Annotated in this window: 59 protein-coding genes (2 of these 59 cut by a window edge); 17 read left to right on the top strand and 42 right to left on the bottom strand. The window is 45.0% G+C overall.

Annotation, left to right across the window (positions count from 1 at the left end):
- From J4N45_RS07040 to J4N45_RS07015, 6 genes are all read right to left on the bottom strand, one after another.
- Positions 1 to 1,381, bottom strand: partial view of an acyl-CoA dehydrogenase gene (locus J4N45_RS07040; RefSeq protein WP_252014269.1) — the 5' portion only. The gene continues 902 nt to the left of window position 1, outside the view; 1,381 of the gene's 2,283 nt are visible here — the first part of the coding sequence; its start codon is at positions 1,379 to 1,381; its stop codon lies off the left edge, out of view.
- Positions 1,382 to 1,447: 66 nt separating this feature from the next.
- Entirely contained in the window at positions 1,448 to 2,074 is a 627-nt protein-coding gene (gene psrA, locus J4N45_RS07035; RefSeq protein ID WP_234493903.1) for a TetR family transcriptional repressor PsrA, read from the bottom strand.
- A 391-nt stretch (positions 2,075 to 2,465) separates the two neighbouring features.
- A complete protein-coding gene (gene nhaA, locus J4N45_RS07030) occupies positions 2,466 to 3,635 on the bottom strand; it encodes a Na+/H+ antiporter NhaA (protein WP_252014268.1) in 1,170 nt (389 codons plus the stop codon).
- A 305-nt stretch (positions 3,636 to 3,940) separates the two neighbouring features.
- Positions 3,941 to 5,047 carry a lipocalin-like domain-containing protein gene (locus tag J4N45_RS07025; protein WP_252014267.1) on the bottom strand — a complete coding sequence of 369 codons (1,107 nt, stop codon included), beginning with the start codon at positions 5,045 to 5,047 and terminating at the stop codon, positions 3,941 to 3,943.
- A 9-nt stretch (positions 5,048 to 5,056) separates the two neighbouring features.
- Positions 5,057 to 7,510 (bottom strand): ABC transporter permease, encoded by a 2,454-nt coding sequence (locus J4N45_RS07020; protein WP_252014266.1) that lies wholly within the window; start codon positions 7,508 to 7,510, stop codon positions 5,057 to 5,059.
- Positions 7,491 to 8,162, bottom strand: a complete 672-nt coding sequence (locus tag J4N45_RS07015; protein WP_042475417.1) for an ABC transporter ATP-binding protein — start codon at positions 8,160 to 8,162, stop codon at positions 7,491 to 7,493. The genes J4N45_RS07020 and J4N45_RS07015 overlap by 20 nt, the downstream gene beginning before the upstream one ends.
- Before the next feature lie 260 nt (positions 8,163 to 8,422).
- Here J4N45_RS07015 and J4N45_RS07010 point away from each other — a divergent pair, with 260 nt between their 5' ends.
- The gene (locus J4N45_RS07010) at positions 8,423 to 9,847 is read left to right on the top strand and encodes a DUF2867 domain-containing protein (protein WP_252014265.1); all 1,425 of its coding nucleotides are present in this window, start codon (positions 8,423 to 8,425) and stop codon (positions 9,845 to 9,847) included.
- Positions 9,848 to 9,922: 75 nt separating this feature from the next.
- Here the strand turns inward: J4N45_RS07010 and J4N45_RS07005 are convergent, their stop codons facing one another.
- The 3 genes from J4N45_RS07005 to rsuA form a co-directional block, all read right to left on the bottom strand.
- Positions 9,923 to 10,576 carry a DUF2913 family protein gene (locus J4N45_RS07005; protein WP_252014264.1) on the bottom strand — a complete coding sequence of 218 codons (654 nt, stop codon included), beginning with the start codon at positions 10,574 to 10,576 and terminating at the stop codon, positions 9,923 to 9,925.
- The gene (locus tag J4N45_RS07000; protein WP_252014263.1) at positions 10,576 to 11,781 is read right to left on the bottom strand and encodes a Bcr/CflA family multidrug efflux MFS transporter; all 1,206 of its coding nucleotides are present in this window, start codon (positions 11,779 to 11,781) and stop codon (positions 10,576 to 10,578) included. Before J4N45_RS07000 ends, J4N45_RS07005 begins: the two co-directional genes overlap by 1 nt.
- Before the next feature lie 216 nt (positions 11,782 to 11,997).
- Positions 11,998 to 12,696, bottom strand: a complete 699-nt coding sequence (gene rsuA, locus J4N45_RS06995; protein ID WP_252014262.1) for a 16S rRNA pseudouridine(516) synthase RsuA — start codon at positions 12,694 to 12,696, stop codon at positions 11,998 to 12,000.
- Positions 12,697 to 12,766: 70 nt separating this feature from the next.
- On the opposite strand from rsuA, the gene radD reads away from it, so the two are divergent.
- The 5 genes from radD to rplY all read left to right on the top strand — a co-directional run bounded on the left by radD (position 12,767) and on the right by rplY (position 17,465).
- Positions 12,767 to 14,503: a DNA repair helicase RadD gene (gene radD / locus J4N45_RS06990; protein WP_252014261.1), complete on the top strand. Its 1,737-nt coding sequence runs from the start codon at positions 12,767 to 12,769 to the stop codon at positions 14,501 to 14,503.
- Positions 14,504 to 14,575: 72 nt separating this feature from the next.
- Complete coding sequence (locus tag J4N45_RS06985) at positions 14,576 to 14,983, top strand: PepSY domain-containing protein (protein WP_252014260.1); 408 nt, start codon at positions 14,576 to 14,578, stop codon at positions 14,981 to 14,983.
- Positions 14,984 to 15,008: 25 nt separating this feature from the next.
- Entirely contained in the window at positions 15,009 to 15,665 is a 657-nt protein-coding gene (locus J4N45_RS06980) for a response regulator transcription factor (protein ID WP_128649432.1), read from the top strand.
- Positions 15,658 to 17,025, top strand: a complete 1,368-nt coding sequence (locus tag J4N45_RS06975) for an ATP-binding protein (protein WP_252014259.1) — start codon at positions 15,658 to 15,660, stop codon at positions 17,023 to 17,025. The genes J4N45_RS06980 and J4N45_RS06975 overlap by 8 nt, the downstream gene beginning before the upstream one ends.
- Positions 17,026 to 17,186: 161 nt before the next feature.
- Positions 17,187 to 17,465, top strand: a complete 279-nt coding sequence (gene rplY, locus J4N45_RS06970; protein WP_042498373.1) for a 50S ribosomal protein L25 — start codon at positions 17,187 to 17,189, stop codon at positions 17,463 to 17,465.
- Positions 17,466 to 17,702: 237 nt separating this feature from the next.
- On the opposite strand, the gene folM (J4N45_RS06965) is transcribed toward rplY, so the two are convergent.
- The 4 genes from folM (J4N45_RS06965) to folK (J4N45_RS06950) form a co-directional block, all read right to left on the bottom strand.
- Positions 17,703 to 18,419 (bottom strand): dihydromonapterin reductase, encoded by a 717-nt coding sequence (gene folM, locus J4N45_RS06965; protein ID WP_252014258.1) that lies wholly within the window; start codon positions 18,417 to 18,419, stop codon positions 17,703 to 17,705.
- Entirely contained in the window at positions 18,416 to 19,054 is a 639-nt protein-coding gene (folE, locus tag J4N45_RS06960; protein WP_234493920.1) for a GTP cyclohydrolase I FolE, read from the bottom strand. The genes folM (J4N45_RS06965) and folE (J4N45_RS06960) overlap by 4 nt, the downstream gene beginning before the upstream one ends.
- Positions 19,054 to 19,440, bottom strand: a complete 387-nt coding sequence (folX, locus tag J4N45_RS06955) for a dihydroneopterin triphosphate 2'-epimerase (RefSeq protein ID WP_252014257.1) — start codon at positions 19,438 to 19,440, stop codon at positions 19,054 to 19,056. The genes folE (J4N45_RS06960) and folX (J4N45_RS06955) overlap by 1 nt, the downstream gene beginning before the upstream one ends.
- A gap of 111 nt (positions 19,441 to 19,551) precedes the next feature.
- Positions 19,552 to 20,049 carry a 2-amino-4-hydroxy-6-hydroxymethyldihydropteridine diphosphokinase gene (folK, locus tag J4N45_RS06950; protein WP_252014256.1) on the bottom strand — a complete coding sequence of 166 codons (498 nt, stop codon included), beginning with the start codon at positions 20,047 to 20,049 and terminating at the stop codon, positions 19,552 to 19,554.
- 639 nt (positions 20,050 to 20,688) lie between these two features.
- Here folK (J4N45_RS06950) and J4N45_RS06945 point away from each other — a divergent pair.
- From J4N45_RS06945 to J4N45_RS06900, 10 genes are read left to right on the top strand one after another with little or no spacing between them, the layout of a single operon-like run.
- Positions 20,689 to 21,075 carry an ATP synthase subunit I gene (locus J4N45_RS06945; protein WP_252014255.1) on the top strand — a complete coding sequence of 129 codons (387 nt, stop codon included), beginning with the start codon at positions 20,689 to 20,691 and terminating at the stop codon, positions 21,073 to 21,075.
- A 22-nt stretch (positions 21,076 to 21,097) separates the two neighbouring features.
- On the top strand, positions 21,098 to 21,868 hold the full coding sequence (gene atpB / locus J4N45_RS06940) for a F0F1 ATP synthase subunit A (RefSeq protein WP_252014254.1): 771 nt from the start codon (positions 21,098 to 21,100) through the stop codon (positions 21,866 to 21,868).
- 60 nt (positions 21,869 to 21,928) lie between these two features.
- A complete protein-coding gene (gene atpE, locus J4N45_RS06935; protein WP_004727739.1) occupies positions 21,929 to 22,165 on the top strand; it encodes a F0F1 ATP synthase subunit C in 237 nt (78 codons plus the stop codon).
- Between the two features lie 38 nt (positions 22,166 to 22,203).
- The gene (locus tag J4N45_RS06930) at positions 22,204 to 22,674 is read left to right on the top strand and encodes a F0F1 ATP synthase subunit B (protein WP_252014253.1); all 471 of its coding nucleotides are present in this window, start codon (positions 22,204 to 22,206) and stop codon (positions 22,672 to 22,674) included.
- A gap of 11 nt (positions 22,675 to 22,685) precedes the next feature.
- Positions 22,686 to 23,228: a F0F1 ATP synthase subunit delta gene (locus J4N45_RS06925; RefSeq protein WP_252014252.1), complete on the top strand. Its 543-nt coding sequence runs from the start codon at positions 22,686 to 22,688 to the stop codon at positions 23,226 to 23,228.
- Between the two features lie 12 nt (positions 23,229 to 23,240).
- On the top strand, positions 23,241 to 24,779 hold the full coding sequence (gene atpA / locus J4N45_RS06920) for a F0F1 ATP synthase subunit alpha (protein WP_252014251.1): 1,539 nt from the start codon (positions 23,241 to 23,243) through the stop codon (positions 24,777 to 24,779).
- A 24-nt stretch (positions 24,780 to 24,803) separates the two neighbouring features.
- A complete protein-coding gene (atpG, locus tag J4N45_RS06915) occupies positions 24,804 to 25,661 on the top strand; it encodes a F0F1 ATP synthase subunit gamma (RefSeq protein WP_252014250.1) in 858 nt (285 codons plus the stop codon).
- Positions 25,662 to 25,681: 20 nt separating this feature from the next.
- Positions 25,682 to 27,067, top strand: coding sequence for a F0F1 ATP synthase subunit beta (atpD, locus tag J4N45_RS06910; protein WP_252014249.1), 1,386 nt, complete (start codon positions 25,682 to 25,684; stop codon positions 27,065 to 27,067).
- An 11-nt stretch (positions 27,068 to 27,078) separates the two neighbouring features.
- A complete protein-coding gene (locus J4N45_RS06905; RefSeq protein WP_252014248.1) occupies positions 27,079 to 27,522 on the top strand; it encodes a F0F1 ATP synthase subunit epsilon in 444 nt (147 codons plus the stop codon).
- Positions 27,523 to 27,538: 16 nt separating this feature from the next.
- On the top strand, positions 27,539 to 27,760 hold the full coding sequence (locus J4N45_RS06900; RefSeq protein WP_252014247.1) for a hypothetical protein: 222 nt from the start codon (positions 27,539 to 27,541) through the stop codon (positions 27,758 to 27,760).
- 463 nt (positions 27,761 to 28,223) lie between these two features.
- Here J4N45_RS06900 and J4N45_RS06895 read toward each other — a convergent pair whose 3' ends face one another.
- From J4N45_RS06895 to J4N45_RS06855, 9 genes are all read right to left on the bottom strand, one after another.
- Complete coding sequence (locus J4N45_RS06895; RefSeq protein ID WP_252014246.1) at positions 28,224 to 29,438, bottom strand: amidase family protein; 1,215 nt, start codon at positions 29,436 to 29,438, stop codon at positions 28,224 to 28,226.
- Positions 29,439 to 29,446: 8 nt separating this feature from the next.
- The gene (locus tag J4N45_RS06890; protein WP_252014245.1) at positions 29,447 to 30,100 is read right to left on the bottom strand and encodes a DUF2848 domain-containing protein; all 654 of its coding nucleotides are present in this window, start codon (positions 30,098 to 30,100) and stop codon (positions 29,447 to 29,449) included.
- An 8-nt stretch (positions 30,101 to 30,108) separates the two neighbouring features.
- Entirely contained in the window at positions 30,109 to 31,389 is a 1,281-nt protein-coding gene (locus J4N45_RS06885; RefSeq protein WP_252014244.1) for a TRAP transporter large permease, read from the bottom strand.
- Entirely contained in the window at positions 31,386 to 31,919 is a 534-nt protein-coding gene (locus J4N45_RS06880; RefSeq protein ID WP_252014243.1) for a TRAP transporter small permease subunit, read from the bottom strand. Before J4N45_RS06880 ends, J4N45_RS06885 begins: the two co-directional genes overlap by 4 nt.
- Before the next feature lie 6 nt (positions 31,920 to 31,925).
- The gene (locus J4N45_RS06875; protein WP_252014242.1) at positions 31,926 to 32,981 is read right to left on the bottom strand and encodes a TRAP transporter substrate-binding protein; all 1,056 of its coding nucleotides are present in this window, start codon (positions 32,979 to 32,981) and stop codon (positions 31,926 to 31,928) included.
- 393 nt (positions 32,982 to 33,374) lie between these two features.
- On the bottom strand, positions 33,375 to 34,301 hold the full coding sequence (locus tag J4N45_RS06870; protein WP_252014241.1) for a 5-oxoprolinase subunit C family protein: 927 nt from the start codon (positions 34,299 to 34,301) through the stop codon (positions 33,375 to 33,377).
- Entirely contained in the window at positions 34,298 to 35,014 is a 717-nt protein-coding gene (gene pxpB / locus J4N45_RS06865) for a 5-oxoprolinase subunit PxpB (RefSeq protein ID WP_252014240.1), read from the bottom strand. Before pxpB ends, J4N45_RS06870 begins: the two co-directional genes overlap by 4 nt.
- A complete protein-coding gene (locus J4N45_RS06860) occupies positions 35,011 to 35,745 on the bottom strand; it encodes a 5-oxoprolinase subunit PxpA (RefSeq protein ID WP_252014239.1) in 735 nt (244 codons plus the stop codon). Before J4N45_RS06860 ends, pxpB begins: the two co-directional genes overlap by 4 nt.
- 20 nt (positions 35,746 to 35,765) lie before the next feature.
- A complete protein-coding gene (locus tag J4N45_RS06855; protein ID WP_252014238.1) occupies positions 35,766 to 36,554 on the bottom strand; it encodes a putative hydro-lyase in 789 nt (262 codons plus the stop codon).
- Between the two features lie 157 nt (positions 36,555 to 36,711).
- Between J4N45_RS06855 and J4N45_RS06850 the strand changes: the two genes are divergently transcribed.
- On the top strand, positions 36,712 to 37,590 hold the full coding sequence (locus tag J4N45_RS06850) for a LysR family transcriptional regulator (RefSeq protein WP_252014237.1): 879 nt from the start codon (positions 36,712 to 36,714) through the stop codon (positions 37,588 to 37,590).
- Between the two features lie 256 nt (positions 37,591 to 37,846).
- Here J4N45_RS06850 and J4N45_RS06845 read toward each other — a convergent pair whose 3' ends face one another.
- The 20 genes from J4N45_RS06845 to glpB all read right to left on the bottom strand — a co-directional run.
- Positions 37,847 to 38,479, bottom strand: a complete 633-nt coding sequence (locus J4N45_RS06845) for a DapH/DapD/GlmU-related protein (RefSeq protein ID WP_252014236.1) — start codon at positions 38,477 to 38,479, stop codon at positions 37,847 to 37,849.
- On the bottom strand, positions 38,472 to 40,616 hold the full coding sequence (locus J4N45_RS06840; RefSeq protein WP_252014235.1) for a peptidase domain-containing ABC transporter: 2,145 nt from the start codon (positions 40,614 to 40,616) through the stop codon (positions 38,472 to 38,474). Before J4N45_RS06840 ends, J4N45_RS06845 begins: the two co-directional genes overlap by 8 nt.
- A 2-nt stretch (positions 40,617 to 40,618) precedes the next feature.
- Positions 40,619 to 41,905: an HlyD family secretion protein gene (locus J4N45_RS06835; protein ID WP_252014234.1), complete on the bottom strand. Its 1,287-nt coding sequence runs from the start codon at positions 41,903 to 41,905 to the stop codon at positions 40,619 to 40,621.
- Positions 41,906 to 41,932: 27 nt separating this feature from the next.
- Positions 41,933 to 42,928, bottom strand: a complete 996-nt coding sequence (locus J4N45_RS06830; protein WP_252014233.1) for a radical SAM protein — start codon at positions 42,926 to 42,928, stop codon at positions 41,933 to 41,935.
- Positions 42,925 to 43,257 (bottom strand): DUF6404 family protein, encoded by a 333-nt coding sequence (locus J4N45_RS27255; RefSeq protein WP_353505879.1) that lies wholly within the window; start codon positions 43,255 to 43,257, stop codon positions 42,925 to 42,927. The genes J4N45_RS06830 and J4N45_RS27255 overlap by 4 nt, the downstream gene beginning before the upstream one ends.
- Positions 43,258 to 43,306: 49 nt before the next feature.
- A complete protein-coding gene (locus tag J4N45_RS06825; RefSeq protein ID WP_252014232.1) occupies positions 43,307 to 43,570 on the bottom strand; it encodes a hypothetical protein in 264 nt (87 codons plus the stop codon).
- A gap of 52 nt (positions 43,571 to 43,622) precedes the next feature.
- Positions 43,623 to 44,798, bottom strand: a complete 1,176-nt coding sequence (locus J4N45_RS06820) for a glycosyltransferase family 2 protein (RefSeq protein WP_252014231.1) — start codon at positions 44,796 to 44,798, stop codon at positions 43,623 to 43,625.
- Positions 44,799 to 44,809: 11 nt separating this feature from the next.
- Positions 44,810 to 46,174, bottom strand: coding sequence for a protein adenylyltransferase SelO family protein (locus J4N45_RS06815; RefSeq protein WP_252014230.1), 1,365 nt, complete (start codon positions 46,172 to 46,174; stop codon positions 44,810 to 44,812).
- Entirely contained in the window at positions 46,164 to 46,664 is a 501-nt protein-coding gene (locus tag J4N45_RS06810) for a toxin-activating lysine-acyltransferase (protein ID WP_252014229.1), read from the bottom strand. Before J4N45_RS06810 ends, J4N45_RS06815 begins: the two co-directional genes overlap by 11 nt.
- Positions 46,665 to 47,266: 602 nt before the next feature.
- Entirely contained in the window at positions 47,267 to 47,971 is a 705-nt protein-coding gene (gene folM / locus J4N45_RS06805) for a dihydromonapterin reductase (protein WP_252014228.1), read from the bottom strand.
- Positions 47,968 to 48,606 (bottom strand): GTP cyclohydrolase I FolE, encoded by a 639-nt coding sequence (gene folE / locus J4N45_RS06800; RefSeq protein ID WP_252014227.1) that lies wholly within the window; start codon positions 48,604 to 48,606, stop codon positions 47,968 to 47,970. Before folE (J4N45_RS06800) ends, folM (J4N45_RS06805) begins: the two co-directional genes overlap by 4 nt.
- A complete protein-coding gene (gene folX, locus J4N45_RS06795; RefSeq protein WP_042475366.1) occupies positions 48,606 to 48,992 on the bottom strand; it encodes a dihydroneopterin triphosphate 2'-epimerase in 387 nt (128 codons plus the stop codon). Before folX (J4N45_RS06795) ends, folE (J4N45_RS06800) begins: the two co-directional genes overlap by 1 nt.
- A gap of 111 nt (positions 48,993 to 49,103) precedes the next feature.
- On the bottom strand, positions 49,104 to 49,601 hold the full coding sequence (gene folK, locus J4N45_RS06790; protein ID WP_252014226.1) for a 2-amino-4-hydroxy-6-hydroxymethyldihydropteridine diphosphokinase: 498 nt from the start codon (positions 49,599 to 49,601) through the stop codon (positions 49,104 to 49,106).
- A 279-nt stretch (positions 49,602 to 49,880) separates the two neighbouring features.
- Positions 49,881 to 50,444 carry an aldolase/citrate lyase/malate synthase family protein gene (locus tag J4N45_RS06785; RefSeq protein ID WP_252014225.1) on the bottom strand — a complete coding sequence of 188 codons (564 nt, stop codon included), beginning with the start codon at positions 50,442 to 50,444 and terminating at the stop codon, positions 49,881 to 49,883.
- A gap of 272 nt (positions 50,445 to 50,716) precedes the next feature.
- The gene (locus tag J4N45_RS06780) at positions 50,717 to 51,979 is read right to left on the bottom strand and encodes a quaternary amine ABC transporter ATP-binding protein (protein ID WP_252014224.1); all 1,263 of its coding nucleotides are present in this window, start codon (positions 51,977 to 51,979) and stop codon (positions 50,717 to 50,719) included.
- On the bottom strand, positions 51,979 to 52,872 hold the full coding sequence (locus J4N45_RS06775) for an ABC transporter permease (protein ID WP_234493950.1): 894 nt from the start codon (positions 52,870 to 52,872) through the stop codon (positions 51,979 to 51,981). Before J4N45_RS06775 ends, J4N45_RS06780 begins: the two co-directional genes overlap by 1 nt.
- 129 nt (positions 52,873 to 53,001) lie before the next feature.
- Positions 53,002 to 54,012, bottom strand: a complete 1,011-nt coding sequence (locus tag J4N45_RS06770) for an ABC transporter substrate-binding protein (RefSeq protein WP_234493951.1) — start codon at positions 54,010 to 54,012, stop codon at positions 53,002 to 53,004.
- Entirely contained in the window at positions 53,996 to 54,382 is a 387-nt protein-coding gene (locus tag J4N45_RS06765; protein WP_252014223.1) for an ATP-binding cassette domain-containing protein, read from the bottom strand. Before J4N45_RS06765 ends, J4N45_RS06770 begins: the two co-directional genes overlap by 17 nt.
- 542 nt (positions 54,383 to 54,924) lie before the next feature.
- The gene (glpC, locus tag J4N45_RS06760; RefSeq protein ID WP_252014222.1) at positions 54,925 to 56,184 is read right to left on the bottom strand and encodes an anaerobic glycerol-3-phosphate dehydrogenase subunit GlpC; all 1,260 of its coding nucleotides are present in this window, start codon (positions 56,182 to 56,184) and stop codon (positions 54,925 to 54,927) included.
- A protein-coding gene (glpB, locus tag J4N45_RS06755; protein ID WP_252014221.1) for a glycerol-3-phosphate dehydrogenase subunit GlpB crosses the window boundary here: on the bottom strand, positions 56,181 to 57,208 show its 3' portion. 334 nt of this gene lie beyond the right edge of the window; only the last 1,028 of its 1,362 coding nucleotides appear in the window; its start codon lies beyond the right edge, outside the window; it ends in the stop codon at positions 56,181 to 56,183. The genes glpC and glpB overlap by 4 nt, the downstream gene beginning before the upstream one ends.

Genomic DNA, 57,208 nt, shown 5'->3' with positions numbered 1-57,208 from the left:
CGTAAGGGTGACAACGCGTTGCACCTTGACCGAAGATCATGAGGTTACGCGTTAGGATGTTTGCACCCTCAACAGTAATTGCAACAGGAATACCTAAGTAGCTAGACGCTAAGTAGTTCATCGGACCGTCTTGAATCGCACGACCGGCATGCACATCCATCGAATCGTTGAGAATTGTACGCGCCATTTCAGTCATGTGGTACTTAGCAATCGCTGTCACGATCCCTGGTTTTTCGCCCATGTCTAGCGATGTCGTTGTCAATGTTCGCGTCGCTTCAAGAAGATACGTCAGACCACCGATTCGCCCCATTGCCTCAGCAACACCCTCGAATTTACCAATCGACATGCCAAACTGCTTACGAACATAAGCGTATGCACCAGTGGTTCTTGTTGTGAGGTGACCGATGGCTGTGCCAAGAGCCGGAAGTGAAATACCACGACCCGCAGATAGACACTCAACCAGCATACGCCAGCCGCGTCCTGCGTATTCTTGACCACCAATCAGCCAGTCCATAGGGATGAACACATCTTTACCGCGCGTTGGACCATTCATGAATGCCAGGTGAAGTGGATCGTGTCGCTCACCAATCTCTACGCCTTTATGGTCAGCAGGAATCAGCGCACAGGTAATACCAATATCTTCTTTGTCACCCAGAAGCTGGTCTGGATCATGAAGTTTAAATGCTAGGCCCAGAACCGTTGCTACCGGAGCGAGTGTTATATAACGCTTGTTCCAGTTAAGGCGAATACCCAGCACTTCTTTGCCTTCATGCTCACCGTAACAAACAATACCTTTATCAGGGATACCACCAGCATCAGAACCTGCTTCTGGACCCGTCAGTGCGAAACACGGGATATCAGTACCATCTGCAAGTCTTGGTAACCAGTAATCTTTCTGCTCTTTAGTACCATAGTGAGAAAGAAGCTCACCTGGACCAAGAGAGTTAGGAACCATCACCGATACTGCTGCACTAATACTGCGTGTCGCAATCTTGGTCACAATCGTAGAGTTAGCAAGTGGTGAAAACTCACGACCACCGAACTCTTTAGAGATGATTAGCGAGAAGAAACGCTCTTTGCGTAGATAGTCCCAAACCTCATTTGGTAGGTCACGATCTTCTTTGACGATCTTGTTGTCATCAAGCATTGCAAGCAAGGTTTCTAGCTCATTATCCATGAACGACTGCTCTTCAGCGGTCAGAACGGGTTTAGGATACTGATGCAGCGTCTTGAAGTTCGGCTTACCCGAGAACAGCTCACCATCCCACCAAACACTACCCGCCTCCATCGCTTCACGCTCAGTGGCGGACAACGGCGGTAGAACCTTTTTGAACAGTTTAAACGCTGGGTCGCTGATCCATTTTCTTCGTAGAGAGCTCATGATACCTATCCTTTTGTTCAGGTGTATTTTTATTATTGGTTTCGTATTTTGTTTTGATTAAAAGCGTTACTCTGCAGCGACACCCGCTGCAAGGTAAGGAATGATTTGGTCAATAATTGCTTCGGCGCTGATCTCTTTCTCAAACGAGCTCAACGCGATTTCTGACAATGCCTGACTGGAAGCCATAGTGAATACGCAAGTACCTAGTGTTAGGTGTAAGCGCCAGAACAACGTCTCTGCATCTAACTTAGGGTTTGCTCGCATCACTGACTGAGTAAACATTGCTAATGCTTCGGTGTAACGCGTCGTGATGAACCAGCGTAAGTGACCTTGTACGTCGGTATACCCTCTTCCGACCAATGACATAAAGCGGCTTGCACCGTTTGGCTTTAGGTTATTAAGTTCTAGGAGTGGTCCTTTCAGTGACTGGAAGACATCAACCATGTTGTAGTCATCTCGGTCGTTCAACTCGTACAGCGCTTTTTCAACCGCCGGCATAAATGCTTCTAGGTAGCGGTTCAACACCGCTCGTACTAGCGTCTTCTTGTCACCGAAGTGATAGTTTACCGACGCCAAATTAACGTTTGCTTTGCTAGTAATGGTGCGCAACGAGGTGTCATTGAAGCCATGCTCTGCGAACAATACCTCGGCTACATCTAGAATCTTGTCCTTCGTGGTTACTCTCGTCGTCATTTCAATCACCCGTATCAAACATATGTTTGAATATACTCCCGCAACACAGGGATAACAAGTGATTAACATCAAACTTTTTAACTACTGGTCGGACAAGATTCACAATTCATTGTTTTAAAAGAAATAAATAATTTTATGAAAAATTCTTCATTCTGATGTGAACTATTTGGTTTTAGGTGGGTCTATTAAAGTGTAATCAGCAAAGAATGAGTTTTCTCTATGCCACTGTTTTATCTATGTTGACTACATGCTGCTTTTTTCTTATTAACTCCTATTTGTATCCGCCCAAACCCCTTGTTGGTTTGGGCTTTTTTTTGCCTGTAGAGCACCGAAAACGTAAAAAACCCAGCCGTAGCTGGGTTTTTTCTTAGTCACTGCAATGCCTGAGTGTTTAATATTGTATTTTTGGCTCAGGAGCTGCTTCCTTTGGAAGGGAGAAGTTCAATAGGATATAACCTAGAACTGCTGCTGTCGTTGAGCCCATCAAGATGCCTAGTCTTGCGTATGTATCAAACTCGGCACTGACACCCGTAAAGGCAAGTGACGCAATAAAGATAGACATAGTAAAGCCAATACCACACAGCACTGACACCGCAAAAATCTGTTTGAAGTCCACACCCGCAGGCAACTTAGCAACCCCCATTTTCACCGCAGCCCAGCTGAATGTGAAGATACCCAGAGGCTTACCAATAAGGAGACCCGCTGCGATGCCAAGTGGCAGCATAGAGGTTAGTCCTGACATTGATACGCCTTCTAACGAGATACCTGCGTTTGCGAATGCAAAGATAGGTAGAATACCAAATGCCACATATGGGTGAAGCGCATGTTCTAGGTGTTTGAGCGGCGAATGCTCTCCTGGTTTACCATTGAGTGGGATAGCAAAGCCCAGCACCACACCTGCCAGCGTCGCGTGAACACCCGATGCCAGTACACTTACCCAGAGCACAGCACCAACGGCTAAGTACACTGGAATGCTCGTAACCTTCTTAGCGTTAAGTACAAACAATATGGCCGTCATTATGAAGCCAAGTGTCAAAGCGATAGTTGATAGGTCGCTGCTGTAAAACAGCGCGATAATCACAATAACACCCAAGTCATCGATGATAGCAAGAGCAAGTAGGAATACTTTAAGTGCAACGGGTACACGCTTACCGAGCAGTGCCATGATACCGAGTGCAAACGCGATATCAGTAGCAGCAGGAATCGCCCAACCACTCATCGCTTCCGCGTCACCCGCGTTGAAAAGAACATAGATAAGAGCCGGAGCAACCATACCACCGACCGCTGCAATTGCAGGGAAGATAGCCGTTTCTTTGGATTTCAGTGCGCCTTCAAGCAGCTCTCGCTTCACTTCCAATCCAATCAGGAAAAAGAAGATTGCCATCAAACCATCGTTGATCCAGTGTGAAATAGACAGACCGAAAACGTAGGTATGAAGCACGCCTTGATACAATTCGTTCAGTGGAGAGTTGGCGATAAACATCGCAATTGCCGCAGCAATAACGAGGATGATGCCCCCTGCCGATTCCATCTTAAAAAAGTTACGAATGACGTCATTCATAATGTAAAGCCCTTAATATTTATTCACATTGTTTGAATGTTAAAAATTGTATATCTAGTTAAATTCCATAAAAAATCGATTCTACAGATGTTAATTGTAGAAATATCCGAATAATACTCTTGTAAGATTCGAGATATGTATACCATTTTGGCAACAATAGTAAAAGTATAGAGCATAGATAGCGCTGACGAATGAATGACTTAGCCCAGAGTAGTCAAAGTCAATATCATTCTAGCAAGGGAAGATTTGAGGAGAGAGTAACAAAGCATTACAGATGTAACTGAATAACGGACAAAAAAAGCGACTTAGTAGCCGCTTAGTTGCATGAATCCCTGAGCCTTGTGAGAGCCGTTAGCCATTGTCGCCCCTTGCCATTGAGGCACAACGAAATTGACCCAGTTATCTCGTTTACGGGCTTTCACAACAAGGTCAATGCCTTGACTCGGAATACGTAAGCTCCAACTCAGTGGAACACGGACTCCTGATTCAAATTCTGTATACCCAAGTGCTTTGAGAGCGATGTCGTCTGTAGGAATATTGGTAACATTGCCTTTTCGATCCACTATCGCAGCACTGGTATAGGGCATATTATCTTTATAGCGATAACGACTTACCATCAGAGCTTTAGCGTCATCGAGCCACAGAATAAAGTTGTCTTCGCCGACATAATTGGCACCAACCAGCTCACTGCCCCACTCCTTGCTAAGCCAAGCTCTCCCTCTAACCTTTAGCAATCGACCGTCAGCAAGCGACAAACTTCCTAGGGTTCGGACAAATGGCGTTTCAATGACATAAGAGGCGCGCGGAAGGAGATCGTGTTTAATCTGATATCCCTTATCGCCCAGAACCGCATAGTTACCAACCGCAGTCAGTTGGAGATTGATAGCAAACTCTTCTGTCGCGACTTTAAGATTGCCCGGCAGTGGCTCACTCGATAGTGAGCGCCATGACCAATCGTCAATCCATACTCGGAATGGACGGCTAAGCCCACCAGCTTGGCCAATGCCACCGCGTGCTATGCGTTGGTCGGTAAACATACCCAAATGGCTATTGAGTACGACGTTAGAAATATAGATCTGAGGATCTTGCCAACCAGTCGCAACGCGATCATCACTCGCATAACGGAAGAAACGAAGACGTAACCAATAGATTTGACCCGCTTCATCTTCAAGCTGAGCCACGACCTGCCACCATTCATGTTGAAACTCGGGATGGAAACGAAAGTCCCGCGGCAGTGCCACTTCCCTATCAGGGAGTACTGGCTCAAATACTTTCTTACCTGGGGAGCCGAAGATAGCATTTATCTGGCTTGTCTTGGTCACCTTGATTCGGTTGTTCTCTGGCTTAGCAAGCCATATCACCGTGCCAGCGACAACGACAATCAACAAACAGACGAAGATAAGTTTCTGCATTCGACTCATTTATAGCGCATCCCTTAACGAATGAATCGGACTGTTTCGAATGAGCTTAAGAACAGGTAATGCACCTGCAACCACCAGCGCGGCCAAAGACCACAAACACGTCCCCAAGTACTGCCAAGGCACGATCTGTAGCTGAAGTGACCATCCAAAAGATTGCTTAATCACAATATCGACAATCAACTGAGCAAGTGCAATACCCAACGGCATAGCAATGGCCGCTGAAATCAAACCAAACACCAAAAGTTGCAAGCCGCCAATTAGGACTAACTCTTTCCCAGAGACACCAAGGCACCGCAAAAGCGAGGTATGCTTTTGACGTGTTATCTCACCTGCGATAGTTGCAAAGAAGATACCAAACACTGCGATAACTAGAGTGATGTTTCCTAACGTATCAGCAATGGCAAAGGTTCGATCAAACGTCGTCATTGCCTTGTTGTGAATCGACGTATTATCGTAAATACGTTCGCTACTTAGGCGGAACGTCGACTGCAATCTTTGCTCAACAAACAGAGACTGGGACTTATCGTTTAGAACTGCCCCAAGTGCAACATCACCGCTACCGGCAAGATTCGCTAACCAACGATTCTGAGACAACAGCACTTGGTCATAGGGATTACCATAGTCGTAATACACCCCGACAACATGCCAGTTTTTGCCCAACGGTGCCCCAAGATTGACGTAATCGCCCGGTCGTAGGTCACGCTTCAACGCCATAGACTCACTGATCATCACACTGCGTGAATGATGCAAATGATACCAATAGTTAGGAACCGCGATTTTCACCGTGAGCGCGTCCATCTCTCCATTAGAGTCACCGGTACTCACGACCTGCATTAGCCCAGACTCTGTCGGGATCTCTTCTTCCCAGCGCCACCAGACTCGCTCTACCTCTGGCTGAGCTTCCAGCCAACGGCTCATGCGAACCGCACTGTTATTCGTTGGGTAGACGTAGATGTCCGCAGCCAATCTTTGAGTCAGCCATCGGTCGGTCGTGTCTCTAAAGCTGCCCACCATGGTTTCAACACCCATATTGGCCGCCATCGCCAGCATGAACGCCATATTGGCTACACCACGATAACTCATACTTGCCGCTGCATCTGCAAAGAACCAACGAAGTTTTACCCAGCGCAACGAGTAAGAGAACAGAGTGAAAATCTTCCAAGTAATAAATGGGGTGATTAAGGCTACGCTGAGCAGCATTAATACAATGATGGCATAACCCGAGTTTTGCGACTTAGGCGCTTGGTAGATAGCGATAGCAGCAACACACAACCCACACGCCACAAAAGCCTGCCAAGTGAACTCTGCACCCGTAAAGCGCATCAAAGATAAGCGTGCAGATAATCGAATCGGCTGCGTCTTAAGCAAGCGGATCAGCGGCCAGCCACAAGAAATAATTGCACCCGACAGTGCGAGGACTAAGCTGTAGAGGCTCCACTCCCAGCTCCAATCGATCGTCAATCCAATATTCGCGTCATAAAGATCGCTCAGGCTCTGCGAAACCGCAGGGATCAATTGATTGGCAAGTACTAAGCCAAATACATTTCCACACAGCCAGCTTAAAAAGACCAGAACAGCGAGTTCTAAACACAGCGCCTGAGTCAACTGCCAGCCGGAGACACCCACTTGTCTTAGGTTACCTACCAATGGCTGTCTTTGTGCAAGCGAAAGTGACATCGCTTGATAAAAGATAAAGAGGCCCACAACAAACGACAGCATACTCATTGCTGACAAGTTGGTATGAAACGCAGCTGTCAGTGACTCTAGCTCTGACTGCGAACTGCGCGACAGTGTCATCCCATTTGGAATCAACTTTCTTAGCTTCTCCAATTGAACTGGGCTCATATCGCCACAAGCAATCACAGAGAGACCGGAAGATCGCTTGATCGCGCGAACCAAAGACATGTCGGCAACCACCTGCATCCCTTTGATGCCGGCTTTCTGGTCAACCTTCACTGGCCCTAAGACAAGTCCACTATCAAGCGTAATAGAGTCGCCATCTTTCCAGCCTTTGTGCTCGGCAAGATCTTGGCTGACAAGGATGGTGGTCGGTACTTTAATCAGGTCTTGCGAAGCAATGTCACCAATAGTGACTCTATGCTTTAGTTGCAGCAGCGAGATAGGATCAGCACCAACAAGGTTGAGCTCTATGCCATCATTGGTTGTCACTTTTTGGATATCAAACGGGACGCACTGCTTAAAGCCTTCACGTCGAAGTTGAATATAAAAGCCTTGCGGGATCTTAGTTTCCGCATGTTTTGGACGAATACGATAAGGTACCGGATTAGCAAACAAACGTTCGCCACTGGCATAGGCTTGCTTGGCATGATGGTTGATAGCCGTAACGCCAACTAAGAGTGACACCCCTAGGGTTAAACCAAGCCAGACTAGAAGAATTTGAAGAGGATGGCGACGGTAGTGCCCAAGTAGTGCCTTAACTACGGGCCATAACATGCAATTGCCCCCCTTGAAGGCGAATAGAACCGTCCATATGAGACGCCACCTTCTCACTGTGTGTGACGACCAACAGGGTACACTCTAGATGACGAGTCAGGGAGGTAAGAAGGCGCATGACCGCTTCAGCATTGCGCTCGTCGAGGCTTCCGGTTGGCTCATCGGCTAAGAGAATTTTTGGCTCCATATACAGCGCACGTGCAATCGCAGCACGCTGCTGTTGTCCACCCGAAATCTCTTCAGGATAACGACCAAGCAAAGCCATTAAGTCGAGTGCAGACAGAATTTGACGCCATAGGCCACGGTCTTCAGGCAAGCCTTTGATCTGTCGACAAAAGCGAATGTTATCGGCGATGTTCAAAGTAGGCAGCAGGTTAAACTGCTGGAAAATATGGCCAATATTGTTGCGGCGATAAGCCGTACGTTGGCTTTCCTTAGCTTCGTGCATGGCAAAATCTGGGTACCAAATTTCACCAGAATCAACCTTATCAATGCCCGCAATCAAGTTCAGCAAAGTACTTTTGCCAGAGCCACTTTCGCCCATTAATGCCAACTGTTCACCTTGCGACAGGGTTAACTCTGCACTTTGCAGTACGGGATGAAACTCACCACCGTCAATGTAGCCTTTGCTAAGGTCAGACAACTTAAGCATTAATACTCTTTAAACAAACGAAAATTTGGACACTGAATCTACACTAAAAACGCCTCACAAGGAAGGGTAATCACGGAGATAACCTGACTATTCTGCCCCTTCACTGCCAAGGCGAAACAAGGCACCAGTTTGTTACTGTTAGACCTGTCGATTATTCGTGTTTCATTTCATTAAATAGCGATGAAATTTACACCAAGATTTTCTGAAAAGTCTGAAAATTGTGATAAGTTTTAGAGAGATAGTTTTTTTGAGGGATACAAATGAAGCGCATTTTAGTCTTAGGAGCATCCGGTTACGTCGGATCTCAATTAATCCCTATTCTATTAGACCAAGGATACCAAGTCACCGCAGCCGCACGGCAGATTGATTACCTAAAAGCGCGGGTACTCCCCCACTCTCAACTGACATTCGAATATTTGGATCTTGCCGATCGAAACGCCACCCTTGCGTTGGTGCCTCAGTTCGACATCGTCTTTTTTCTTGTCCACGGCATGGCACATGGGCATGATTTTCTCGATTACGAGCTTTCTCTGGCACAAAATTTTCGGGATGCCTTGGAGCTAAGCGACGTCCAACATGTGATTTATCTGAGTGCCATTCAGCCGCAAACAGGAAACTCTGAGCACTTAGCGGCGAGAAAAGCCACAGGCAAACTACTCAGAACCAGTAAAGTCCCCATCACCGAGCTTCGTGCCGGTGTTATCATTGGTCCGGGCTCAGCCGCCTACGAAATAATGCGCGACTTTGTTTATAACCTTCCTGTTTTGATTGCGCCTAAATGGGTGGAATCGAAAGCCAACCCAATCGCGCTTGAGAATCTGAACCATTACCTCATTGAACTCACCAAAAAGATGTCCCCGACTACTGAAATCTATGAAGTTGGCGGCCCTGATACTCTCTCCTACCGAGAGCAGTTTGCGACTATCTGCAAACAAATTGGCAAACCACTGCGATTATGGGCTACCCCTCTTCTTACACCTAAGATTGCTTCCTATTGGCTCGGCGTCGTTACATCGGTGCCATCGAGTATTGGGCGTGCACTCCTTGCAGGATTGGAGCACGATTTCATTGCAGACTCTTCAGCAATTCGACAACGCTTCCCACAGACGTTGATTTCCTACGAGCAAGCGGTCAAAACCAGTATCGAACAAGACGGTAAGTTTATTCGAAGCAATGTATGGGGATTTGAGCCTGCGGCACTCAGTCGTTGGCAAGCAGGTTACGGATACTACCCTAAGAAAACAGGCGCGAGCTTCACCACGTCCAAAACCGCCGAGCAGCTTTGGGATGTGGTGAAAACCATTGGTGACCCTAAAGACAGTTACTTCTTCGCGAACATTCTGTGGCGTACTCGAGAATGGCTAGATATCTTCTTCGGTGGAGGGAGACCTGTTAGGCGCTCTCCAGAAGGACCAGAGCTAAAAGTGGGTGATTTTATTGACTCGTGGAAGGTCATTCGCTGCGAGCAGCCTCATTTCCTATCTCTGTTATTTGGGATGAAAGGCCCAGGGTTGGGTCGATTAGAGTTCACCATCACCGACCACGGAGATAAGAGGGAAATCAACATTAGCGCTTGGTGGCATCCGAAAGGCTTTTTGGGTCTTTTGTATTGGTTTGCCATGATGCCCGCTCACCTGTTTATCTTTAGAGGCATGGTGCGAGCGATTGTTCGCAAGGCGAAATAGAACCTTCCATTTACGTCTTATCTAAACGAAAAAAGCGTAGCCATTTAGCTACGCTTTTCTTGTTAAATCAGTCTACTATGCCTTGAAAGAGAGCGGGATCTCCGCAAGCTGCGTACCTTGGTTCAATGGGTATACTAGGTACTCGCCGTGGTATTTCACTTTAGACTTATAATCGGTGACTTTATGAAGCATAAAGCCCGCTTCATAAGCCTTGGTAATAAACTCTGCGTGGTTACCGCGGATAAACCAGCTCATCGGTTTAATGAGGTTCTCGCCTTCAAAACAGTCATCACATTGGTTAGCGCATACCGCAAACGAGTTAGCGCCATCGGTAAAGAACTGCACTTTGCTGCCATCTGTCAGCACTTCTGAAGTACATACACCCCAACCTGCCGCTTCCATATCGTCAATAAACTGCTCAATCATTTTGTCTGTAATTGGAACGATGTCGCCACCAAAAAAGCCATCATAATAAGCAGAAATGCGCTTAAAGGTCGGCTCTAACATAGAATCGTTGCCCTTTGAACGTCCTGTTTTTTGCCATTGAACTAAGTTGGCACTGGTCGCCTTACCAAAACGTTGAGTCTTAATCGCACGAGTCACCCACCTTACAAGGAAGTGATTGTTCGTTACAGGTGAGTTAATTAGCTTACCTGAGGCGTGCTCTGCCGCTAACTCTTCTAAAGCTGAGTTCACGACCATTTGAATTTCTGAATAATATGCAGACATTATGCTTTCTTTCCCAACGTCCAATACAAGGCGGCGGATAATACCGAACAAATTGCCATTAATGCAATCATTGGCCACTCAGTGCCACCTGGTAAAAAGGCAACAATCGCCCCAACAACAGAGCCAGTACCAAATCGCAACGTACCAGCGAGTGACGACGCCGTGCCCGCCATGGTTGGATAACCACTTAGTAATAACCCCATGGCGTTACTGCCGATCGTCGACAGGGTGCCGACAAACAGCATCACAAACGGCACAATGCCCCAGATACCAAGTTCGAACACACCGCTCACCAGAAGCCCCATACCAGCAAACAGCTGAACACCGATACCAAAACGTAGCATTCCATGCAGTCCGACTTTCTTAACCAGACGACCATTGATACTCGTCATGATAATCATAGTCACAATATTAAGGCCGAACAGATAGCCAAATTGATCTGGCGATACGCCATAGATATCAATATAGACAAATGATCCAGCGGTTAAGAACGCGAACATCCCGGCAAACGAAAACGCGCCAGAGAAAATAAGCCCCATCGCGACCGGATTTTGACAAAGGCGTAAATAGTTTTTGATGGTCGTTCGAAAACGCAGCGGCTGCCTGTTTTCTGGTGCCAGCGTTTCCGGAATTTTCCATAGCACAGCAGCAATCACCACCACAGAAAAGCCTGTGAGTACCCAAAAAATAGAACGCCAGCCAAACCAAACAGCCAGGTGACCACCAATCATAGGAGCAACCAAAGGTGCCAGCGTGATAACAAGCGTAACGAACGACATAGTGCGCGCGAAATCTTCTTTATCGAACATATCACGCACGACGGCCTGAATGATCACCGCCGCCGCAGCACCAGCAAAACCTTGTGCAGTACGGACCAGCGTCAAAGACTCAATACTGGTTGTCGTCGCACAGACGGCCGACGCAACGCCAAAAAAGAATACGCCAAATAACAGGATTGGTCTTCGACCAAAACTGTCAGCAAGCGGACCATGCAAAAGCTGTCCAATAGCAAACCCAGCGGTATACACAGTTAACGTGATCTGCACAGCACCAGCAGTGACACCCATATCCTGCGCGATGTTTGGCATCGCAGGGAGGTACATGTCAATCGCCAGCGGCGTCAACGCGCCAATAGCGCCAAGCACTAAAAACAGTAACAAACCAAGTTGAGGTGTATTGGGCTGCGATGTGGTTTGAGAACTCATATCGCTCCTAACAAAACGTCGATGAGCCGCATTCCTTGCTTTTATGCTCATGTTTTACTCAACTTCCCGTTGAGTGAGAATGGTTGTGAAAAGGGTCGCGAGGATAGGAAGGTCGTCAGCGCAAAACCAAAACGGTGCTAGTGCTGATTAAATTGAAGGCTCGCGACCATTGCATTCACAGGGTGAATCTAAACTTTGTAAATCAAACTATTAGTATTACTTTTTCCAGACTGAGTCAATTTCTTCTTGAGTGAGATAGCGATACTCGCCAGGCTCTAGCATATCATCCAAAACGATGTCACCAACGCTCTCTCGGTGCAAACCTTCAACCTTGTTGCCAAGTGCCGCAAACATGCGCTTAACTTGGTGGTATTTGCCCTCGTGAATCGTCAGTAGGACTTCTTTATCGTCGATAATCTCAAGCTGTGCCGGAAGGGTCGGCGCTTTTTCATTTCTGAGCTCAATCCCCTCTTCAAACGCTTGCTGGTAATTTGGCTGAACAGGGTCTGCCAACCAGACTCGATAAGTCTTCGCACACTTGTGTTTTGGTGAGGTGATTCTGTGAGACCACTGGCCGTCGTCAGTGATTAAAACCAAACCTGTTGTATCCACATCTAGTCGACCAGCAAAGTGAAGGTTTTCCATCTTCACTTCATCGAGCAACATAAAAGCGGTATGGTTAAAACCATCTTCATGAGAACAAACAAAGCCATCTGGCTTAAATAACATAATGTAGCGAGGGCCTTGCATACGAACCTCACGATCCTGCCACTCGACACTGCTCTCTTCAGTAACCTTGAATGCACCACTCTTTTGAATCACACCATCTACGGTCACATCACCAGATTTGATGATTTTTGTGGCTTCTTTACGTGTTGCGCCTAACGCGTCACACAAAAACTTATCTAAACGCATGAATACCTCGTTTTCATTTCGTGGGGTATTATAGAGGGGTTTTTCAAAATGTAGAGTAAAACTGAGCCGTATGTACACGCTTCGACCTTATCAAGCCGACTCCGTTAAAGCCGTTATCCATTATTTCCGTAAGAATGATACGCCCGCCGTTATCGTGCTCCCAACTGGAGCCGGTAAAAGCTTGGTCATTGCTGAACTCGCGCGTCTCGCGCGTGGCAGAGTATTAGTACTTGCCCATGTGAAAGAGCTCGTTGAGCAAAACCACGCTAAATATGAAGGATACGGTCTTAAAGGCTCTATTTTCTCTGCCGGTCTTGGACGTAAAGAAACCTCTGAGCAAGTTGTCTTTGCGTCTGTACAGTCTGTGGTCCGAAACCTAGATGCGTTTGCTAATCAGTTTTCACTATTAGTGATTGACGAGTGCCACCGCGTACCAGAAACCAAAACCTCCAGCTACCAAAAAGTGATTAGCCACTTATGCGAGATTAACCCTGGCATTAAGATCCTTGGGCTTACTGCGACGCCTTACCGACTCGGAGTGGGTTGGATCTATCAATACCATACCAAAGGTTTGGTTCGAAGCGACGAACCCCGCTTCTTTAAAGACTGTATCTTCGAGCTCCCTATTCAATACTTGCTCGACGAAGGTTTTCTCACCCCCGCCAAATTGATCGATGCCCCTGTGCTAAGTTATGACTTCTCGCAGTTAAAACCCACCAGCATGGGGAAATACAAAGAATCGGAGATGGACTTGGTCATCGAGCAGTCCAAACGCGCGACCCCACAAATCGTTGAGCAGATCATCCGCTACAGCCAAGACAAACAAGGCGTGATGATTTTTGCTGCAACCGTGCGTCACGCGCAGGAAATCCTCTCTTTATTACCTGAGGATTCTAGTCAAATCGTCATCGGTGATACACCAACACCTGAGCGCGACGACATTATCAATCGATTCAAACAACGAGAGATAAAGTTTTTAGTCAACGTATCGGTACTGACCACAGGCTTTGATGCGCCGCATGTTGATTTAATCGCGATTCTTCGACCAACCGAGTCGGTCAGCCTGTATCAACAGATTGTTGGTCGTGGCCTTCGACTTTCTGATGGTAAGACCGAGTGTTTGGTACTTGATTATGCGGGCAACACGTATGATCTCTACCAGCCCGAAGTCGGAAATCCAAAGCCAGATTCAGACTCAGAAATCATCACGATTCCCTGCCCTGCCTGCGGCTTCAACAACGACTTCTGGGGCAAGCTCGATGCCAACGGCTTTTTGATTGAACACTTTGGCCGCAAATGCCAAGGCTACTTTACCGATGAAGAGACCGGCGAACGAGAGCACTGCGACTACCGATTTAGAGCTAAGTACTGCAATGAATGCGGCGCTGATAACGACATTGCGGCGAGAATTTGTCACGAGTGCGATGCAACTTTGGTCGATCCAGATAAAAAGCTGAAAGAAGCCCTCAATCTCAAAGATGCTCTGGTGTTCGAATGTGTTGATATGAACCTTCAGGTCCACAAAGACGACAAAGGTAAAAGCAGCCTTCGAGTCAACTATATCGGCGATAATGATGCGCAAGTCAGTGAGTTTTGGTCTTTGACGACGAAAAAACAAAAACAAACCTTTTTATCTAAGTTTGTTCGTCCTCATTTAGCCGACAAACATAGGGAGTTTGATGCCACATCGCCGACCAAGGTGGTCAACAACCAGCACAGATTCAGATTACCTGCGTTTGTCATCGCCCGTAAAAGCGGACGTTTTTGGAAAATGCGCGATAAAGTATTTGATGATGAGTTAAACTAAAAAACCGTTCAGGTTTGATTCATATTTCACGTTTTATATTAATACCATGTTCGATAATGCTGAGATCTTGCTATGCCTAACCAAGTGAATAAAGCCCTTGCCACACTTGCTGTTTTTACCTCAATAGCGACACCGCTGGTTGCTCATGCAAACTTTTTTTCTGACAGCCCAAGCGGCCATGAACTCGTTCAAGATGTTGAAACGGGCGATACGCGTATTGAGTTTGAAGAAGATCAGGACGAGGTCTATGAAGCGGTTCAGCAAGGTCTTATTAAACCTTTTTCTGAGCTGTTTGCGACAGTTGAAAACGACCTTAACGGTCGAGTCATCAAGGTCGAACTTGAAGAAGACGATGATGAGTGGATCTACGAGCTAAAACTTTTACATGACCAGGACATCATTAAAGTCGAATACAACGCGGCAACACTGGAGATGATGGAGATCAAAGGCCATAATCTACAACGAGTTATCAAGAAATAACGTCACCAATAAAAAGAGAAAAATAATGAAAATTCTTGTTGTTGAAGATGACCCTAGGTTGGGCGAACAAATTCTAGAAACTCTTGAAAGTGCCGGCTGGGTGCCTGAACTGGCTCAAGACGGTATTGATGCCCTCTATCGTGCGACTTCTGAAGAGTGGGATGCCATCGTTCTCGATTTGGGTCTGCCAAAGATCGACGGTCTTACGGTACTAAAAGGCATTCGAGATGAAGGCATCAATACACCTGTCGTCATCCTCAGCGCACGCGACACCCTAACACAGCGTGTCGAAGGGCTTAACGCTGGTGCTGATGATTATCTAACCAAACCATTTGAAATGATTGAGCTCATTGCCCGTATTCGCGCACAGTTGCGCCGCGCATCCGGTAATGCTTCACCCCTTATGCAGATTGGCGATCTTAGTTTAGACACACGTACATCTAAAGTGATGTGGCAAGGCAATGCAGTGAGTCTTACCGCCCTTGAATACAAAGTTGTCGCTTACTTTATGCATAATGCCGACAAAGTCATCTCGCGCACAGAGCTTGTCGAGCATATCTACAAGCAAGACTTTGACCGCGACTCCAACACCATAGAGGTGTTTATCGGACGCATCCGTAAAAAGATTGCCCCAAACGTTATCAAGACCGTTCGAGGCCTTGGGTATCAGTTGAATGCCTAACCTTTCCAAAGAAAAACTACGCCAAGGCGTCAAAAAGCTCAGCCTCAAGACTCGCCTACTCCTTGCTGCAACCCTCTGGTTATCAGCGATGACCATAGCGGCGGGTGTATCCATACCGGGACTAGTGCGAGATTACTTAATCAGTGATCTCGAGATCCAACTTGGTCACGCGATGGATGAAATCGCTGCTAACTTAGAAGTTGATGACCAAGGTCAACTGGTGCTGGCGACTCGCTTATCCGATCCTCGCTTCAATCAGCCATACAGTGGACTTTACTGGCAAATCAACACAAAGAGCGACTCATTGCGGTCGCGCTCATTGTGGGATAAAACACTCCAAACTAAAGGTAAAGACAAACGCCCCCACTACTTTGGTGCAAACAATGAAAAGCTCATCGCTATCAAACGAACTTTATTCTTACCTGATGTAAGTGACGGCGTCACTATTGTTATTGGACAAGATGAAGACCCAATAGATGATACCCTTGAATCTCTAACTGGCGAGCTATGGCTCATTCTCGGCGTCATGGTACTAGGCATACTCGCACTTATCGTGGGTCAGGTCAGCTGGTCTCTAAGACCACTAGGCAAAATGCAGCGGGAGTTAAAACGGTTACGAACCGCAGAGCAGCATTCATTAGACGAGCAGTATCCAAAAGAAATTGCACCTTTAGTAAAAGATCTTAATTCTCTATTATTCCATTACCAAGAGCTGTTGGAGCGAGCCAGACACCACGCCGGTAACCTATCTCATGCCCTAAAGACACCATTGTCTGTACTTAAAAACGAGCTTGAGAGCTTGTCAGAGGAAGACCGCGCCAAGCTACAACCGCAAATCACACAGATCCAAGCTCAGATTGATTACCACTTGGGACGCGCACGCATGGCGGGTGCAATGAACATCCTTGCGGTAAAATCGTCACCTAGCGAGCGTGTCGACGCCATTTCTCTCGCGTTTGACAAAGTCTACGCTGAGCGTGAAATCGCGCTGATTAGCGAGCTTGATACCGATCTTGAGGTAGCCGTAGAAAAAGCCGACCTAGACGAAATGCTCGGTAACCTACTCGAAAACGCATACAAATGGAGTGACAGTTTAATCCAAGTTCACTCTAACGATATTGATGATTCTGAGGTAGAACTCATTATCGAAGATGACGGACCGGGCATTCCATTAGAGCAATGCCGTGAGGTAACCAAGCGCGGTGTTCGCCTTGATGAAAGCACCCCAGGTACAGGTCTTGGTCTCAATATCGTCTCTGAAATGGCGCACAGCTATCGTGGCCAACTGGAGCTAGGCGAGAGCAAAATGGGCGGATTGCGTGCAGTTCTTAAGCTAAAGCGAGCAAAGGGCGAAAAATAGTAGAGTTATAAGCAATTTGCTATTGCCGAGCCCCACTATGAATGTTAGTATCCGCGCTCGTTTTGAGAGTATCTTTACGATCACTCAAAGCGATTAAAGTTTTGACTAGGTCGCTATGTCAAAACGTATTTGTTAATTTTACTATTTTGAGAGTAAAAACTATGAAATTCGAAGCAGTAGTACGTACTGAACTAGGTAAGGGTGCGAGCCGCCGCCTACGTCACGCTGGTCAATTCCCAGCAATCGTTTACGGTGGTGAAGCAGCACCTGTATCAGTTGCTCTAAACCACGATGACATCGTAAACCAAATGGACAAGCCAGAATTCTACGAAGGCATCACTCTAGTGGTTGCTGGCGAAGAAATTAAGGTTAAGCCACAAGACGTTCAACGTCACGCGTTCAAGCCAAAAGTTGAGCACATGGACTTCATCCGCATCTAATTCCCCTACCAAGGAATTAATCGGATTTAATCCAAACCTTATGCATAGAAAGATTCTCGGCCTTACCAACCAAGAATTTTAAAAAATTCGAAACCCCGATGCTACCAACATCGGGGTTTCACCGTTTTAGAAAAGAGAAAAACTCCCTTAATTCCTTATCAATGCGCACGTTTTTCCCTGACACTTCTTTGTTGTGCCATTGTGATGAGCACCCTACTCGATTTGATTAAGACTCTTTCACTTCAAATGCCTACCGCCATCAAGATGCAGCGTTCTTCCCGTCATATAGTGGCTTGCCAGAACAAACTTAATCCCATCTATCACTTCCTCAAAACCGGCTTCTGCAGGGATCAGAGCTTTTCGCAGAGCTTTAGCTTTGTAATCTTCATCGTCATGTTCATTGAACTTGAGCATGGCCGGAGAAATAGTATTAACTTTGACCTTGGGTGCCAGCATTGCGGAGAACGATAGCGTCAAGTTGTTGAGTGCTGATTTACTGGCGGCGTAAGCGATGTGTTTTTTACTGCCTTTTTCTGCAACATAATCACTGATGTGAATTATGTCTGACGTTGTATCGCCGGACATGAGGTGGTCTTTGAGTGTCAGATTCACCAAGTAAGGCACGGTTGCGTGCACGGTCATCATTTGGTGGATAATTCTTGCTGCTTTGTCACCGGGATTTTCCTTGCTTTCCGGCTTCCAATCGGAAGCATTGTGTATGATGGCTCGAAGTACTTTGTACTCTTGCCGTACATAGTCAAGAAAGGCCTCTAGGCTGTTTTCTTGATAGAAGTCTACCTGCTGAAGATCAGCACCATGGTCACGGAGGTGTTGCAGTTGCGGATAGTCAGTTCGGTAGGTGCCCACCACTCGGTATCCATCGGACAAAAGCTGCTGAGCAAGCGCAAAGCCCAGTCGCTTCCCCACACCGGTTACTAGAATCGTTTCACTCATCGCAAGAACTCCGCTCTGGTTTGGGGGTTGGTTTTGAAGGTGCCACCGAGAGCGGTTGTTGTCGTTTCAGAGTTGGCATCCATGACGCCTCTGGATTTGACGCAGTAGTGTGTCGCTTTGATAGTGACAGCGACATTCTCTGTTTCTACTAACGTCTGTATGGCGACTAGGATTTGCTGAGTGAGTCGCTCTTGGACTTGAGGGCGCTGTGCAAAGAATCGAACGATTCGGTTTATTTTAGACAACCCAAGTATTTTTGATTTAGGGATGTAAGCGACCTGCGCTAGCCCATCGATGGTAATGAAATGATGTTCGCACGTTGACGTTAAATCGATATCCGACACATTGACCATCTCGTCGACCGACATCTTGTTATCTATGACACTTATTTTTGGAAAGTTGTCGTAGTCCAGACCCGAGAAAATCTCGTGCACGTACATCTTCGCAATGCGATGCGGCGTTTCTGCAAGACTATCGTCGGTTAGGTCAAGTCCGAGGGTACTGACGACTTCCGTTAGGAGCCCTTTGATCCTGTTGTATTTTTGATCACTGCTCATTTCACTCGACGTCATTGGAGTTTCAAGTCCTTTCGCGATGAGGGCTTCTCTCACTCTATTTGCTTCGATACTAGGCATTAGAACTCTCCTCGGACAGTTTCATTATCTGCTTCATAACTCAAGGTAAGCGAGACGGAATCTGCAAAACGTAACGCATGGGGTTTGTCTATCGTTACCTTCGCGTATCGTACCCACGAGTGGTCGATACAGATCCCGAGTACGTCGCTGGTGAGTTTTTCTAGAAGTAAAAACTTCCCGGATTCCACATGCTGAATGATTTTCTTACAGATGTTCTTGTAATTGAGAGCGTTTTCCACGTCATCAGCAAGGCAAAGTTTGTTAGCTGGATAATGGATTTCTGCGTTTATAACGACGTCTTGCTGCTTCGTTCTCTCATCCTCATTAAAACCGATAAAGGTTCGTAGTCTGAGGTTCGTGATGGTAATGATCGCGTTGTTATTCATTGTAATTTCCACTCATCAGAAGATGATGTCGGTTACGTGCCGGCTTTAGGAAAAGATCAAACAGGGCGCCAGCAACAAGGTGGTCTGACGACTATCTGAGGAACTACATGACTAGAAGAGATTAAGCTCAAAAGGTATCACTCGTGTTTTCTGGCTCGACTGACCGAAGTTCTTCCAAATTTGCTGAAATGAGATAGATAGAGTGGGATGAAGTTCCTTCGCTGCAATATCAACCAAAGGGCGTAATACAAACGCGTACTCAGTGATCTCACCTCTTGGCAGCTCCACCCCATCAATAATGCCAACTTTTTTGTCATAAAGGAGGATATCGATGTCGAGCGTACGTGATACATACGCTTTCGTCTCTCGCTGGCGCCCGTTGTCTCGTTCAATTTGCCTTAGAAATCTTGCCAACTCAGCTACAGACTGGTCGCACTCAAACCCAACGACTAGATTGAGAAAATTACCTCCTTCGAAACCAACGGGCTCGCAGTCATAAAACCGGGATATAGACAGGTTTGAAAATCGATTGTTAAGTGCCCGAATGGACTCTGTGATGTGATGTTCGCGGTTGATATTACTCCCAATACTGACATAGACGGTCGCCATTGTGCTTCTCCTTTTTTGCCTTTGGTTACGACACTGGGAGCGAGGACGATCAACAACGCAACCCGCAACTTGCAACCAAAGTGACGTCATAAGCACTATCACCCGTTGTTGATTTGAAAGTACGTCGCGTTTACTTCAGATGATTCAGCAACAAAGCCATACACAACATCAGACAGATATTGAGTGAGCTGTTACCATTTAGAGGTGCCACGTATCTTTATAATCATCTGTTTTATATAGGTCTTTCCCAATTGAGACAAATTAATCACTCCTATAACTGCTCCAATTATTGGACAACCAACCCTTTGATTTAGCTATGCATTAAAACACCTACCACCAAGCCTAAAAACACTATATATGTGCGAAAATTAACAAGGGAACTCAAGTTCATATTAACTCTCATCTCTTAAACGAGAAATGAACACATTGAAACCAGAGAAGGAACACAAAATATGACTCATTCAAAAATGGAATGATAGGTTTCCATAATTATTATTTTCATCAATTAAAAACAGGCGTAGTGTTTCTAGCCAAGGAAATGTAGTAATAAATCTACATATTCTAGGTGATAAATACAGTGGGTAACATTTTCTCAATACTAGCCCAATGTATTTATCTTGTGTAAAAAGAGGATTACTGATGCATTCCAACATCTCCAGCAAGAGCATTATCCTTGCAGGCAACAGGATGCTATACAGCCAAATGGTTTTTGGTTCTATCACTCTTTTGTATCTAATTGTCTTCAAAAGTAAGTTGGATATTGAGTCTGCATTTATTGGAATAAGCATAGCAATTGCACCCTTATTTATGGGAACAAGAGTTGCATCTTATAAAGCGAAGCGTAAGCCCGAGTACAGTCTTAAAGATCTGTTGAAGTTGAGTCGTAATATAAAGGTGATCTACACGATAGTGATGTTCATTTTTACATTCCGATTTATGGCGGTGAATCAACACATGGTTCTCGCCGCCTACTGCATAACCGTTCTAGGCTTGTTTTTGAGTCCAATGTTCAAGGAGCAGCAGTAATCAAATAACAGAGGAATGCCTAATGGAGAACGTTCAATCTGCGCATGACTATATTGAACACCATTTAACGTTCTGGACAGTAGGAGATGGCTTTTGGGGCATTAACCTAGACTCAATGCTCATGGTTTGGATACTAGGAATCACCTTTATCCTAGGCTTTCGATACGCAGTATCCAAAGCAACCAGTGGAGTGCCTAGTCGACTGCAAATGCTAGTTGAGTTGGTTTTCGAGTTTGTTGACGGGTTAGTAAAAGAGATCTTTCAGGCGCAAGACAAATTAATTGGACCATTGGCGTTGACCATTTTTGTCTGGGTTTTCTTAATGAATGCTATCGATTTGTTGCCTATTGATTTTGTTCCAGCATTTACTCGTGTGATTGGATTAACTCACTTTAGAGATCTTCCATCTGCGGACGTAAATATCACTATGTCTATGGCGTTGGGTGTATTCATACTTGTGTTGGGTTATACATTCAAACATAAAGGTATTAAAGGGTTTATTAAGGAGCTCACTACACAGCCTTTTTCTAGTCCACTTTTGTATCCAGTGAACTTAGTACTTGAATTAGTCACTTTGATTTCCAAGCCTATTTCATTAGGGCTACGACTATTCGGTAACATGTACGCAGGTGAGATGATATTTATTCTTATCGCATTGATGCCATGGTGGATGCAGTGGGCACTAAGTGTTCCTTGGGCTCTATTCCATATTTTAATCGTTGGATTACAAGCGTTTATTTTTATGGTTCTCACCGTCGTATATATGGGTATGGCAGTGGAAGAGCACCACTAACTCTTTATTAAACATTTAATTTATTTAATCAATTTCAAACAATTATAGTCGGGAGTCGTTATGGATATTGTAAGTGCTGTTTTATATGTAGCAGGTGCACTTTTAATTGGTCTGGGTGCTGCAGGTGCGGCAGCTGGTATCGGTAACTTAGCAGGTAAATATTTAGAAGGGGTCGCTCGCCAACCGGATCTTACTCCAATGTTACGTACCCAGTTCTTCATTATGATGGGTCTAGTTGATGCGGTACCGATGATTGGTGTGGGTATTGGTCTCTATATCATCTTCGCAGTGGCTTAATTATATCTTTTTCATAAGTAAACATTGATGAGGATGTTATGAACCTAAACGCAACCATGCTAGGTCAAGCAATCTCCTTCGTTATCTTTGTTTGGCTGTGCATGAAATATGTCTGGCCACCTTTGGTAACACTGCTTGACGAGCGTAGAGATGAAATAGCGACAGGTATCAAGAATACCGAAGCTGCAGCAAAAGAACTTGAACTAGCAAAAGCAAACGGTGAATGCATCGTTGCAGAAGCGAGAGAAAAGGCACAAGCCATTATCGAACTGGGACAACAACGTCAAAACCAGTTAGTCGAGGAAGCAGCAGAGTTAGCTCAGAAACAAAAAGCCAAGATCATTGCTGAAGGTAAAGCCGAGGTTGAAAGCGAAAAGAGCAAAGTGCGCCAAGAGCTGAAATCAGAAATGGCTGATCTAGTTATCGAGAGTGCAAGCAAACTGATTCGCAAAAACCTTGATTCTAAGAGTAACCGTGAGCTTGTTGAGCACATGATTAGTGAAATGTAGAGGTAAATCAGATGAGTGACTTTGCCTCAATCGCAGGACCGTATGCCAAGGCTGCTTTCGACTTTGCTTTAGAAGAAGCACTGCTCGATGAGTGGGGGCAAACATTCGGCTTGTTAAAAATGGTGGTATCGCAGCCCGCAGTCATCGAGGTGATTGAAGACCTTGAAGAGGAAAGCTCAGAGCAGGTTTTACTCGACATGATTCTTTCGACATGTGACGAGTGGCTGAGCCAATACGTGAAGAATTTTCTACGTGTTATGGCAGAAAACAAGCGTCTCAAATTGCTCACGACGACGGTAGATCTGTTCTTTGAAATGAAAGCCGAGCATGAAAAAACGATGGATGTCGTTGTGTGCACAGCAGAATATCTAGAGCAAGACCAAATTACAGACATGAAGAATGCGCTTGAAGCCAAATTTGGAAAGTCGGTAACCATAGAGCAAAAAATTGATCCTTCCCTTGTGGGTGGGGTGATGATTAAAGCTGGTGAGCAGGTGTTAGATGGAAGTATTTACTCTTCTCTTCACCGACTTGCTGTCAACCTACACGCTTAGTAGGGGAAAGAAATGCAATTAAATTCAAACGAAATTAGTGAGCTGATCAGAGAGCGTATCGCCAACTTCGATATGGCGAGCGAAGCAAGAAATGAAGGTACTATCATTTCGGTCAGCGACGGTATTATCACAATTCACGGCCTTGCTGACGCAATGCAAGGTGAGATGATCGAGTTGCCAGATAACCGTTTTGCCCTTGCTCTCAACCTAGAGCGCCACTCTGTAGGCGCAGTAGTCATGGGTCCCTACGCCGACCTTTGTGAAGGCATGAAGGTTCGTGGTACGGGTCGTATCCTTGAAGTGCCGGTAGGCCCATCGTTATTAGGCCGCGTGGTGAATACACTAGGTCAACCTATCGATGGTAAAGGTGAAATCAAAGCTGAACGTTTTGACCCTGTAGAAGTCATCGCGCCTGGTGTAATTGATCGTAAATCGGTCGATGAGCCCATCCAAACAGGTTACAAAGCGGTAGATGCGATGGTGCCAATCGGCCGAGGGCAGCGTGAGCTGATTATCGGTGACCGCCAAACAGGTAAAACGGCCATGGCAATCGATGCCATCATCAATCAGCGTGACACGGGTGTGAAATGTATCTATGTCGCCATTGGTCAAAAAGCCTCAACCATTGCCAATGTAGTTCGCAAACTCGAAGAGCACAATGCCCTGGCAAATACGATTGTCGTCGTGGCGTCTGCATCTGAGTCGGCAGCGCTTCAGTACCTTGCGCCCTACTCTGGTTGCACCATGGGTGAATACTTCCGTGATCGGGGTGAAGATGCGTTGATCATCTACGATGACCTATCTAAACAGGCTGTTGCCTATCGTCAAATCTCTCTGCTTCTCAAGCGCCCACCGGGTCGCGAAGCATTTCCAGGGGACGTGTTCTACCTCCACTCTCGTTTGTTGGAGCGCGCCGCTCGAGTGAACGAGCACTATGTCGAGCAGTTTACGAATGGTGAAGTCAAAGGGCGTTCTGGTTCATTGACAGCGTTACCCATCATTGAAACACAGGCGGGTGACGTATCAGCGTTTGTTCCGACTAACGTAATCTCGATCACCGACGGTCAGATCTTCTTGCAAACCCAGCTGTTCAACTCTGGTTTAAGGCCCGCAGTTGACCCCGGTATTTCCGTATCTCGTGTGGGTGGTGCTGCGCAGACCAAGATCATCAAAAAGCTATCTGGCGGCATTCGAACTGCCCTAGCCCAGTACCGTGAATTAGCTGCTTTTGCTCAGTTCTCCTCAGATCTTGATGAGACCACACGAAAGCAGCTTGACCACGGTGAAAAAGTGACTGAACTGATGAAACAAAAGCAGTACGCACCGATGTCCGTTGCCGATCAAGCACTGGTTATTTTCGCTGCTGAACAAGGTTTCTTAGAAAACGTCGCTCTCAACCAAGTCGCCGATTTTGAAGCAGGTCTCATAACCCATGCAAATCAGACCGCACCGGAGCTCGTGAGCACCATCAATCAAAGTGGCGATTACAACAGCGATATTGAAGCCAAGCTTCGCGCGTTGCTAGAAGAGTTTTCCGCGCTGCACGTGTAACCATCAACCCAGTAGGAGTCAGTAATGGCAAATACCAAAGAGATACGCACCAAGATTGCGAGTATTCAAAGTACTCAAAAAATCACCAGTGCTATGGAGATGGTGGCAGCGAGCAAAATGCGTAAGGTGCAAGACAACATGGAAGCGTCGCGCCCTTATGCAGAAAACATGAGAAAGGTAATCAGCCACGTATCGTCGGGTACGTTGGAGTACAGCCACCCTTACCTTCAAGAGAGAGACGTAAAGTGCGTTGCTTACATCATCATCTCTTCAGACAGAGGGCTTTGTGGTGGTCTTAACACCAACTTGTTCCGAAAAGTGCTTGCTGAAATGCAAGTCTGGCAACAACAAGGTGTTGAGGTTGATACCACATTAATCGGCTCAAAAGCGATCAACTTTTTCCAGGCTTCCGGCCGTGTTGTCGCGCAAACATCAGCACTGGGAGACCACCCAAAACTGGAAGATTTGCTCGGCACAGTGCACGCCATGATGGAGCATTATACCGAAGGTCAAATCGACCGACTGTTTTTGGTCTATAGCCAGTTTGTGAACACGATGACGCAACAGCCAACCGTCACTCAATTGCTGCCATTCCCTAAGCAAGAGCAGGCAGAGCAAGAGAGTCGTTGGGACTACATCTACGAGCAAGCGCCGAGAGATATCTTGGACCATCTCATGCTTCGCTATGTTGAGTCTCTTGTATATCAAGGTGTGGTAGAAAGCATTGCGTGTGAGCAGGCAGCTCGAATGATAGCAATGCGAGCAGCGACAGATAATGCCGGCCAGCTAATTGAAGATTTGCAACTCGTGTTCAACAAGGCACGCCAAGCTGCCATCACTCAAGAGCTAAGTGAAATAACCGCTGGCGCACAAGCGGTGTAATGAAATTCAGAGGTAAAATTATGAGTATTGGCAAAATTGTCAAAGTCATCGGTGCCGTGGTCGACGTAGAGTTCGAGCAAAACAGCGGCCCACGAGTATACGACGCTCTAAAGGTCGTCGGTGACGAAAGTAGTTCACTGGTACTAGAGGTTCAGCAGCAGCTCGGAGGCGGCGTGGTTCGCTGCATCGCCATGGGTTCTTCCGATGGTCTGAAGCGTGGTTTACAAGTTGAAACTACCGGGAGCCCTATCACCGTTCCAGTTGGCGAGGAAACACTCGGTCGAATCATGAATGTACTTGGCCAACCTATCGATGAGTGCGGCCCAATTGGTGAACAAACCTCCTACGAGATCCACCGCCCTGCTCCCAGCTACGAAGACCAAGCAAACAGCACAGAACTGCTTGAAACTGGTGTAAAGGTCATTGACCTTATTTGTCCATTTGCCAAAGGCGGCAAAATCGGTCTATTCGGTGGTGCAGGCGTGGGTAAGACCGTCAATATGATGGAGCTTATCAACAACATCGCGAAGGCGCACTCCGGTCTTTCCGTATTTACTGGTGTGGGTGAACGTACTCGTGAAGGTAATGACTTCTATTACGAGATGAAAGATGCAGGTGTACTCGACAAAGTGGCCATGGTTTACGGCCAGATGAACGAGCCACCGGGCAACCGTCTTCGTGTCGCACTGACAGGTTTAACCATGGCGGAACGTTTCCGTGATGAAGGTCGTGACGTACTGCTATTCGTCGACAACATCTATCGTTATACCCTCGCGGGTACGGAAGTGTCGGCACTGCTTGGTCGTATGCCATCGGCGGTAGGCTACCAGCCAACGCTTGCCGAAGAGATGGGTGTACTCCAAGAGCGTATCACATCCACCAAAAATGGCTCGATCACCTCTATCCAAGCGGTCTACGTACCGGCAGATGACTTGACTGACCCATCGCCAGCCACCACATTCGCGCACTTGGACGCAACGGTTGTTTTGTCTCGTAACATCGCAGCTTTGGGTCTCTACCCAGCGATTGACCCACTTGATTCAACGTCACGCCAACTTGATCCACAAATTGTTGGCCAAGAGCATTATGACGTAGCTCAGTCTGTTCAAAAGACACTGCAACGCTACAAGGAGCTTAAGGACATCATTGCTATCTTGGGTATGGATGAGTTGTCAGAAGAAGACAAACGACTGGTTTCTCGAGCTCGCAAAGTGGAGCGCTTCTTGACTCAGCCTTACCATGTTGCCGAAGTCTTTACCGGTCAACCCGGTGTTTTTGTGCCATTGAAAGACACCATTGCGGGTTTCCAAGGCCTACTGAACGGTCAGTATGACGATATCCCAGAGCAAGCATTTATGTACTGTGGCTCTATCGAAGAAGTGCTTGAAAAAGCGAAAACACTGTAAGGAGCAACGTGATGGCAATAGGTGTTTCAAAAACAACCTTTCAGCTCAACGTAGTGAGTGCGGAAGGAACACTGTATTCAGGTCCTGCTCATGCAATCGCCGTTGCCGGAGCGGATGGTGAGCTAGGGATACGTCCCGGCCACTCTCCTCTCATCAGCAAAATCAAGCCGGGAGTGGCTCGTATCCTCCGAGACCTAAAGCAGCCTGAAGAGATCTTGTATGTCTCCGGTGGTCTCGTTGAAGTTCAGCCTGATGTGGTGACGGTTTTGGCCGATACGGCTTTGCATGGCAAGGACATTGACAAAGCCAGAGCAGAAGCAGCAAGACGTGCAGCAGAAGAGAACATCAATAAGTTTAGCGACGACGTCAATTTTGCTCAGGCGCAACTTGAATTAGCCAAAGCTCTGGCTCAGCTCCGTGCAGTCGAACTCACGACTTCACGACCTCGATACTAAATTTTGGAGAAACAATATGCGCTTAGTAGTTGAATTTACACAGCACGGTCGCTATCTCGACAAACCATGGGAAGGCGAGATCAGAGCAGAAAAAGGCGTGCATAAAGCTATCTCACCTTCGTTGGCCATGCATCTTATTAATCACGGCCGTGCGATTGCAGTATTTGAGGAGGATGGCAGCCCGCGTACCGTTTACGATAGCGATGATTACAGCATCCAAATGAAAAGTAAGCAGTAAGCCTCCAATATTACCTGCTACTTGAGGTGCAACCAGCAGTTATCCGCTTGTCCATATTCACCAATGGTACTTTGCGGAACAATAATGAGAACTGGCAACACCTGCCTCAGAGACAGCAAACGTTGAACTCAGCACTCGACAATTGGCGCCCTGAGAGATGTTAACTAGAAACGAGCCAAGTAACCTCAGGATACTTGTTTAACAAGTTCTGTACTCAGAACCTTGAGGTCACTTGGAGTCAAGTGGCTCCATCACCACTCTCTAATTGACATCAACCTATTGCCGCCACTTTTAGATAGTTGGAAGTGGCGTTTTTTTATCTAAATTGCACCTCTGCCTCCCAGGCTCTGTACCTGCTATATAAACATCCTCATTGCTGGGTTACGTACTTTTTGCTTCAGTCTCGCACTTTATCTAAATCTGATTAACCGCTGGCTGTCTATTTTTCTCACATTCTAGATTGTTATCTGATGCGATTTGCAAAAATGGATTCTAGCTTTTGAGCACTATACAACAGCCGTTCATCTGCACTATTAACCATCGTCAGCATTATCCCAATAGGGAACGTCTCACCCCAAAAAGGTAATGAAATACTGCAACCATCCAGCACATTGGCGAGTGTGGTGTTTCGAAGACACAATAGATTATTTCGGTCATAGTCTGCGTCTTGCAGTAGATCCTCAAACTTTGGTGCTTTACATGCGACGGTCGGCATCAAAACAACCTTGTTCGCAAAATGAGTGGAAAACGTATCAATAAGGGCACGACGCGCGTTTTTGGTTTCTTCAAACTCAACATCGTCGATTTCAACACCTCGACGTATTCTGGAGCGTACTCTTGGATCTAAATCGGGACTGTCGGTATCGAAATGTGACTGATAAAAATGCCTACTTTCAACCGCGGAGAAATGCCAAACAGGTAGTTTTTTGTAGTCTTCGAACAGCGGATGACTTGTTTCTCTAACCATAAAGCCCGCCGCTTCGATAATGGAGGCAACTTGATCAAATAGTTCAGCGACTTCTGGGTCGATTTCATCAAAACCAAAGTTCTTTGGAATCACAAACTCTAGCTCTGTTGAAGTCTTATCAGTAGCGACCGTCGACGTGGAATTAGAAATCACCTCCCATACTAGACGGCAATCCGAAACACTTTTCCCAATGAGTCCAACGCTATCGAGCTGTTGAGATAGTGGCCAGCATCCTTGACTTGATACTGACTGCTGCGATGGTTTAAAGCCTGCCACCCCACAAAATGCTGCGGGAATGCGTAGAGAACCGCCAGTGTCAGTGCCTAGGGCGATGTCAGCCTCTCCTGTCGCCACAGATACTGCACCTCCACTGGTTGACCCTCCAGGTATTGCTCCCTCTAGAATAGGGTTCTCTGGCGTACCATAATGTGGGTTCAGACCTAGCCCTGAATAGGCTAGCTCTGTCATATTAGTATGACCGACCAAATATGCGCCGGCATGTTTTAACAGCTGGACGGCTTTCGCGTCCTCTTGCGCTATGTTGTCGGCAAGCAACGTAGTTCCGCAGCACGTAGGATAGCCCTTAACATCAAAGTTGGCTTTTACTGACACTCTGAAGTGGCTTAATATACCATCTGATGAATCTTGAGGTTCGAAACGTCTTAAAAATACCTTACTTGAATCGGCGAAGTTCTGTCGGTCATGTTTCATATTTCCCCCTATGAAATCACGTCGAGTTCGCTTGTGACGTACTCAGCACTTAGTGACCTCTGCAGCACTGGATCGAACGCTTCCATTCTAAACTTAGCTGTCCTTCTCACACCGCCGATCGCGGCGAATGTCCCACATAGCATCGCACTGTTAGCTGGGAGCTCAACCAGCTCAATGAGTTCTCTAATTGGTCTTATTTGAGCCAATGTACCTTGTTGATATCGAACCCAGCCATCTCCCTCGTCTAACCAAGACGTAAGCTGTATCTGCTCAAGGTGATCCACAATGTCACTCAACGGCCACAACTCATTGCAGACCGGCTTTGGACAAACTTGCTTGGAGTGTGCTACCGAAAACGCTTCTAAGTCTCTATCAGTATGATCAGAGGCAATACCAAACCAAAACTCACCGTCTGCGTGCACAATTATTGGCTCAATTTCACCCGACGTACCCTCGCTTAATACCTGAATCTGCTTTTGTTGTGTCAGCATTTGCTGACTTACTTTGTAGAACAGTGGCACTGTAGAAGGCGGCGCGACTCCTAGCTCAGCAAGTTCATCAATATGTTCCTGTACCGCCTCTTGATTTCGGCCAGTCCACCCCGCCACGATCAGTGTATCGACATTGAACTCTTTACTTGTGCCATTAATAATAAACTTCATTAGATACCTCAAAAGTTGGTTGGGAGATAAAGCGCGATGGATGGGAACAGAATTAATAGAACGACCATTAAGATCATGATCATGACGTAAGGTAAGCTGCCAAGAATCACATCTTGCATCTTGCCTTTCACTCTCGACGAGTTAACGACGTAGAGATTCAATCCTACTGGTGGCGTAATGAGCGCCATTTCAACCAGAACAATCATTAGGATACCAAACCAAATCTTGTCGTAGCCGAGTTGAACAATGATCGGTACGACGATCGGGATAGTCACTACCATCAAAGAGAGCGTCTCAATAAAGAAGCCGAGCAATACATACATAGCGATAATGATCAGCAAAGTCGTAATAGGATTTAGACCTACCGATTCAATGGCGCTTTGTAGCACTCGACCAATCCCCGCAGCCGTCATTGCGAAGTTGAGGACATAAGCACCTAGTACCACCAGCATGATCATTGAGGTAATTCGAATCGTGCCTTTAAGTGAGTCGAGAAGCATCTCGGTCGAAAATGATCGATTCACGGTAGCGATGATCATAGCAAACACTGCACCGACGGCCGCCGCTTCGGTCGGGGTCGCCCAGCCTGCGTAAATCGAACCAACGATACTGACTAAGAGAACCATGATTGGTATCAGATCGCTTAGCGCCTCAATCTTCTCTTTCCATGAGTAAAACTGTCTCGGACCGCCTAAGCTTGGTTTGACGCTGCACATGATAATAGTGGCTAGCATAAACAGAATCGCCATACCCAAACCTGGTACTATTCCGGCAAGGAATAGCTGAGGTATTGAGCTTTCGGTTAAGAAACCGTAGACAATCAGGTTGATCGAGGGTGGGATGAGAATGCCAAGCGTACCGCCAGCCGCAATTGAGCCAGTGAATAACTTCTGGTCATAGCCAAGTTTTTCAGCGTGAGGCGTCGCGACGCGAGCAACGGTTGCTGCAGTCGCGACAGAAGACCCGGATGTGGCAGAGAACATCGTTGAGGTCGCGATGTTTGCATGAATGAGACCACCTGGAAGCCACGCAACCCACTTATTGAGAGACATGTATGTTTTCGAAGCTACACCGCTACGCAACAAAATCTCACCGATGAGCACGAAAAGCGGGATTGCAATCAAGGTGGAGTGATTAGACGAAGACCAAAGTACCTGCCCTAGCCCTCTCATCAATGGAAAGAAACTAAAAAACTGGTCAATGCCAAACGCTAATAGAAATAGAGCAATACCTACTGGGATAGATAAGGTGAGCAGCCCCAGCAAACCGCCTGCCGTAAATGCAATCATGCTTCTGCCCTCACACCAATAATAGAGTCCACTTCTTCAGGTCGTTTTTTGAAGAACAGATACACACCTACGATTAACAGCCCCGTAGAAGAAATCGCGAACCATATCCAGCCAGCAAACCAAATAGACTGCGGGATAATAAGTGGCGTCTCTAACGCGGTGTTCGCAAGAGCACCTGACTTGATACTCTTCTCTAAGACGGTGATGGCTTTTGTTGCGACGTATATCGCAACAAAAGAGACGGAGGCAATTGAGATAAGGTCGAGTAATGAACGGACACGCTCCGACGTTTTTACTCTTAAGATGTCGATGCGAACATGAGCATGATTGAGCAACCCGTAGCTAATTCCCCAACTCGTAATCGATGCCATAATATAGCCCGATATTTCTTCTGAAATTGAAAAGGGAACAGAGAGCGCACGAGAAACTATCTCGGCACAGATGAGCAAAATCCCTCCAAGCAAAGCAATGCCCGCGACTACAGCAACCCAATCATTTATGCGCTTCAAAATAGTGACAATCATGTTCATAAGCAATTATCCCTTATCAGCAGATAGACCCACTACCTTGCCGATAGAGTCATTCCATACTTGTGTCCAATCAGCACCAGCTCGCTTCGACCAGTCCGGAAGAACTGTATTTTCAACTACTTGTCTCGCTTTAGCCTTATCTTCTTCACTTGGTTCCACTAACGTTAGGTTACGAGTCTCGCCTTTGCTACAAGGTCCATTACCCGTCAAACAAGCCACGTTTTCTTCGATGGTTGCCTGTGCTTCTTCCCAAACAGGTTGTTCAAACTTACGATTTAGAACATCCACTAAGAAGGTTTGCTGCTCTGCGCTTAGCGAGTTCCATTTATCTAGGTTCATTGCGGTCACAACAGGATCCCATCCGCCAATTGGCAAGGTGTAAAGGTGTGTACTCACCTCCCACCAACCTGCGCTGTAACCCGAGCCTGCTCCAGTCACTGCACAATCAATCAGACCTTTTTGCAGTGCTCCAGGAACTTCACCAAAGCTCACGTTGACACTTTGCGCTCCTAACGCTTCAAGGAACTTCGCTGTCATGCGTCCTGATGCGCGGATTTTTTTGCCTGAAAGATCATCTAATGACGCCACTTCAGTTTTACAGAATACGACTTGCGGAGGGTAAGGCGCGATAGCTAGAACCTTTGAGTTGAAGGTTTGCTCATAGATGCTGTCTACCATAGGTCGCCCTGCATCAACGACTTGCTTAAATTCATCGACGCTGGTGGCAATCAGAGGAACATCAAGAGACTCTAAAGCAGGTGAATCAGAAACTGCATAATCCGCAACCGTCATGCCGACATTGAACACACCATCACCAAGCATGCGATAGACATCACCACTTCCAATACCCATCTGGTCGTGTGTGGTCATTTGAACCTGGAACTCATTGTTGCTTGCTTCAGGGAGGATTTGGGTCCAGAAAGGCGTTTCAAATTGCTTATTGAGCGGCAGGCTACTCCAACTGCCAACGACAGAGAGTGTATCACTAGCGTGCAGCGAACCAGACGCAAGGATAGAAGTGACCGCTAGGGTGAGAAGTTTCTTAGAACGTAGTTTTGACATAAGTAGATTCCTTTCTTCTGACCGGCCCTGAACTCAACCGGCGAGTACATTACAGTTCGTTTTCATTTTTATCATCTTTGCAACAACCGATAGAGTCCAATTATAAATTTCTTACTATTCCCATAAATTTCTTTTATCACGAGCAGCTCCGTTGCATTTATGTAGATGATATAAAGGAAGAATTATTTCATAGGCAATTATTTAATTGGTCAATATAAGGTCATATAAGTAAAGGGATAGTTACAAGTTTGATAGCGAAGTCACAACTCAAATGTCATACCGCAAGAAGCCGTTCAAGGGGATATATTTTAGTTAGCTAGCGTTCACTATGACATGAGTAATAGCTGCCTCTATGAGGCAGCAAAATTAGGAATAAATACAAGAAAGTGGGGCTTAGATTGAGTGGTGAAAGAAGCGTTGCTCGATCACGCGCTCAGACTCGGCTTGAAAGATGTCTTTCTCCACGAATTGAACTTGAGTACCAGGTGTGCACTGCGCGAGAAGATTGAGACTCTTGTTTGTGAGGCATCCAATTTTGGGGTAGCCACCTATAGTTTGCCTATCTTTAAGAAGCACAATGGGCTGTCCGTCAGCAGGGATTTGTACTGCACCCAAGGCTATCCCTTCAGATATCAACGAACTCTTGTCGAACTCAACCGCGTTTCCCGATAGCCTGCAGCCCATACGATCAATTTGAGGTGTTATCGTATAAGTAGAATCAAAGAAGCGCTGCCTTTGCGTTCGACTAAACTCTTGGTATTGATAACTTGGGATAACCTCAAGAACCACCGCCTCTTTATAGTCGGGAATGAACGGTGCCGGCACTCGTGTGACGAGCCTAGGTTTGCTGTTAAGGCAGTTGATACGATCGCCTGCATCGAGTTTTTTTCCCTTGCCACAAAGGCCTCCAAGTTGGTCCCTCATAACAGTGGCACAACTATCGAGCGTCTTTGTCGTTCTGAACCCGCCAACGACAGCAATATAAGCTCTTAGACCCTTCTTTGCAGCCGTAAATCGTAATCGGTCCCCGGCATTAACGTTATGCGCTCGCCATATTTCTATAGGTATGTCGTTTATACAAGCTCCCAAATCAGCACCAGTTATGGCGACCGTTGTGTTCACTTCAAACTCACAACTAAAATGACCGAGAGTCACTTCGATCTGCGCGGCATCCTGAGTATTGCCAAGTAAGCGATTTGCCCAGAGAAACGCATGCTCATCCATAGGTCCACCAGTTGTCACCCCAATTGACTGATGTCCAAAGCGACCCAAGTCTTGCACTAAACTTAACGGTCCACCCGAAATAACCTTGATAGTCACGCGCACCTCCGCTCTTGCTGGGCTTCTTGATCCTCGAGATCGCCTCCCATTTCTAAAAACTGCTCTCTAGTAATAGGTTTAAAAGATACTTGCGCCCCCATTTCAAACATCGTCAGATTTTCTCTTTCAAAATCAATCAAATCGATAGGCGTCCGACCGATAATCTGCCACCCCCCAGGAGATTGCTTGGGATAGATGGCAGTTTGCCGATCTGCGATTGCCAAACTCCCTTTTGGCACCTTTAATCTAGGGGTCTGTTTGCGCGGTATCTCAAGCCTTGGATCGGTGTTACCAAGATAGGCAAACCCCGGAGCAAATCCGATGGCATAGACCTGATAGCTAGTGGTTGAATGAATTTGAACCACCTCTTCAATACTTAACCCCGTATGCTCACAAATGTCATGAAGATCCAAACCGACCTCCTCACCATAATAAACTGGGAGTTCTATGGTCTTCACTGAGCTCGACTCTGTTTCACCTTCACAAGTTGAGATTGAGCTTTGAAGCAATTGAAGCGCCTCCCTAAGTCCCATCCCTTTAAGGTCAAAACTGACTAGTACCGAGGTGTATGAGGGCACGATATCGACCAAGTTTTGTCCCAAAGATTGCTTGATTTGAGGGATAACACTCGCAACGCGTCGCGCGACATCAGGCGTCACTTCGTCTGCAAGGTAAATAATAACCGTATTCTCGTTGACCGGATTTATCGTCATACACACTCCAGTTGACTGCGAATGACCGTCGCTATTTGACGTGCCAACGCTCCGTCACCGTGAATACAAAGCGTATCCGCTACAACGGGTAAGGTTTTTCCAGAGATAGAAGTCACTGACTGATTTTCTATTAATTGTATGGCTTGGGATTTGATGGTCTCAATCGAGGTGTGTGATGATCCCTGCAAGGTACGAGGAGTTAAACGTCCATCATCCGCATAGACGCGGTCAACAAAGGCTTCAAAAAACAACTCGACACCATAGTCGGATGCGAGTTCCAGATAGTGGTCACGTTCCGGAACAGCCATAACCACTAGGGGTAACTGAGGGTTAAACCTGCTCAGCGCCTTTAACAAAGAACACATCACAGCGTCATCTTTCATCATGGTATTGTAGAGCGCACCATGCGGTTTCACGTACTGAATTCGAGTCGCTTCGCTTCGACACAAGCCTTCAAGGGCTCCTAGCTGATAAACAAAGAAACTCTCAAGTTCCGCTGTCGTCATCTGCATTGTCCGACGTCCAAAGCCCTGAAGATCAGGATAGCCGGGGTGTGCCCCTATGGTGACACCATATTGATTTGCTAATTCGATGGTTTTCTTCATGACCATTGGATCAGAAGCATGCATGCCACATGCTATGTTAGCCATATCAAGATAAGGCATGACCGCCTCATCCTCGCCAAGTTTCCAAAGACCGAAGCTTTCACCCATATCGCAATTAAGTTTCATCGATAACCTCTCTCAAGCAATTACATAAACGACAACTCGTTGTTTAGACGATCCGTTATCAGCATCTTGCCTGGTGCATGAGTAATACAAATCGGCGGTTTACTGTGGCGAATGACATTTTGCGGAGTAACACCACACGCCCAAAACACAGGCACTTCATCATGCTTAATTTCTACTGCATCACCATAGCTTGGCGTTGTAACGTCTGATATACCAATCGCTAAAGGGTTACCGAAGTGGATAGGCGCACCATGTGCTTTCGGGAATCGCGTGGTCACTTGAACGGCTCGAATAGCGTCGCTAGGGGTAAAAGGTCTCATCGACACCACCATGTTGCCATGAAAACGACCGGCCGAATGACACGCCAACTGTGTGTCATACATCGACACATTGCACCCTTCCTCGATATTCCTAACCTTAAGCCCTGCTTGCATTAAGGCATCCTCAAATGAAAATGAGCAGCCCAGAACAAATACCACAAAGTCATCGCACCAAATCTCCGTCAGGTCGCAAACACTAGCCTCAAACTCACCGTTACGGAACACGTGGTACTCTGGAACATCGCGACTAATATCGATATCAATACCAATCTCTTGCAAAGATTTACTGCCAGGCTCTGTCATGCCAATTAAAGGGCATGCAACAGGGTTACGCTGACAAAAAAGAAGAAACTCATTGGCCCAGTCTTTTGGCAAAATCACTAAATTGGCTTGTAAATAAGACTGAGCTAGACCACTAGTCGATCCTTTGTAGTCATTATTTCGAATTTGCTGGCGAAGCTGCTCTACTGAAAGTTGCGATACCGACATGTAAATCACTCCCTTGAGTTATCGGACTATTAACAATAAGTAACACTACGGTATCTACGCATAATGTCTATTTGCGTTTTTTTGGGTATATTGATAAATATTATTTATCAGCAAAGCCTAACTCATCGTGTAGGCAAGGAAATGGAGTTTCTTAACAATGCTAAATCTGAAACAGCTTGAAACTTTTGTCTGGATCGCTAACCTAGGGAGCTTTCGACATGCGGCTGACCACCTATGCACAACACAGCCCGCTATCTCTACGCGAATATCAAACTTGGAAGAGTCGTTAGGAACACAACTGTTTAATCGCGATAAAGGTGCCGTCACGCTGACAGCGAAAGGTCGAGAATTGTTGCCGCTTGCAGAAAATATTCTAGCCAAAGCCGCACAGTTTTGTTACCGAGCCAACGCGGCAACCGCACTGTCCGGACTGTTAAGAATCGGAGTAGCGGAAACCATAGTACACACTTGGCTTCCCCAGCTATTGGCCGCAATCAATGACAAGTATCCCGATATTGAAGTAGAGCTAGTAGTCGACCTCACCGTTAACCTCAGTAAAGAGTTGCTAGCGCACAATATCGACATCGCCATCTTATTAGGTCCCGTACCAGAGCCATCGGTCATCAATCACATGGCCTGCGAATACCCACTGCATTGGGTTGCTAGCCCATCACTGGAATTAGAAGCAAAAAGCACGACGTCAAGCTTCGCAAATTGGCCGATCATCACCTATGCCCGCAATACTTTGCCCTATCACGAGGTTGCGAGACACTTTGCGGACAATAACCTACGTTCGGTTCAGTTCTATTCCGTAAGCTCGCTATCAACGGGCGTTAAGATGGTTGAAAATGGCGTGGGCGTTGGCAGTTTGCCAAGAGAGGTAATTGAGCCCCAACTTCAAACAGGAGCTCTGCAGATAATTGATGCCGAATGGTCCCCGTCTCCGCTAAAGTTTACTGTATCTTACCTACCTTCACCGGATAACATACTTGTGGAGGCCACTGTAGGATTAGTAAAGGAAATCATTGATGCTTAGCTATAGCAATTCAGACTAATTGTCCTTCAAATCCGATGGCTATTTATGTTGAAACCAACGGCGTAGACCCGCTTTGAACTGTGAGACCAAGGTAACGCCGAATTCTGTCCCCGCTCCCCAGTTAACAATCACCAAAGCTAAAGGCAGTGATTTAGGAATGGTAACAGATGGAATACTTTTACAATCAGGTAGTACAGCAACTGCTAGCAGTGAAAGGCGTAGGAGTCTTATTGTTTGAAGTACGCTTTCAACTAAGTTAAAGGCATTTTTTTACGGTGCATGGGTTGCCAGCAGCCATACAATTAGCAGGAATATCTTTTGTAACCACACTGCCAGCCCCTATGACAGAACCATCACCTATGCTCACACCGGGAAGAATAATACATCCGTAACCGACCCAAACATCATTGCCAATTTTAACGGGTTCAGCCTTTAGCTTATCAAGTTCATCCGGGTGCCCTCGATTTGTAAGGGCATGACCGCTACAGTCCATAACCACGGTGTTGGGACCAAAAATCACATTGTTTCCAATCGAAACTTTGCTGTATGCACATATAGAAGTCCCTTGGAGCACACACCCTTTCCCGATAACTATCTTTCCAAACGGCCCATCGTTGACTGAAACACTTGTCAACTTAGTGATACCAGAAGGAAAAGCCGGAAAACAAGATGACTCGATATAACAGCCTGAATCGATAGCAATCGTATCACTTACTATTGCTAGACTTTCAGAACCTTTGGAACCAACCCTAGTAAGCGTAACAGATGGACACCCGGAAAATGTTACCCAATGTTCCAGACCAAAGTATTTACCATATTGGTTCATTAGCTCAACTTCAGACAATTCAGAGTGACTATCGGGAGAGAGTATTCTCTCAGATTTATACATCTTCAGCCTCCTTTCTAAAGTTATTAGGAATTTCTTGAACTACACCACCATCTAATAGCAATACTCGATCAGCTGACGCAATGGTTTCCGGACGATGAGCTATCATCAAAATTGGTATATTGATTGCTTTAAACATCTGGCAGACATGCGATTCCGTGTAGATGTCTAAGCTACTTGTTGCCTCATCGAGCACAAGAAATTTAGGTTTTTTATACAGGGCTCGCGCAATGAGAATTCGTTGTTTTTGACCGCCAGAGAGACTAGAGCCCATCTCTCCTACCAACGTATGATAGCCCATATTTAAGCGTTCGATATCATCATGCACACCTGCGCTACGAGCACACTCCAAAAGCCACTCTTCATCTAACTCATTAGCAAAGAAAGTAATGTTTTCGATAATCGAGCCACTAAACAGCTGGTCCTCTTGCAACACTGCACCTACTTCAGCTCGAAGGGATTTAGAGGTCATTGGTTTATTACCAAAGTAAATAATGTTGCCCTTATTGACTGAATATATCCCCAACAAAAGCTTCGAAATCGTTGACTTGCCACAGCCAGATGGACCGACTAATGCAACAATTTCATTATTTCTCACACTGAAGCTTGCACCGTTAAGAATTGGTGGCTGATCTTTTCCATAAGAGAAATAAACATTGTCGAACTCGATCGCATTATCACACTCATTGAGCGTTACAGCAGGTAACCCTATGTTATCAGGTACGGTATGAGGTTCTTTTTCAGTCAAAACAATATCAGCTAAACGCTCGTTGTACACTGATAACATCTTAAATTCGAAGTACTTATCGATTAATGAGCTAATGCTGGCAGAGAATCGACCTTGATATGAAAGAAATGCCATGAGCATGCCGATTGTAAACAGTCCATCTAATACTAAATTTGCACCAAACCAGAGAACTGTCGCAGACACCAAACTTACAATCGTCACGTTCATTGTGTTGTAGACCATACTTAGTTTTTGCTCGTGTAGCTGTGCGTTTCTTCGATTAATACTAAGGTTTTTCCAACATGACTCGCGCAAAGGCAATGTACCATTAACTCGCAAGCTCAATACTCCTCGAACTGTTTCAATGAAATAGCTTTCCTCTTGTGTACTAGCTTCCCAAGTATTTTCTTCAGCACGTTTAAACGCACTAAACCATGCAAACCTAAGAGCGACGTAACCTAATGCTGCAGTAATTGCAATAATCGATAATTGAGGGCTATACACTAACATTACCGACAGTGTGCCAATTACTAACACTAAATCTAGTAGAGCTTGAATTGCACTTGTTGTTAGTGTTTGCTGAATGACATCCACTGCGGAGAACTTAGCACTAATACTCCCTATATCTCTCTTTTCAAACCAATCTACTGGCAATCGAAACAAATGATGGAAAACATTTGCAGCCCACTGCATATTAAAATTTACGGATAGTTTGATTGTCGCCCATTGCTGAGCAAGGCCAATTAGTGTTTGTGTCGCGGTTACCAGAAGTATGGCTCCAATGACCAGTACAAGAAGATTTTTGTCATAACCAACTAACACCTCATCAATCACAATTTGATTGAAAATAGGCAAAGTAAGCGCCAATATTTCTAATACGAACGCGAATACAAAGATCCGTCCCAACGCTCCTCTAAGGCCAATAGTTTTACCGATTAGAGTTGATAGCCGAACGACCTTACTTTCTACTTTTTCTTCAAACTCGTGAGTTGGTGTGAGCTCCAGGGCAATTCCGGTGAAATGTTTGTTGACCTCATCAAGATTCATTGTCAATGCACCATTGGCTGGGTCGTGAATTTCAATTTTCTTTCCACTCACTTTTTTTAGAACAACGAAGTGATTGAGATTCCAATGTAAAATGCAAGGGGTGGATAATTTTTCCAACTCATTCAAATCTAAGCGTACGGCACGTCCAGAAAGCTTAAGAAGGGCACCACACTCAATAAGTCGTGCGAATGACATACCATGTTGGGTAATTCCGCATTTTGATCTAAGTGATCGCAGATCCGTTCTATAACCGTGCCAATCGGCAACCATCGCGAGACAAGCAATACCACATTCCGCCTTTTCTGTTTGTCGGATTAAAGGAAGTGTCTTACACCACGCCCAATTTATCAGTCCTTCTGCATGCATGGTTACATTCGCCCTTTAATGGTATACAAAGGTTCCAACAGCCACTCATAAACCTTGCGCGTATCTAGTTCAATATCTGCGGTCAATGTCATTCCCGGAACAAACGTCTGTTCCTCTCCGTAAATCGTGATAGTGGGTTTATCTAATTTGACTCTTACTTGGTACAAGCCCACACCCCCATGAGTCCGTGAAAGCTGACTTTGAATTAATGGGCTATTTGGTAACATCTCAGCAGAGACGGCAGATTGTGATATGGATGTGATAACTCCTTGTTGAACACCAAATTTCTCATAGGGAAACGCATCAAACCGCAAGCGAACGAGTTGACCTGTTTCAATAAACCCTATACTGCGGCTCGGCGCGTACAACTCAATAACGACTGGCTCCTCACCGTCGGGGATCACAACAAGTAGTGGTTGACCTTCATGCACTGAGTGCCCTTCCTTAACAAAAATCGAAGCAACAACACCATTGATCGGTGATACAATCTGAGTATCTGTTTGATAAAAGAACTCTATTTTATTTTGAACGATTTGTTGGAGCTGGCGGTCTATTTCCTGAAGGCTAATGTCGAGATCTAGCTGGAGTCTCTGTTTTGTTTCTTCCAACTTAGCTCTTTCTCTTACCAAGCGTTGGAAACTGAGGCGCTGAGTTTGTACCTTAGATTCTAATGCGATTAGGTCAATCTTTTGCCTTTGATGCTCAATAGGGGAGATAAACTGCTTATTAACTAAAACTAACTGTTTATCGACCAAAGTTTGAGCAAGGTTTAACTCTTGTTCTGATAAGTCTACAACTACCTTCAGTATGCCTTCCTCTTCAGACAAGCGCGCCAAGTCATCTTCAATGGCCGCTAATTGATGTTCATATTTTTCTACTTCTTTATTTCGGCGTTCACTTAGTAAAGCAATTTGATTTTCAATGTTAATTACAAGACGTTTTTTTACACCTTGACCAAACTCGTCATATCGCTCAGTTTTAATCTCATATAAAGGCTCGCCTACGAGCACTTTTTGACCTTCGATAACGAATACGCTTTCCACATACCCTCCATCATTAGCTTGTATCTTTACGATACCGCCAGTAGGGCTGACCACACCATTAAGTGTGGCCCTGCGCGTATACTCCGCAAAAACAACAAAAAAAATAATCGCCATCAATACAAACACTGAAGCTGTTACGAACAAACGCTGATTTAGTGAAGCGTCAATCAAAATTGATCCTTGATTGCCTGAGCGTTGCGCCTCAAAATACTCAGGCCGATATAGGTTCTTGGCTCTAACTACCACGGGTAATCCTTTCCCCAATCAATGAGGTTAAAGCTGCGTCACTGCTATTTCTAACTGCCTATTTGAAATCAACTTTGTATTGATTTTTTTGGCCGACAAATCGACACCACACTGGCAAATCTTGGTCCTACACTTGGTTGGGTGAGTTGGAAGATCGATGTTCTCGTCATAAATAGAACCAATAGGACCATCTTGCATACACCAAGAACGATAAATATCACCACTAAATGTAACAACTAGAGTTTCAATACCAGCATAGCAATCCCAACCAACGAAGTTAGTTTGATCATTGGTGAGTAGTTCAAAAGTCGACAGGCTTTCTGTTGTACCGTCTGTATAATTTAATTCTAACTCGGCCATTGATGGTGGAAGGTTTTTGAGTTCTGGTCGACCTCGAAAGTCTTTCATTATTTGCTCTTGTTTAGGTGTGTATGGATACTTATCAGTTATACCACCATGACCAAAGCCTTCAAAAAGAGGTTGGAGGGCAATAGTACAATTGACTTGCCGCTTTAACCTGTTTGCGAAGTCTAGGCAGTCATCAAAACGTTCGGGAACCATCATGACGTTGACGTGAAAACGAGTGTTCTGAGCAGATTCAAGAACTTTTGAAACCTTGAAGAAATGAGATTCACATTTGGCTTCATCGATATGAAAACTGAGACTAACACCGTTTAAGTATTGAGCATATTTTTGCCACCATTCTAATGGTTTTGTACCATTTGACACTATCGTAACTAATCCATCAGTTTCATTTATGTACTTTATTAATTCCCCAAAGTAGCGCAGAAGTGTTACTTCTCCGCCACCAAACTCGAAAGATAGGGACTGCTCTAAAAGCCTACACTGAGATGACATTAGGTCTACAAATTTTTTTGACACTTCGAAAGGTGGAGATTTAATTGTCCCGTTATTAAGGTCAGCATGGCAGTAATTACATGTATAGTTGCACTTATTTGTAAGAGCCCAATTCACCTTACAGTAGTTATTCCCGTTAACTTCCATCAGAATCTTTCGAGTCATAACTCCTCCCAACGCTTTAGTTTATAAATCTTCCGTTGAACTAGGAAAAATAGAGCGCTAATCAATGAAAATAATAAAGGAACAAAGAAGGCATTATAAACATAACCACCTATCAAATGTTCATCACCAAAAATAATCACCAAAAAATTGAATAGAAGAAACCAAAGCGGATATATACTCAACCCACTCATTATAAAACCACTATACTGAAAAGGCCTAATATTAACACCAATATAATTTAATAACCTTATATAAGGTAAATTAGATATGTTATGCTCTCTAAGTTCCTGAAGCGCACTAGAGTATTTTTTAGAGTATTCTTTATTCATCACAAACCTTTTATATATAAGCGCCAGCTTTGCTGACGCTTATAGCTAATTAATAGCCACCATTTCCATTGTAACAACCACCAGCATAAGCACCACCATTTAAACCAACAGCGCCACCGAGAAGTCCTCCGGTCATCACCCCTCCCAAGAAGCCAGCTAGAGCACCACCAACACATGATGGACTGAGTGAACCTTGACTTGGTTTATTATAGCTACCATTCTTTGCTGGGTATCCTGAGTAGTTTTTATTAGATGAACCACCATCACCACCACCATCAACCATTGAAATTTCATCAACACTTAAGTTATACATCAGTTATTTCCTTATATTTAATTACAGTAGAAGAGTACTGCGCTCATAGAAACTATCTAGTTAACCAACCTTTCTTCTTGCCTAGAACTTCATCTGAATAACCAAGTAGGTTAGGTAACCATGTAATAAACTCCAACAAAGCGGAATATACCGGTGCTTTTAATACTTGTAGATTTGAAAAATCACTGGATAAATCGAAATCTTTTATAAAGGACCGCACCAATAGAAAGTAGACTATTATGTTTAGAAAGCCGATTACTATAGGAATCCAAATACCCATTGTTACCATAAATCCAAATAAAATAATGCTAGATGGAAATATGTACTGTGTCGCTGTCAAGAGAAACCAAGGCGATGCGAACAAGCCAGCTATCCAATGTGTTTTCCAAGCTTCGGCATAGGCCTCTACGCGACCTCGAGACCAGCGTCGGCGTTGATTGAACAACCCTTTAGTATCAGTTGGACATTGAGTTGTCGCCTTTGCTTTAGGTGCGTAACCTGTTCGATATCCATTTGATAGTGCTTTCCAACACCAAGCAATGTCTTCAACTAACCATTCACTCCATCCTCCTAACTGTTTTACAACGGACGCTCGGTGAGCGACAAACGCGCCTGCTAATACCGGAACACAACCCAGTTTGTCTTGAGCCGCTCTTATCGCGCCATAGAAACTAACATGTTCATAGTGTTGCAATTTACCAATGAAACTCTCGTTATGATTCTCTGGCGTGATGTAACCGCAAACAGCAGCGTATTTTTCATCAGACCAAAGCCTAGTGACTAGCTCATAGATACCATGGGGCTCTACATACGTGTCACTGTCTACAACGACGTACGCATCGCCAGTAGCAACGCCAAGCTCTAATACATGATCGAGTGCGTAGCCCTTTCTGCCTCCATTAACAGCCCTTTCTACAATTTGAAAGTCTTGTTTTAGCTCGGTCTTAGAAATCCAGTCTTTAACTTTAGCTATTACATTATTAGTAGACCCATCATCAATAACTATTACTTGAATTCGACTTGAATAGATCTGATTATTCAATTTGTCTAATGCACATAGCAAGTGCTGTTCATTTTCGTTATAAAAAGGTAAGAATATTGAAACTTTAGGTTCGAAATTATTATTGTATCTAGGCTTTTTAAGTTTGTAACACCCAAACAAGACAAGAGTAGTACAAAATGAGAGTAAAGAAGTAGTAATCAAGATCGCTTCTATCATGTCAATCATAATCATCTCGCTTATGACAAGTAATCGTTAATAAATTGACTAACTGTCCGATAGTCATAATTTCCATTCAAATGACCTTGAAGCATAGTAAACGATGAGTATCTGGCTTTTCGTAATGGGAACCTAACAGATTTGATATTAAACCCAATAGATTTCGCTTCAATGAGCAATTCCTGACGAAACTTACAATCGTTAAATCGAGTAATAAACCTGCGTTCTTCGCATTTGAAGCGCATTTTTAAAAAGCGTGATTTATCGATATTCGAAGGTGAGTAATCTTCGACACCTAGCTCTAATAACAGAAATTTATTCTCATATTGTTCCAATAATTGCGAGAAATCATATGAGTACTTTCTTATTTGACTTGGTGTCAATTCGCCTTCTGAGTAGTGATTAAACGTATCTATGAAGTTAACCAGCCAGGATTCTATGAGTTCATGGTCATCCCATACCGCGCCGACACCATTTGCCAAAACATAATTACCAAAATCTGGCACCGCTGTTATGGTACCAAAATCTAAAAATCGACCATCAATCGATATGTTCGAGCTTGTTAGAGAGCCGTGTGGGATCCCTTTCACTCTTGATGCAGCAATCTGGCAAGCCAGACGGTCTATCATGTTATTTAAAGTTTCTTCTATGGAACTAGTATCCAGTCTCCCTAAAAGGAGTTTAGAAAGATAAGGGATAGTCTTCCGAACACGAAGTGCGTCATTATCACGGAGATAACTGTATTTTTCCTCAGGCCAAAAAAACGTGCAACGCTCAAAATGAGCTGGACGAACACAAACCTGCCTTATTGCTAGGGCGCAATGTTTGTCAATTACGTCGTCTGAGTACTCATACACATGCTTTACGTTTGTCTTGATTATAGCGAGTGTGCGTATTGCTCCGTAAGGCAAATGCTTATGACAAATTTCACCCCAAATCGCTTCGCTGATCGCTTCATCTATAAACAACTTACCATGTGAATGACTTTCAGACATATTTGCAGCTACTAATGGGTTACGTCCTATCCCCTTGATTTGAAAGTACCCATTTAAGCCACATCTTGCACTTCCTCCATTACACGCTTCATGTCTGGAGCCGTACCGGTCTGCTAAAAACTGTTTTTTGTCATTGGTAGCGATTCTCGACTTCTTGGTATAGCCCTTAGACACGTAGCTAAAATTCTCAATCAATTCATCTTTAATTGCATCTTCATCAAGTTCAATTTCATGATCTTGGATAAGCTCTTTATTTAACCACACTACTTCTGTTCCTCTTATTTTATAAGCATCAAACGGAACAAAGGACTCTTCAGGTAAAATATCATTAATATAGGGAGTGTTATCCTTAGAAGTAAACCTGTATGTTTTAAGAAATTCAGCAGCCATAAATACTCCGCTTATTGGTTTTAATTATGTTTCCAGTTTCATCACGAACACATATATTAACTTCACTTCTTTCTATTTTTGTAGATGACAAAAAATTCTTGTATAGAGCTCTCAACTGGCTGAATGTGTTTTTCTCCGAAAACCAATCTACAACAATTAAATTCTGGCCTTCATTCCAGTTCATTGGCTTAAGCGAGAACCTAGCTTGAGTCATGTACTTAGATAGTGTTAGATCATCAACCCACGCCCAAATAACATACCCAGTAAACTCAACATCGCTTGATAGCTTTAAAAGTTTATACTGTCTATGTATAACTGCGGGTTTTATCCAGTGTAGGAATGAAGCCAAATTCAATTCCTTTCTCTTGTCACACTTAGCCATCACCTCAACAAATAGGCCTAACTCGTGAGTTACCTCTATCTTTGTTAAAGGCCCATAAGGTAACCCGGAAAATTGACTATTAAATTGGCAAACAGAAATATTTTTCATAGCAACCTGCACAAGCATTTCTATTGAGTACGGTCTCTATTGAAAAACAAAGACAGAACATAATCGCATTCACTTGCACCTTTCCTCGTATCACTTCACATAATGAATCAGTGACAAACACAATTATTTCATTCTTTTACGAGTTCAATTAAGTCGCAGAGCTTATCTAGCAACCTAGTGTTCGGCTGATATAAGGCTAGATGTAATGACGAAGAAGAGAAACGTTTTAGATGTTTCACTGAACCTATCATTCAGATGTATGTCATTTGGAGTGATTCTAGATCGTAAAGAGGAATTACGATAAAAGTGGTTTGCTAAGTGTCACACTAAAGGTAAAGGTCATAAAACAGTGTTTGTGCCACCACCTAGCCCTTGGCATAGAGCTACGGCGAGGAACACGATTTAGCACGTTAGCTGTCACCCCCAGCTTGGTCTCAGCTTTAGCAAAGCTGCCTGTTTTGTCTCGAATGAGCCTTTTGATAGGAATAATAGTTTTGAAAACACAAGCACACGTGGAACAGAGCCCCCTACGATGCTCTCTCCATAGACAATGAAGCTAGAACCACCCGCATGGTACAGCGTTGGATTTAGTGACCACCGACTCACTTCAGATGCCTACCGCCATCAAGGTGCAATGTTCTTCCAGTCATGTAGTGACTTGCCAGAACAAACTTGATTCCATCTATTACTTCCTCAAAACCGGCCTCTGCAGGGATCAGAGCTTTAGCTTTGTACTCTTCATCGTCATGCTCATTGAATTTGAGCATGGCCGGAGAAATAGTATTAACTTTAACCTTGGGCGCCAGCATTGTAGAGAACGATAGCGTCAAGTTATTGAGTGCAGATTTACTGGCGGCGTAAGCGATGTGTTTTTTACTGCCTTTTTCGGCAACATAATCACTAATGTGGATTATGTCTGACGTTGTATCACCAGACATAAGGTGGTCTTTGAGCGTTAGATTCACCAAGTAAGGCACGGTTGCATGTATTGTCATCATCTGGTTGATAATGTGTGCCGCATCCTCTGCTGGGTTCTCCTTGCTCTCCGGTTTCCAATCGGATGCGTTATGAATGATGGCTCGAAGTACTTTGTACTCTTGACCTACATAGTCAAGAAAGGCCTCTAAGCTATATTCTTGATAGAAGTCTACCTGCTGGAGATCGGCACCATTGTCGCGGAGGTGTTGTAGTTGCGGATAGTCAGTTCGGTAAGCACCAACCACTCGGTATCCATCAGACAAAAGCTGCTGAGCAAGCGCAAAGCCCAGTCGCTTCCCCACACCAGTTACTAGAATCGTTTCACTCATCTCAAAAACTCCGCTCTAGTTTGTGGGTTGGTTTTGAAGGTTCCACCGAGAGCAGTTGTTGTCGTTTCAGAATTGGCATCCATGACGCCTCTCGATTTGATGCAGTAGTGCGTCGCTTTGATAGTGACAGCGACATTCTCTGTTTCTACTAGCGTCTGTATGGCGACTAGGATTTGCTGGGTGAGTCGTTCTTGAACTTGGGGACGTTGGGCAAAGAATCGAACGATTCTGTTTATTTTTGATAACCCAAGTATTTTTGATTTAGGGATGTAAGCGACCTGTGCTAGCCCATCAATGGTAATGAAATGGTGTTCGCACGTTGATGTTAAATCGATATCTAACACATTGACCATTTCGTCAACTGACATCTTGTTGTCTATGACGCTGATCTTTGGAAAGTTGTCGTAATCCAGTCCAGAGAAGATTTCATGTACATACATCTTTGCAATACGATGCGGTGTTTCAGCAAGACTGTCGTCGGTGAGATCAAGTCCAAGGGTACTAACAACTTCCGTTAGGAGGCCTTTGATCCTGTTGTATTTCTGATCGCTACTCATTTCACTCGCAGTCATTGGGGTTTCAAGCCCTTTTGCTATAAGAGCTTCTCTCACTCTATTTGCTTCGATACTAGGCATTAGAACTCTCCTCGGACGGTTTCATTATCTGCTTCATAACTCAAGGTAAGCGAGACGGAATCTGCAAAACGTAACGCATGGGGTTTGTCTATCGTTACCTTTGCGTATCGCACCCACGAGTGGTCGATACAGATCCCGAGTACGTCGCTGGTGAGTTTTTCTAGAAGCAGAAACTTGCCGGATTCCACGTGCTGAATGATTTTTTTGCATATGTTTTTGTAGTTGAGCGCGTTATCCACATCATCAGCAAGGCAAAGCTTGTTTGCTGGATAATGGATTTCTGCGTTTATTACGACGTCTTGCTGCTTCGTTCTCTCATCCTCATTAAAACCAATAAAGGTACGTAGTCTGAGATTCGTGATGGTAATGATTGCGTTGTTATTCATTGTAATTTCCACTCATCAGAAGGTGATGTCGATCACGTGCCGGTTGTAGGAAAAGATCAAACAAGGCACCAGCGACAAGGTGGTCAGACGACTATTTGAGAAATTACATGACTAGGAGAGAGTGAGCTCAAAAGGTATAACTTGTGTTTTCTGGCTCGACTGATCGAAGTTATCCCAGATTTGCTGAAATGAGATGGACAGAGCAGGATGAAGTTCCTCCGCCGCAACATCAACCAGAGGTCGCAATACAAACGCGTACTCGGTAATTTCACCTCTCGGTAATTCAACTCCGTCGATTATGCCTACTCGCTCATCGTAGAGAAGAATATCAACGTCCAATGTACGTGAAGCGTATTCTTTAGTTACACGCTGGCGTCCATTCTCTCGTTCAATTTGTTGCAAAACCCTCGCTAATTCTGCGATAGCAAGGTCGCATTCGAACCGAACGACTAGATTCAAGAAATTATCCCCCTCGAACCCAACAGGCTCGCAATCGTAGAATTTAGATATGAGTAGGTTTGCAAAGCGGTTATTCAATGCCTTGAGGGATTGCGTAATGTGATATTCGCGGTTGATATTACTTCCGATACTGACATAAACAGTCACCATATTATTTTCCCGTTTTTTTCCCGTTGGATACGTGCCAGGATTTATGTCGATCAGTGTCGTAGAAGCTGCGTGCTATTTTTTCCCCTAGTCTTCTAACTTTATCTGATTAAAAACCCGGTTTGAGTACATAGTCAAAGCGGGCCAAAAAGCGAAGGCGCTCCGGGTGCTTGAGTTCTGATGACTAGAGAGGTTGAAATTAGCGGCGTACATCTAATTTAGATGGAAAGACAATTAAAAAGAAGCCTCAATATTGAGGCTTCTTCGTTTTACTTGAACCTATCAAGCAGCATAACTAAACATCAGTGTATAATCGTCACCATTCTTCGCTACGTACTCTTTATCTTCATTACTCGCAGCTGGATGACGCTTTTCATCGCCCTTCACCAAGCTAACCCAGTGGCGTAAGCCCATTTCTTGTGTTGCGCCGAAAGTCGTACAGGTTTCGATTTGAATATCGTCAATTTCCACATACTCAAGACAGCCTGTGCCTTTTTTGCGACGTGCTATGGTGATCTCTACGTGAGTGCCGCTTTCGTCGCGAAATAGGATGTTGTCAGGGCTGCATTCGTCACCGGCGTATGCCACAAAGTGTTTGTTGTTGCGAAGACCGCTGTGTTGTCCATTCTTGAAGTAAGCTTGCACGTGCCGGTAGTTGATTTCGTAGCTTACTACGTCTTCGTGTGAGCCGTTTTCTAGTGGAAACAGTGTGTCTAGCAGTTGCTTGGACATTTTCTGTTTTTGTGTCATCTCACCAGCGTCGACCATTTCAACGGCAAACACGGCTTGTGCGATAAAGTTTTGTGGGTTTTGTTGCTCTGTCTTATCGAATGTTTGCATGTTCATAGTCTATTCCTTCAGCTGCTTTGAGTACTGCATTAACCAAGCTCTGTTACTTCTTTATGACCGTTTGGTTACCGCTTGATTTTCAGAATAGCGCTTTTTTACAAACAATTTCACAACAAAATTTTTACACTGTCAATTTTACAAAAATGCACTCTTACACATTTCGTTTTTCATCAATCTCACGAGCAAAAAAAGCGCAAACCATTGGTTTGCGCTTTGCTTCTTTACGTTGAATTAGTCAGTTGCTGATTGAATATGTCAAACTTCTTATTCTAAGCAGCCCCTTTATCCGACAAGCGCTCCTCGACCGTTGCATCATCGCTCTCAGGAGGCTCACTCGTAGTACTGTCACTCAATACCTCTGCAAGCGTCGACTTAGATAAATGGCCTTGTAGGTCACCATTATCATCAACCACAGGCAGCGGATGATCACTGTCGAGTGTTTCTGGAATGACTTCTTCAAGCAAAGCATCACTTTGAACAGCGGGTACGTCATCTAGCAAGTCTTCCGGTATCTCTTTGTGATAGTCGTTTTTGTTCACTTGCTCCAATGTTTCTTGAGTAATGACACCTTGGTATCCATCATCGTTGACAACATATCCGTAATCTTCTGAAGATTTACGCATCTGACTGATGGCCTCGCCTAATGTCTCCGCGGTGATACGCAGAACAGGAGGTTGCATGACAGTTTCAACGGTCAGTGCTCGAGCTCGATTCACATCTTTAACAAACGCTTCTACATAGTCGTCTGCTGGGTTAAGCAGGATATCGACGGGCTTGTCTTGCTGCACAACGACACCGTCGCGCAAGATGGCGATACGGTCACCGATACGAAGTGCTTCATCTAAATCATGGGTAATGAAAATGATGGTTTTGTGGAGCTTTTCCTGAAGTTCGATTAGCTGATCTTGCATCTCACTTCGAATCAGCGGATCGAGTGCAGAGAAGGCTTCGTCCATCAGTAGGATCTCAGCATCAGTACACAATGCTCGGGCGAGTCCAACACGCTGTTGTTGTCCGCCAGACAACTGGCTAGGATACTGCGCTTCATAACCTTCTAAACCAACGGTTTTTATCCAAGACTTTGCAGTGTCTAATCGTTTTGCCTTTTCCATCCCTTGGATTTGCAAACCATAAGCGACGTTATCAATCACGGTTTTGTGCGGAAGTAAGCCAAAGCGCTGGAATACCATTGACATCTTGTGGCGTCGAAACTCACGCAGTTCTTTGTCAGAAAGCTTCATGACATCGGAACCATCAACAATGATCTCTCCTTCACTTGGGTCAATAAGACGGTTGAAGTGTCGAATGAGTGTTGATTTTCCCGAGCCAGATAGCCCCATAATCACAAAGATTTCTCCCGGATAGACGTCTAGGTTGATGTCTTTGAGGCCAAGGGTATGTCCGGTACGCGCTAGGAGGTCATCTTTTGATTCGCCATCCTTCACGGCTTGAAGATAGGACTTATCTTTAGGACCAAATATCTTATACAGATTCTTAATTTGAATCATAGGTTGAGGTTGAGTAGTGCTCATTATTCTCTACCTCCTAAGTGAGCTTGGGTACGTTTTGCATAGCTTTGTGAAACACGGTCAAAAATGATGGCAAGCGCCACAATAGCAAGACCATTAAGTAAACCAAGCGTGAAATATTGGTTGGTAATGGATTTTAGAACTGGCTGACCTAAACCCTTCACACCGATCATCGATGCAATCACGACCATCGCAAGTGCCATCATGATAGTTTGGTTGATACCCGCCATGATGTTAGGCATTGCCAACGGTACCTGCACACCAAAAAGGCGCTGGGCCGGACTAGCGCCATATGCGGTTGCGGCCTCTAGTACTTCTTTATCTACGAGTCGAATCCCTAAATCAGTCAAACGTATGACTGGTGGAATCGCGTAGATCACAACAGCAATGACGCCAGGGATTTTACCGATGCCAAGTAGCATGACGACAGGAATCAAATACACAAACGCTGGCATGGTCTGCATTATGTCAAGTATAGGGGTAATGATGGCTCTGGCTTTTTTGGACTGAGCCATGAGGATCCCGGTGGGTATCCCGAGGGCTATTGCGAGCATGGTTGAGACTAAAATGATGCTCATAGTTCGCATCGTATTGTCCCACATGCCGAAGAAGCCGATAACAAAGAAGGCGATACCAACAGAAGCACTGAGTTTCCAAGATCGACTCGCGACATAAGCGAGACCAACCAAAATACCGATGATTAGCCACCATGGGCTAGAAAGTAGTAGCTTCTCAAACCAAATCAAAAAGCTTAATAATGGGTCAAATAGAGATTCGATGGTGTCGCCATATTCTCGAGAAAAGTCTCGATAGGCACCATCTAGCGTTTTTCGTATTTCTAGTAGTTGTTTGCGGTCTAACTGAGGTATTTCACTCAACCACGTGGCATTAGACATCTGTTACTCCTTGATTACTTCTGCCAGAAGCAGCAATTAGCGCTGCTTTGTGTTCGCATTCAAAAATGGCGAACTTGTATCAATTAATTAAGGGGCTATCCCTCTAGCCCCTTTTACTACCGACTCGGTTTATAGTTCATCTACTGCTTTTTGTACTTTTGCAGCGACATCAGGTGTTAACCATGTAGACCACGTTGACTTGTACTCTTTCATAAAGTGCTCAACAGCGTATTCGCCATCGGCTTGCTCGTCTTCCATCCAAGCCAAAAGACCGTTCATTTGTGCGTTGGTAAACTCACGCTTAGCAAAGTACTCCATTGCCTCTGGAGAGCGCTTAGCAAAGTCTGTGGTAACAACCGTTTCCACGATTGATGGTGGATACATAGTTGCTTTAGGCTCTAGACAAGTTTCTTGAGTGATACACTCTTTAAACATCGTCTCATCAACACCACTACCGAAGTCAACTTTAACCATTTTGTACTTACCGAGAACGGCTGTCGGTGCCCAGTAGTAACCAAACCACGCTTCTTCGCGCTCATAAGCTTTAGCAATTGAGCCTGAAAGACCCGCACCTGACCCTGGATCGATAACTTCAAATCCTTTTTCTTCCATACCTAGTGCAGTGAATAGATTGCCAGCAGAAATTTGGCAGTTCCAACCAGCAGGACAAGAATAAAATGCTGATTTGCTTGGATCTTCTGGGTGCTTAAACATTTTAGCGTTGGCTAACACTCCCTCAATCGTTGCCATTGATGGGTCTTTGGCAACCATATACTCAGGAACCCAAAATCCCTCTTCGCCACCATCGGTTAGAGTGGTACCTGCATATTGAATTTGACCTTCTTTCACGCCCATATCCAGTGCTTCACGCATAGAGTTACTCCAAAACTCTGGCGCAATATCTGGCTGGCCTTTAGAGATCATAGAAGCGCCCGTTGGTTGGGTATCACCCGGTACGAGCTCAGCGTCGCAATCGAATCCGTGCTGAAGTATGAATTTGTCGACATTCGCGATTAGGGTTGCAGAGTTCCAGTTCATATCCGCAATGGTGACCGCACCACACTCGTCAGCCGAGGCAGTTTGAAGAGAACTTGCAGCGAGAAGAGACGAAAACAATAACGTCCTAGTTAAGTTTTTCATAGTAATTTCCATATTGGTTTTTCAATAAGTGTATGAACAGTGGGTTATTATTACAAACTTCATTTACATTCTGTTTACAACCAAAAGTCTTCGCCTTAACGGCGATGCTTGCGTTGCGCATGATAACTCTGGATGTCAGCACGCCTTTAGCGCTCATGCCTCTATGACAGGTTTCTTCATGGTCGTAGGTAAGGTTAGGTGGAATGTTTTCTGGAAGAACAACCTGCACTACTTTGCCATTTTGAAGGCCAATCAGTGCTTTTTGCATTGCGCGTGGGATGAACGGACTCGAAGCCGAAAAAGCCTCATCCGTCGATAGAATATTTGGTTCAGAATCGAGAGCACGAGCTAGACTTACACAACTAGTCATATCGTCCTACTGTTCATCAGAGATTGTTTAAGCGTAAGCATTCCGGTCCGCGTACTCAAATGCAGAAAACGGCGCTCGATTACGTGTGCAACGCTCGTTCTATCAACATCGAGTGCGAGCATCCTTCCTGTGTAATCCCCAAACGATGTGTGTCGTCCCTTAACTTCCAGAATGGGATCCATGTTGAGCTGTCCTTAAAAGCACTTTGTAATGTAACGTTTAGCACTCTAAGTAAACTAGAGCACAAATTCAAGGTATGACATTCTGTTAACAATAAAAAAGCCCCCATAAACAGGTGCTTTTGATTGATCATTAAACATCAGTAAAACAGGGTAAGATATTGTTAATAAAAGGAATTATTAGGCAGATCATTCCTAGGCCTTGATGGACTGCAAATTATTTTAAGTTTTTGATATCAAACGCAACAATTAGCAACCCCTTGACAAATGAGTAGCAATGCAAATTACAGCGAAATATTTATTTAGTACTCTAACTTTTTAAGTTCAAATCAACATTAAACGAAGCACTAAAACCATCTAACACTAATCGAAATCTAATGCTTCCACTAGGACCGAAAGAGGATGAACGCAGGACAAACGCGTGTTCTCTTCTATCTGCCAGCGGCAGGTTTCGCAGTCAGAAATCGCATAGTCGGCATCCGACTGGTTGATTTGTTCGAACAAGCCCTTACCTATTTCCATAGAGACATCGTAGTTCTCTCGCTTATAACCATACGTACCCGCTAACCCACAACATTCGCTATCCAACACTTTAACCGTCAGCCCTGGGATCATTTTCAGTAGCTCAATTGTGAATATATGATCGCCACTGCGCTCTAGGTGACACGGGGTGTGATACACAATGGTTTTGTTGACGGGTTTCATCGCTGGAATGTTGCCTTCTCTACATTCACTCAGCATAAAGCGGCTAAATAGATGTATCCGATCCGCGACTTTTTGATTGTCTACATCTAAAATGTGAGGATACTCCTCTTGTAAGGTGAAAGCGCAGGTTGAAGAGGTGGATATGACCGCTTCAGAGCGACCTGTCAGGGCTTTCTCGAGATGTTCCACATTGAGTTTGGCATTCTTCTGCGCCTTACTATGAAATCCATTGGCAATCAAAGGCACACCGCAACACTTCTCACGTTCGAGTAACTGTACGCCAATGTTCATGGCATTCATGACACGGATAAAATTCTGCCCAACACTGTGGTCATTGTAATTAACATAACAACCGTGAAAGTAGCTCACTTGGCGTCGATATTTGCTCTGGTCTGGCACATGCTTCTTGTACCAAGATCGAAACGTTCCGTGGGAGTATTTGGGTAGTAACTTATGATCATGCACTTGAATCGTATGATGCATGACTTTCTTAACGACCGATTGCTCAGTTAGTTTGTTTATCACCGGCGCAAAAGGTGTCGCCAAAGAACCAAACAAATCAGTGTGGCTTAACACGTAGTCGCGTGCGGTAGTCAGGCTAAGCGGCTTACGCCCATGCTCTCTTCGAGCGACAGCGATAATGTCACCAATCCTAACCCCGGACGGACATGCTGTTTCGCAGCGTTTGCAGTTGGTGCAGAGCTTTAGCACATCGTCAAAAAACTCAGGACTTTTTAATCTTAGTCTTTCACCATCTGGGCCGCACTGTTTGGGTCCTGGATATTCTGGATTGGCTTTAGCGACAGGGCAATACACGGTACAGACAGTGCATTTAATGCATTTTTCAAATGATGGCGATGGGTGCTCATCACCAATATTAGTTACAGCAATGAGTTCAGCTGGACGTACTGCGGTCATGCCATCTCTCCTTTTCTCTGCTCACTTATCGCTTCGGGAATGGTGCTTACGGATGATTTTGCAATGACATGTTCAGCGACTTTATATCCAGTGCTGATTGCAACGCCACCCCCACAGCCATGTGCAATCGGTTCATAGTGGGGCAAAATAGAGCCAGCACAATAAAGGTTTTCCAACGTTCTACCTGCTTTGGTAGGCTGAAAATGTTGGTTTGTCTCAACGCCAAAGCTTAAGAATGGGTGTGATAATTGTGAGAAAAACCGCTCTGAATACCACTGGTCTCGCGACCCTTGGGTAGCAATATCGAGGTCAAAAATAGGCTCAGTAACCTTGTTGAGACCTGCAACCAAACCTTTACTGAAGAAACTGCCGGTTGCTAAAACAAAGTACTCGGCATTGATAGGCACTGTCTTTAGTTTTTTGGTATAGATACACGCCAAAGACAGCTGTTCACCAGATGGTCTAAACACACCGCTTGTCACCTCATCACCGACATGTAACGTCCCCCCAGCTTCGATAAACGCGCGTCTTAACGTGTCTTCTACACGAATTCCCAAGAGTGATGGAGGCATGGTTGGCACTTCGTGAAAACGCAGGTGCGTTTCTTGTGCCAACTTATCCATCAAGGTAAGACCATCTCCATTTCCCAATAGAGAAGGCAAGATGACAAGATCGTTGGGAGTAGCAACGTTTCTTAACTGCGAACAAAATTGAGAGAAATGTTGGGGTTGGCGCAGCAGTCTCGATACGTCTATTGAACGAAACTCATGGCAGTTTCGAGTTTCTAAACCCGCCGCATCAAGGCCGACTTTGACCACCTTCACCTCGATTCCTTCGAGCTCTGGCATAGAAGCGAGCTTGGCCCTAGCTATCTCAGGTTGAAAGTCACGAAACCCCTCTACAGAGACAAGCACGATGCGCTTGATGCTAGAGAGTGCAGCATAATCAAAGTCTAAAGGAAACACATAAGGTTGTGATAGCCATGTCGCTTTGAGTGAACCTAAACTCGCGATTCGATAATGGT

Origin of the sequence: Vibrio sp. SCSIO 43140 (assembly GCF_023716585.1) — a bacterium.
GTDB classification, from domain to species: Bacteria; Pseudomonadota; Gammaproteobacteria; order Enterobacterales; family Vibrionaceae; genus Vibrio; species Vibrio maritimus_B.
Note: the sequence above shows the minus strand (reverse complement) of the source record. Positions and strands in the feature narration are given on the sequence as shown.

What these genes read in the sequence shown, in the direction of transcription:
- J4N45_RS06900 (WP_252014247.1), top strand. Translation starts at nt 27,539, where the DNA reads ATGCGCTTAGTAGTTGAATTTACACAGCACGGTCGCTATCTCGACAAA.
- nhaA (WP_252014268.1), bottom strand. Translation starts at nt 3,635, where the DNA reads ATGAATGACGTCATTCGTAACTTTTTTAAGATGGAATCGGCAGGGGGC.
- J4N45_RS06975 (WP_252014259.1), top strand. Translation starts at nt 15,658, where the DNA reads ATGCCTAACCTTTCCAAAGAAAAACTACGCCAAGGCGTCAAAAAGCTC.
- J4N45_RS27255 (WP_353505879.1), bottom strand. Translation starts at nt 43,257, where the DNA reads ATGAATAAAGAATACTCTAAAAAATACTCTAGTGCGCTTCAGGAACTT.
- J4N45_RS06845 (WP_252014236.1), bottom strand. Translation starts at nt 38,479, where the DNA reads ATGTATAAATCTGAGAGAATACTCTCTCCCGATAGTCACTCTGAATTG.
- folX (WP_252014257.1), bottom strand. Translation starts at nt 19,440, where the DNA reads ATGAATAACAACGCGATCATTACCATCACGAACCTCAGACTACGAACC.
- J4N45_RS07020 (WP_252014266.1), bottom strand. Translation starts at nt 7,510, where the DNA reads ATGTTATGGCCCGTAGTTAAGGCACTACTTGGGCACTACCGTCGCCAT.
- J4N45_RS06840 (WP_252014235.1), bottom strand. Translation starts at nt 40,616, where the DNA reads ATGCATGCAGAAGGACTGATAAATTGGGCGTGGTGTAAGACACTTCCT.
- atpA (WP_252014251.1), top strand. Translation starts at nt 23,241, where the DNA reads ATGCAATTAAATTCAAACGAAATTAGTGAGCTGATCAGAGAGCGTATC.
- J4N45_RS06930 (WP_252014253.1), top strand. Translation starts at nt 22,204, where the DNA reads ATGAACCTAAACGCAACCATGCTAGGTCAAGCAATCTCCTTCGTTATC.
- atpB (WP_252014254.1), top strand. Translation starts at nt 21,098, where the DNA reads ATGGAGAACGTTCAATCTGCGCATGACTATATTGAACACCATTTAACG.
- folE (WP_252014227.1), bottom strand. Translation starts at nt 48,606, where the DNA reads ATGCCTAGTATCGAAGCAAATAGAGTGAGAGAAGCTCTTATAGCAAAA.
- J4N45_RS06945 (WP_252014255.1), top strand. Translation starts at nt 20,689, where the DNA reads ATGCATTCCAACATCTCCAGCAAGAGCATTATCCTTGCAGGCAACAGG.
- folK (WP_252014256.1), bottom strand. Translation starts at nt 20,049, where the DNA reads ATGGCGACCGTCTATGTCAGTATTGGGAGTAATATCAACCGCGAACAT.
- J4N45_RS06905 (WP_252014248.1), top strand. Translation starts at nt 27,079, where the DNA reads ATGGCAATAGGTGTTTCAAAAACAACCTTTCAGCTCAACGTAGTGAGT.
- J4N45_RS07025 (WP_252014267.1), bottom strand. Translation starts at nt 5,047, where the DNA reads ATGCAGAAACTTATCTTCGTCTGTTTGTTGATTGTCGTTGTCGCTGGC.
- J4N45_RS06770 (WP_234493951.1), bottom strand. Translation starts at nt 54,012, where the DNA reads ATGAAAAACTTAACTAGGACGTTATTGTTTTCGTCTCTTCTCGCTGCA.
- J4N45_RS06785 (WP_252014225.1), bottom strand. Translation starts at nt 50,444, where the DNA reads ATGAACATGCAAACATTCGATAAGACAGAGCAACAAAACCCACAAAAC.
- J4N45_RS06820 (WP_252014231.1), bottom strand. Translation starts at nt 44,798, where the DNA reads ATGATTGACATGATAGAAGCGATCTTGATTACTACTTCTTTACTCTCA.
- J4N45_RS06885 (WP_252014244.1), bottom strand. Translation starts at nt 31,389, where the DNA reads ATGATTGCATTTACGGCAGGCGGTTTGCTGGGGCTGCTCACCTTATCT.
- J4N45_RS06850 (WP_252014237.1), top strand. Translation starts at nt 36,712, where the DNA reads ATGCTAAATCTGAAACAGCTTGAAACTTTTGTCTGGATCGCTAACCTA.
- folE (WP_234493920.1), bottom strand. Translation starts at nt 19,054, where the DNA reads ATGCCTAGTATCGAAGCAAATAGAGTGAGAGAAGCCCTCATCGCGAAA.
- folM (WP_252014228.1), bottom strand. Translation starts at nt 47,971, where the DNA reads ATGAGTGAAACGATTCTAGTAACTGGTGTGGGGAAGCGACTGGGCTTT.
- J4N45_RS07010 (WP_252014265.1), top strand. Translation starts at nt 8,423, where the DNA reads ATGAAGCGCATTTTAGTCTTAGGAGCATCCGGTTACGTCGGATCTCAA.
- J4N45_RS06815 (WP_252014230.1), bottom strand. Translation starts at nt 46,174, where the DNA reads ATGGCTGCTGAATTTCTTAAAACATACAGGTTTACTTCTAAGGATAAC.
- J4N45_RS06860 (WP_252014239.1), bottom strand. Translation starts at nt 35,745, where the DNA reads ATGAAACTTAATTGCGATATGGGTGAAAGCTTCGGTCTTTGGAAACTT.
- psrA (WP_234493903.1), bottom strand. Translation starts at nt 2,074, where the DNA reads ATGACGACGAGAGTAACCACGAAGGACAAGATTCTAGATGTAGCCGAG.
- rsuA (WP_252014262.1), bottom strand. Translation starts at nt 12,696, where the DNA reads ATGCGTTTAGATAAGTTTTTGTGTGACGCGTTAGGCGCAACACGTAAA.
- folK (WP_252014226.1), bottom strand. Translation starts at nt 49,601, where the DNA reads ATGGTGACTGTTTATGTCAGTATCGGAAGTAATATCAACCGCGAATAT.
- rplY (WP_042498373.1), top strand. Translation starts at nt 17,187, where the DNA reads ATGAAATTCGAAGCAGTAGTACGTACTGAACTAGGTAAGGGTGCGAGC.
- J4N45_RS06830 (WP_252014233.1), bottom strand. Translation starts at nt 42,928, where the DNA reads ATGACTCGAAAGATTCTGATGGAAGTTAACGGGAATAACTACTGTAAG.
- atpE (WP_004727739.1), top strand. Translation starts at nt 21,929, where the DNA reads ATGGATATTGTAAGTGCTGTTTTATATGTAGCAGGTGCACTTTTAATT.
- J4N45_RS06810 (WP_252014229.1), bottom strand. Translation starts at nt 46,664, where the DNA reads ATGAAAAATATTTCTGTTTGCCAATTTAATAGTCAATTTTCCGGGTTA.
- folM (WP_252014258.1), bottom strand. Translation starts at nt 18,419, where the DNA reads ATGAGTGAAACGATTCTAGTAACCGGTGTGGGGAAGCGACTGGGCTTT.
- J4N45_RS07000 (WP_252014263.1), bottom strand. Translation starts at nt 11,781, where the DNA reads ATGAGTTCTCAAACCACATCGCAGCCCAATACACCTCAACTTGGTTTG.
- pxpB (WP_252014240.1), bottom strand. Translation starts at nt 35,014, where the DNA reads ATGACGATAAATCCGGTCAACGAGAATACGGTTATTATTTACCTTGCA.
- J4N45_RS06765 (WP_252014223.1), bottom strand. Translation starts at nt 54,382, where the DNA reads ATGACTAGTTGTGTAAGTCTAGCTCGTGCTCTCGATTCTGAACCAAAT.
- J4N45_RS06775 (WP_234493950.1), bottom strand. Translation starts at nt 52,872, where the DNA reads ATGTCTAATGCCACGTGGTTGAGTGAAATACCTCAGTTAGACCGCAAA.
- J4N45_RS06875 (WP_252014242.1), bottom strand. Translation starts at nt 32,981, where the DNA reads ATGTCAAAACTACGTTCTAAGAAACTTCTCACCCTAGCGGTCACTTCT.
- atpD (WP_252014249.1), top strand. Translation starts at nt 25,682, where the DNA reads ATGAGTATTGGCAAAATTGTCAAAGTCATCGGTGCCGTGGTCGACGTA.
- J4N45_RS06985 (WP_252014260.1), top strand. Translation starts at nt 14,576, where the DNA reads ATGCCTAACCAAGTGAATAAAGCCCTTGCCACACTTGCTGTTTTTACC.
- J4N45_RS06980 (WP_128649432.1), top strand. Translation starts at nt 15,009, where the DNA reads ATGAAAATTCTTGTTGTTGAAGATGACCCTAGGTTGGGCGAACAAATT.
- J4N45_RS06880 (WP_252014243.1), bottom strand. Translation starts at nt 31,919, where the DNA reads ATGAACATGATTGTCACTATTTTGAAGCGCATAAATGATTGGGTTGCT.
- radD (WP_252014261.1), top strand. Translation starts at nt 12,767, where the DNA reads ATGTACACGCTTCGACCTTATCAAGCCGACTCCGTTAAAGCCGTTATC.
- atpG (WP_252014250.1), top strand. Translation starts at nt 24,804, where the DNA reads ATGGCAAATACCAAAGAGATACGCACCAAGATTGCGAGTATTCAAAGT.
- J4N45_RS07005 (WP_252014264.1), bottom strand. Translation starts at nt 10,576, where the DNA reads ATGTCTGCATATTATTCAGAAATTCAAATGGTCGTGAACTCAGCTTTA.
- folX (WP_042475366.1), bottom strand. Translation starts at nt 48,992, where the DNA reads ATGAATAACAACGCAATCATTACCATCACGAATCTCAGACTACGTACC.
- J4N45_RS06895 (WP_252014246.1), bottom strand. Translation starts at nt 29,438, where the DNA reads ATGAAACATGACCGACAGAACTTCGCCGATTCAAGTAAGGTATTTTTA.
- J4N45_RS06925 (WP_252014252.1), top strand. Translation starts at nt 22,686, where the DNA reads ATGAGTGACTTTGCCTCAATCGCAGGACCGTATGCCAAGGCTGCTTTC.
- J4N45_RS06890 (WP_252014245.1), bottom strand. Translation starts at nt 30,100, where the DNA reads ATGAAGTTTATTATTAATGGCACAAGTAAAGAGTTCAATGTCGATACA.
- J4N45_RS06780 (WP_252014224.1), bottom strand. Translation starts at nt 51,979, where the DNA reads ATGAGCACTACTCAACCTCAACCTATGATTCAAATTAAGAATCTGTAT.
- J4N45_RS07015 (WP_042475417.1), bottom strand. Translation starts at nt 8,162, where the DNA reads ATGCTTAAGTTGTCTGACCTTAGCAAAGGCTACATTGACGGTGGTGAG.
- J4N45_RS06855 (WP_252014238.1), bottom strand. Translation starts at nt 36,554, where the DNA reads ATGTCGGTATCGCAACTTTCAGTAGAGCAGCTTCGCCAGCAAATTCGA.
- glpC (WP_252014222.1), bottom strand. Translation starts at nt 56,184, where the DNA reads ATGACCGCAGTACGTCCAGCTGAACTCATTGCTGTAACTAATATTGGT.
- J4N45_RS06825 (WP_252014232.1), bottom strand. Translation starts at nt 43,570, where the DNA reads ATGTATAACTTAAGTGTTGATGAAATTTCAATGGTTGATGGTGGTGGT.